The sequence below is a fragment of the Allobosea sp. GW821-FHT09G06 genome, assembly GCF_059416005.1.
This window is the reverse complement of record NZ_JBWKOI010000002.1, coordinates 507,414-561,199: the sequence shown is the minus strand read 5'-3', so window position 1 is coordinate 561,199 and position 53,786 is coordinate 507,414. Positions and strand designations below refer to the sequence as shown.

59 protein-coding genes (2 of these 59 cut by a window edge) are annotated in these 53,786 nt (G+C 66.9%); 16 read left to right on the top strand and 43 right to left on the bottom strand.

Annotation, left to right across the window (positions count from 1 at the left end; all coding sequences use genetic code 11):
- Both AC07NY_RS12825 and AC07NY_RS12820 read right to left on the bottom strand, forming a co-directional pair.
- Nucleotides 1–750, bottom strand: partial view of a branched-chain amino acid ABC transporter permease gene (locus AC07NY_RS12825; RefSeq protein WP_257733868.1) — the 5' portion only. Its footprint begins 150 nt before the window's first position; the window shows 750 of its 900 coding nt (coding positions 1–750); its start codon is at nucleotides 748–750; the stop codon falls past the left edge of the window.
- Nucleotides 751–829: 79 nt separating this feature from the next.
- Nucleotides 830–2,122 (bottom strand): ABC transporter substrate-binding protein, encoded by a 1,293-nt coding sequence (locus AC07NY_RS12820; RefSeq protein ID WP_494584155.1) that lies wholly within the window; start codon nucleotides 2,120–2,122, stop codon nucleotides 830–832.
- Between the two features lie 207 nt (nucleotides 2,123–2,329).
- Between AC07NY_RS12820 and AC07NY_RS12815 the strand changes: the two genes are divergently transcribed.
- Together AC07NY_RS12815 and AC07NY_RS12810 are read left to right on the top strand one after the other, a co-directional pair.
- On the top strand, nucleotides 2,330–3,016 hold the full coding sequence (locus AC07NY_RS12815) for a DUF2848 domain-containing protein (RefSeq protein WP_494584154.1): 687 nt from the start codon (nucleotides 2,330–2,332) through the stop codon (nucleotides 3,014–3,016).
- 58 nt (nucleotides 3,017–3,074) lie between these two features.
- Nucleotides 3,075–3,740, top strand: coding sequence for a GntR family transcriptional regulator (locus AC07NY_RS12810; protein WP_494584153.1), 666 nt, complete (start codon nucleotides 3,075–3,077; stop codon nucleotides 3,738–3,740).
- Between the two features lie 17 nt (nucleotides 3,741–3,757).
- Here the strand turns inward: AC07NY_RS12810 and AC07NY_RS12805 are convergent, their stop codons facing one another.
- From AC07NY_RS12805 to AC07NY_RS12790, 4 genes are read right to left on the bottom strand one after another with little or no spacing between them, the layout of a single operon-like run.
- Nucleotides 3,758–5,110, bottom strand: coding sequence for an amidase (locus AC07NY_RS12805; protein WP_494584152.1), 1,353 nt, complete (start codon nucleotides 5,108–5,110; stop codon nucleotides 3,758–3,760).
- A gap of 7 nt (nucleotides 5,111–5,117) precedes the next feature.
- Nucleotides 5,118–5,498 carry a cupin domain-containing protein gene (locus AC07NY_RS12800; protein ID WP_492284486.1) on the bottom strand — a complete coding sequence of 127 codons (381 nt, stop codon included), beginning with the start codon at nucleotides 5,496–5,498 and terminating at the stop codon, nucleotides 5,118–5,120.
- Between the two features lie 17 nt (nucleotides 5,499–5,515).
- On the bottom strand, nucleotides 5,516–6,979 hold the full coding sequence (locus tag AC07NY_RS12795; protein WP_494584151.1) for a 4-hydroxyphenylacetate 3-hydroxylase family protein: 1,464 nt from the start codon (nucleotides 6,977–6,979) through the stop codon (nucleotides 5,516–5,518).
- A gap of 30 nt (nucleotides 6,980–7,009) precedes the next feature.
- Nucleotides 7,010–7,528, bottom strand: a complete 519-nt coding sequence (locus AC07NY_RS12790) for a flavin reductase family protein (protein ID WP_336809969.1) — start codon at nucleotides 7,526–7,528, stop codon at nucleotides 7,010–7,012.
- Between the two features lie 95 nt (nucleotides 7,529–7,623).
- On the opposite strand from AC07NY_RS12790, the gene AC07NY_RS12785 reads away from it, so the two are divergent.
- Together AC07NY_RS12785 and AC07NY_RS12780 are read left to right on the top strand one after the other, a co-directional pair.
- Nucleotides 7,624–8,172: a MarR family winged helix-turn-helix transcriptional regulator gene (locus tag AC07NY_RS12785; protein ID WP_494584150.1), complete on the top strand. Its 549-nt coding sequence runs from the start codon at nucleotides 7,624–7,626 to the stop codon at nucleotides 8,170–8,172.
- Nucleotides 8,173–8,231: 59 nt separating this feature from the next.
- Complete coding sequence (locus tag AC07NY_RS12780; protein WP_257733860.1) at nucleotides 8,232–8,621, top strand: RidA family protein; 390 nt, start codon at nucleotides 8,232–8,234, stop codon at nucleotides 8,619–8,621.
- Here the strand turns inward: AC07NY_RS12780 and AC07NY_RS12775 are convergent.
- Genes AC07NY_RS12775 through AC07NY_RS12765 form a run of 3 tightly spaced genes read right to left on the bottom strand, consistent with a single transcriptional unit; the run spans nucleotide 8,618 to nucleotide 10,902 of the window.
- Nucleotides 8,618–9,817: a cyanate transporter gene (locus tag AC07NY_RS12775; protein WP_494584149.1), complete on the bottom strand. Its 1,200-nt coding sequence runs from the start codon at nucleotides 9,815–9,817 to the stop codon at nucleotides 8,618–8,620. The two genes, AC07NY_RS12780 and AC07NY_RS12775, sit on opposite strands and share 4 nt — an antisense overlap.
- Nucleotides 9,818–9,821: 4 nt before the next feature.
- Complete coding sequence (locus AC07NY_RS12770) at nucleotides 9,822–10,295, bottom strand: nucleoside deaminase (RefSeq protein ID WP_494584148.1); 474 nt, start codon at nucleotides 10,293–10,295, stop codon at nucleotides 9,822–9,824.
- A 13-nt stretch (nucleotides 10,296–10,308) separates the two neighbouring features.
- Entirely contained in the window at nucleotides 10,309–10,902 is a 594-nt protein-coding gene (locus AC07NY_RS12765; RefSeq protein WP_494584147.1) for an ankyrin repeat domain-containing protein, read from the bottom strand.
- Between the two features lie 263 nt (nucleotides 10,903–11,165).
- On the opposite strand from AC07NY_RS12765, the gene AC07NY_RS12760 reads away from it, so the two are divergent.
- On the top strand, nucleotides 11,166–12,023 hold the full coding sequence (locus tag AC07NY_RS12760) for a LysR family transcriptional regulator (protein WP_492284493.1): 858 nt from the start codon (nucleotides 11,166–11,168) through the stop codon (nucleotides 12,021–12,023).
- A 6-nt stretch (nucleotides 12,024–12,029) separates the two neighbouring features.
- Here AC07NY_RS12760 and AC07NY_RS12755 read toward each other — a convergent pair whose 3' ends face one another.
- The 9 genes from AC07NY_RS12755 to AC07NY_RS12715 all read right to left on the bottom strand — a co-directional run bounded on the left by AC07NY_RS12755 (nucleotide 12,030) and on the right by AC07NY_RS12715 (nucleotide 21,991).
- The gene (locus AC07NY_RS12755) at nucleotides 12,030–12,914 is read right to left on the bottom strand and encodes a DMT family transporter (protein ID WP_494584146.1); all 885 of its coding nucleotides are present in this window, start codon (nucleotides 12,912–12,914) and stop codon (nucleotides 12,030–12,032) included.
- Entirely contained in the window at nucleotides 12,911–14,200 is a 1,290-nt protein-coding gene (locus AC07NY_RS12750; protein ID WP_494584145.1) for an ArgE/DapE family deacylase, read from the bottom strand. Before AC07NY_RS12750 ends, AC07NY_RS12755 begins: the two co-directional genes overlap by 4 nt.
- 27 nt (nucleotides 14,201–14,227) lie before the next feature.
- Nucleotides 14,228–15,835, bottom strand: coding sequence for an ABC transporter ATP-binding protein (locus AC07NY_RS12745; protein ID WP_494584144.1), 1,608 nt, complete (start codon nucleotides 15,833–15,835; stop codon nucleotides 14,228–14,230).
- A complete protein-coding gene (locus tag AC07NY_RS12740) occupies nucleotides 15,832–16,668 on the bottom strand; it encodes an ABC transporter permease (protein ID WP_494584143.1) in 837 nt (278 codons plus the stop codon). The genes AC07NY_RS12745 and AC07NY_RS12740 overlap by 4 nt, the downstream gene beginning before the upstream one ends.
- Complete coding sequence (locus AC07NY_RS12735; protein WP_494584142.1) at nucleotides 16,665–17,642, bottom strand: ABC transporter permease; 978 nt, start codon at nucleotides 17,640–17,642, stop codon at nucleotides 16,665–16,667. The genes AC07NY_RS12740 and AC07NY_RS12735 overlap by 4 nt, the downstream gene beginning before the upstream one ends.
- A 166-nt stretch (nucleotides 17,643–17,808) precedes the next feature.
- A complete protein-coding gene (locus tag AC07NY_RS12730) occupies nucleotides 17,809–19,377 on the bottom strand; it encodes an ABC transporter substrate-binding protein (RefSeq protein WP_494584141.1) in 1,569 nt (522 codons plus the stop codon).
- Nucleotides 19,378–19,501: 124 nt separating this feature from the next.
- Nucleotides 19,502–20,296, bottom strand: a complete 795-nt coding sequence (locus AC07NY_RS12725) for a bestrophin-like domain (RefSeq protein ID WP_494584140.1) — start codon at nucleotides 20,294–20,296, stop codon at nucleotides 19,502–19,504.
- Between the two features lie 116 nt (nucleotides 20,297–20,412).
- On the bottom strand, nucleotides 20,413–21,021 hold the full coding sequence (locus AC07NY_RS12720; protein ID WP_492284501.1) for a helix-turn-helix transcriptional regulator: 609 nt from the start codon (nucleotides 21,019–21,021) through the stop codon (nucleotides 20,413–20,415).
- Nucleotides 21,022–21,208: 187 nt separating this feature from the next.
- Nucleotides 21,209–21,991: a GntR family transcriptional regulator gene (locus tag AC07NY_RS12715; protein WP_494584139.1), complete on the bottom strand. Its 783-nt coding sequence runs from the start codon at nucleotides 21,989–21,991 to the stop codon at nucleotides 21,209–21,211.
- 61 nt (nucleotides 21,992–22,052) lie between these two features.
- On the opposite strand from AC07NY_RS12715, the gene AC07NY_RS12710 reads away from it, so the two are divergent.
- Together AC07NY_RS12710 and AC07NY_RS12705 are read left to right on the top strand one after the other, a co-directional pair.
- Entirely contained in the window at nucleotides 22,053–22,994 is a 942-nt protein-coding gene (locus AC07NY_RS12710; RefSeq protein ID WP_494584138.1) for a PfkB family carbohydrate kinase, read from the top strand.
- A 120-nt stretch (nucleotides 22,995–23,114) separates the two neighbouring features.
- Nucleotides 23,115–24,251 (top strand): helix-turn-helix transcriptional regulator, encoded by a 1,137-nt coding sequence (locus AC07NY_RS12705; RefSeq protein WP_494584137.1) that lies wholly within the window; start codon nucleotides 23,115–23,117, stop codon nucleotides 24,249–24,251.
- Nucleotides 24,252–24,403: 152 nt separating this feature from the next.
- On the opposite strand, the gene AC07NY_RS12700 is transcribed toward AC07NY_RS12705, so the two are convergent.
- The 4 genes from AC07NY_RS12700 to AC07NY_RS12685 form a co-directional block, all read right to left on the bottom strand.
- On the bottom strand, nucleotides 24,404–24,712 hold the full coding sequence (locus AC07NY_RS12700; RefSeq protein ID WP_492284505.1) for a DUF1330 domain-containing protein: 309 nt from the start codon (nucleotides 24,710–24,712) through the stop codon (nucleotides 24,404–24,406).
- A 2-nt stretch (nucleotides 24,713–24,714) separates the two neighbouring features.
- Entirely contained in the window at nucleotides 24,715–25,002 is a 288-nt protein-coding gene (locus AC07NY_RS12695) for a DUF1330 domain-containing protein (protein WP_492284506.1), read from the bottom strand.
- Between the two features lie 38 nt (nucleotides 25,003–25,040).
- Nucleotides 25,041–25,745, bottom strand: a complete 705-nt coding sequence (gene pyrF, locus AC07NY_RS12690; protein WP_494584136.1) for an orotidine-5'-phosphate decarboxylase — start codon at nucleotides 25,743–25,745, stop codon at nucleotides 25,041–25,043.
- A gap of 112 nt (nucleotides 25,746–25,857) precedes the next feature.
- Complete coding sequence (locus AC07NY_RS12685) at nucleotides 25,858–26,322, bottom strand: hypothetical protein (RefSeq protein ID WP_494584135.1); 465 nt, start codon at nucleotides 26,320–26,322, stop codon at nucleotides 25,858–25,860.
- 255 nt (nucleotides 26,323–26,577) lie between these two features.
- Between AC07NY_RS12685 and AC07NY_RS12680 the strand changes: the two genes are divergently transcribed.
- Nucleotides 26,578–27,348: a TSUP family transporter gene (locus AC07NY_RS12680; RefSeq protein ID WP_494584134.1), complete on the top strand. Its 771-nt coding sequence runs from the start codon at nucleotides 26,578–26,580 to the stop codon at nucleotides 27,346–27,348.
- Between the two features lie 12 nt (nucleotides 27,349–27,360).
- Here AC07NY_RS12680 and AC07NY_RS12675 read toward each other — a convergent pair whose 3' ends face one another.
- From AC07NY_RS12675 to epmA, 3 genes are read right to left on the bottom strand one after another with little or no spacing between them, the layout of a single operon-like run.
- Nucleotides 27,361–28,023, bottom strand: a complete 663-nt coding sequence (locus AC07NY_RS12675) for a DsbA family oxidoreductase (RefSeq protein ID WP_494584133.1) — start codon at nucleotides 28,021–28,023, stop codon at nucleotides 27,361–27,363.
- 17 nt (nucleotides 28,024–28,040) lie between these two features.
- Nucleotides 28,041–29,108, bottom strand: coding sequence for a lysine-2,3-aminomutase-like protein (locus AC07NY_RS12670; RefSeq protein WP_494584132.1), 1,068 nt, complete (start codon nucleotides 29,106–29,108; stop codon nucleotides 28,041–28,043).
- On the bottom strand, nucleotides 29,105–30,169 hold the full coding sequence (gene epmA, locus AC07NY_RS12665; protein WP_494584131.1) for an EF-P lysine aminoacylase EpmA: 1,065 nt from the start codon (nucleotides 30,167–30,169) through the stop codon (nucleotides 29,105–29,107). Before epmA ends, AC07NY_RS12670 begins: the two co-directional genes overlap by 4 nt.
- A 116-nt stretch (nucleotides 30,170–30,285) precedes the next feature.
- Here epmA and efp point away from each other — a divergent pair, with 116 nt between their 5' ends.
- The 3 genes from efp (at nucleotide 30,286) to AC07NY_RS12650 (ending at nucleotide 31,960) form a co-directional block, all read left to right on the top strand.
- Nucleotides 30,286–30,855 carry an elongation factor P gene (gene efp / locus AC07NY_RS12660; protein WP_306226669.1) on the top strand — a complete coding sequence of 190 codons (570 nt, stop codon included), beginning with the start codon at nucleotides 30,286–30,288 and terminating at the stop codon, nucleotides 30,853–30,855.
- A gap of 90 nt (nucleotides 30,856–30,945) precedes the next feature.
- The gene (locus tag AC07NY_RS12655; protein ID WP_494584130.1) at nucleotides 30,946–31,464 is read left to right on the top strand and encodes a DUF1993 domain-containing protein; all 519 of its coding nucleotides are present in this window, start codon (nucleotides 30,946–30,948) and stop codon (nucleotides 31,462–31,464) included.
- 16 nt (nucleotides 31,465–31,480) lie between these two features.
- Nucleotides 31,481–31,960, top strand: a complete 480-nt coding sequence (locus tag AC07NY_RS12650; RefSeq protein ID WP_494584129.1) for a GNAT family N-acetyltransferase — start codon at nucleotides 31,481–31,483, stop codon at nucleotides 31,958–31,960.
- Between the two features lie 291 nt (nucleotides 31,961–32,251).
- Here AC07NY_RS12650 and AC07NY_RS12645 read toward each other — a convergent pair whose 3' ends face one another.
- The 10 genes from AC07NY_RS12645 to AC07NY_RS12600 all read right to left on the bottom strand — a co-directional run bounded on the left by AC07NY_RS12645 (nucleotide 32,252) and on the right by AC07NY_RS12600 (nucleotide 41,226).
- Complete coding sequence (locus tag AC07NY_RS12645) at nucleotides 32,252–32,905, bottom strand: MBL fold metallo-hydrolase (protein WP_494584128.1); 654 nt, start codon at nucleotides 32,903–32,905, stop codon at nucleotides 32,252–32,254.
- A 143-nt stretch (nucleotides 32,906–33,048) separates the two neighbouring features.
- Entirely contained in the window at nucleotides 33,049–33,372 is a 324-nt protein-coding gene (locus tag AC07NY_RS12640; protein WP_494584127.1) for a hypothetical protein, read from the bottom strand.
- Nucleotides 33,369–34,985 carry a fumarate hydratase gene (locus tag AC07NY_RS12635; RefSeq protein ID WP_494584126.1) on the bottom strand — a complete coding sequence of 539 codons (1,617 nt, stop codon included), beginning with the start codon at nucleotides 34,983–34,985 and terminating at the stop codon, nucleotides 33,369–33,371. Before AC07NY_RS12635 ends, AC07NY_RS12640 begins: the two co-directional genes overlap by 4 nt.
- Before the next feature lie 131 nt (nucleotides 34,986–35,116).
- The gene (ptsN, locus tag AC07NY_RS12630; protein ID WP_336809999.1) at nucleotides 35,117–35,578 is read right to left on the bottom strand and encodes a PTS IIA-like nitrogen regulatory protein PtsN; all 462 of its coding nucleotides are present in this window, start codon (nucleotides 35,576–35,578) and stop codon (nucleotides 35,117–35,119) included.
- Nucleotides 35,579–35,663: 85 nt separating this feature from the next.
- Entirely contained in the window at nucleotides 35,664–36,248 is a 585-nt protein-coding gene (gene hpf / locus AC07NY_RS12625) for a ribosome hibernation-promoting factor, HPF/YfiA family (protein ID WP_492284519.1), read from the bottom strand.
- A 130-nt stretch (nucleotides 36,249–36,378) separates the two neighbouring features.
- Complete coding sequence (gene rpoN, locus AC07NY_RS12620; RefSeq protein WP_494584125.1) at nucleotides 36,379–37,908, bottom strand: RNA polymerase factor sigma-54; 1,530 nt, start codon at nucleotides 37,906–37,908, stop codon at nucleotides 36,379–36,381.
- Between the two features lie 160 nt (nucleotides 37,909–38,068).
- A complete protein-coding gene (gene lptB, locus AC07NY_RS12615; protein ID WP_494584124.1) occupies nucleotides 38,069–38,950 on the bottom strand; it encodes an LPS export ABC transporter ATP-binding protein in 882 nt (293 codons plus the stop codon).
- 10 nt (nucleotides 38,951–38,960) lie between these two features.
- On the bottom strand, nucleotides 38,961–39,677 hold the full coding sequence (locus tag AC07NY_RS12610) for an LptA/OstA family protein (RefSeq protein WP_494584123.1): 717 nt from the start codon (nucleotides 39,675–39,677) through the stop codon (nucleotides 38,961–38,963).
- 1 nt (nucleotide 39,678) lies between these two features.
- Nucleotides 39,679–40,455 (bottom strand): LPS export ABC transporter periplasmic protein LptC, encoded by a 777-nt coding sequence (lptC, locus tag AC07NY_RS12605; RefSeq protein ID WP_492284523.1) that lies wholly within the window; start codon nucleotides 40,453–40,455, stop codon nucleotides 39,679–39,681.
- A gap of 156 nt (nucleotides 40,456–40,611) precedes the next feature.
- Nucleotides 40,612–41,226 (bottom strand): ribonuclease D, encoded by a 615-nt coding sequence (locus AC07NY_RS12600; protein ID WP_492284524.1) that lies wholly within the window; start codon nucleotides 41,224–41,226, stop codon nucleotides 40,612–40,614.
- Between the two features lie 235 nt (nucleotides 41,227–41,461).
- Here AC07NY_RS12600 and AC07NY_RS12595 point away from each other — a divergent pair, with 235 nt between their 5' ends.
- From AC07NY_RS12595 to AC07NY_RS12585, 3 genes are all read left to right on the top strand, one after another.
- On the top strand, nucleotides 41,462–41,890 hold the full coding sequence (locus AC07NY_RS12595; RefSeq protein WP_494584122.1) for a DUF805 domain-containing protein: 429 nt from the start codon (nucleotides 41,462–41,464) through the stop codon (nucleotides 41,888–41,890).
- The gene (gene dapE / locus AC07NY_RS12590; protein WP_494584121.1) at nucleotides 41,887–43,098 is read left to right on the top strand and encodes a succinyl-diaminopimelate desuccinylase; all 1,212 of its coding nucleotides are present in this window, start codon (nucleotides 41,887–41,889) and stop codon (nucleotides 43,096–43,098) included. The genes AC07NY_RS12595 and dapE overlap by 4 nt, the downstream gene beginning before the upstream one ends.
- A gap of 68 nt (nucleotides 43,099–43,166) precedes the next feature.
- Nucleotides 43,167–43,751 (top strand): hypothetical protein, encoded by a 585-nt coding sequence (locus AC07NY_RS12585; protein ID WP_492284527.1) that lies wholly within the window; start codon nucleotides 43,167–43,169, stop codon nucleotides 43,749–43,751.
- Between the two features lie 12 nt (nucleotides 43,752–43,763).
- On the opposite strand, the gene truA is transcribed toward AC07NY_RS12585, so the two are convergent.
- From truA to def, 3 genes are all read right to left on the bottom strand, one after another.
- Nucleotides 43,764–44,516, bottom strand: coding sequence for a tRNA pseudouridine(38-40) synthase TruA (gene truA, locus AC07NY_RS12580; protein WP_494584120.1), 753 nt, complete (start codon nucleotides 44,514–44,516; stop codon nucleotides 43,764–43,766).
- The gene (gene fmt, locus AC07NY_RS12575; protein ID WP_494584119.1) at nucleotides 44,516–45,445 is read right to left on the bottom strand and encodes a methionyl-tRNA formyltransferase; all 930 of its coding nucleotides are present in this window, start codon (nucleotides 45,443–45,445) and stop codon (nucleotides 44,516–44,518) included. Before fmt ends, truA begins: the two co-directional genes overlap by 1 nt.
- A 174-nt stretch (nucleotides 45,446–45,619) precedes the next feature.
- The gene (def, locus tag AC07NY_RS12570; protein WP_494584118.1) at nucleotides 45,620–46,159 is read right to left on the bottom strand and encodes a peptide deformylase; all 540 of its coding nucleotides are present in this window, start codon (nucleotides 46,157–46,159) and stop codon (nucleotides 45,620–45,622) included.
- A 114-nt stretch (nucleotides 46,160–46,273) separates the two neighbouring features.
- Here def and AC07NY_RS12565 point away from each other — a divergent pair, with 114 nt between their 5' ends.
- A complete protein-coding gene (locus AC07NY_RS12565; RefSeq protein ID WP_494584117.1) occupies nucleotides 46,274–47,458 on the top strand; it encodes a DNA recombination protein RmuC in 1,185 nt (394 codons plus the stop codon).
- Between the two features lie 300 nt (nucleotides 47,459–47,758).
- Nucleotides 47,759–49,828, top strand: coding sequence for a HAMP domain-containing methyl-accepting chemotaxis protein (locus tag AC07NY_RS12560; protein WP_494584116.1), 2,070 nt, complete (start codon nucleotides 47,759–47,761; stop codon nucleotides 49,826–49,828).
- 179 nt (nucleotides 49,829–50,007) lie between these two features.
- Here the strand turns inward: AC07NY_RS12560 and AC07NY_RS12555 are convergent, their stop codons facing one another.
- From AC07NY_RS12555 to AC07NY_RS12535, 5 genes are all read right to left on the bottom strand, one after another.
- Nucleotides 50,008–50,523, bottom strand: a complete 516-nt coding sequence (locus tag AC07NY_RS12555; protein ID WP_494584115.1) for an OsmC family protein — start codon at nucleotides 50,521–50,523, stop codon at nucleotides 50,008–50,010.
- A gap of 43 nt (nucleotides 50,524–50,566) precedes the next feature.
- Nucleotides 50,567–51,277 carry an ATP-binding cassette domain-containing protein gene (locus tag AC07NY_RS12550; protein ID WP_494584114.1) on the bottom strand — a complete coding sequence of 237 codons (711 nt, stop codon included), beginning with the start codon at nucleotides 51,275–51,277 and terminating at the stop codon, nucleotides 50,567–50,569.
- 158 nt (nucleotides 51,278–51,435) lie between these two features.
- Nucleotides 51,436–52,218, bottom strand: coding sequence for an ABC transporter ATP-binding protein (locus AC07NY_RS12545; protein ID WP_494584113.1), 783 nt, complete (start codon nucleotides 52,216–52,218; stop codon nucleotides 51,436–51,438).
- Between the two features lie 11 nt (nucleotides 52,219–52,229).
- The gene (locus AC07NY_RS12540; RefSeq protein WP_494584112.1) at nucleotides 52,230–53,060 is read right to left on the bottom strand and encodes an ABC transporter permease; all 831 of its coding nucleotides are present in this window, start codon (nucleotides 53,058–53,060) and stop codon (nucleotides 52,230–52,232) included.
- 17 nt (nucleotides 53,061–53,077) lie between these two features.
- Nucleotides 53,078–53,786, bottom strand: partial view of an aliphatic sulfonate ABC transporter substrate-binding protein gene (locus tag AC07NY_RS12535; protein WP_494584111.1) — the 3' portion only. The gene runs 254 nt beyond the window's last position; the window shows 709 of its 963 coding nt (coding positions 255–963); its start codon lies beyond the right edge, outside the window — the gene reads right to left on this strand; it ends in the stop codon at nucleotides 53,078–53,080.

Here is a 53,786-nt window from a genome sequence, read left to right as displayed (position 1 = left end):
CGCGGCGCCCTCGATCTGGCCGAGCCCGCCGATGGCGGCGACCGCGAAGGCGAGCACCATGGTCTCGGCGCCGAGGCCGGGCGCGGCGCCGGCTGTGGGCGTCGCGAGAGCCCCGCCCAAGGCCGCCAAAAAGACGCCGAGCGAGAAGGACAGGATGAAGACGCGATTGGTGTTGATGCCGATACTCTGCGCCATCTCGCGATCGGCGACGACGGCGGTGACGAGGCGTCCGGTCCGGGTCTTCGTCAGCAGCACGCGCAGGCCGATGACGACCAGGGCCGCGAGCGCGATCAGCAGGAGCTGGTAGTTGAGATAGACGACGCCGCCGATCTGGGTCGAGCCGAGCAGCTGCATCGGCGTGTCCTCGGCGAGCGAGGAAACACCGAAGACGATGCGTTGCAGGTCCTCGAGGATCAGGAACAGGCCGAAGGTGACGAGGATCTGGATGGCTTCGGACTTGCCGTAGGTCCAGCGCATCAGGCAGCTTTCGACCAGCGGGCCGAACAGAGCCGCGACGATGGCCGCGCTGAGGATCAGCGCCGGGAAGGAGAGCCAGGGATTGAGCCCGGCGCCGGCGATCCAGAGACCGATCGAGGCCGCGACATAGGCGCCGATCGAGTAGAAGCTGCCATGTGCCACGTTGAGCACGCGGAGCACGCTGAAGACGAGCGTCAGCCCGACCGCGACGAAGAAGATCAGCGCCGCGCTGGCAAGGCCGTCGACGGCGAGCGGAATCAGGGTGTCGAGCATGGGCGGCACCTTGCAAATGATGATGATGAGGGAATGAGCGGGAGGGCTTGAAGCCGCCCTCCCCGTGTCTGTGGCGCGCTTACTTGTAGCTGCCGGGCTTCGGCTGCGCGGCGAGGAAGGCCGGCGTCAGCGTGCCCACCCACTTGATCGCATCCTCGCCCTGCGGCGGCATCAGCGCGTCGCCCTTGTAGCGGACCATCCCGCCGATGACCGGGAACTTGTAGTCGGCCGATTTCGTGGTGACGCCGACGATCTGATCGACGAGCCCGTCATTGTCCTTGCGGGTCACGGTGGTGCCGGTCAGCGTCTTGACCGTGCTGCCGCGCATGGCCTCGGCAAGCTCGTCGCGGCTCGGCCATTTGCCGCCGTTCTTCTTCATCGCGGCCTCGTAGCCCGCCTTCATATAGACGATGGCGTTAGCCATCTTCACCGATGGGAAGACCGGGTATTCGCCGTAGCGCTTCTGATAGGCCTCGACGAAGCTCTTGGTGTCGGGATTGGCCTTGGCATCCGGCGACATCCACCAACCGTCGCCGAGCACGCCGACGATCACGCCTTCCGGCAACGCGACGCGCTGGAGCACGGTCTCGCCCAGCGCCAGCACGACCTGGCTCGACGAGAACAGCCCGCGCGGCTGGGCCTGACGCACGAAGTTCTCGAGATCGGCGCCCCAGAGATTGGAGAAGACCACATCAGGGCGCGAGGCCGAGAGCTTCGAGATCTCGGTCTGGAAATTGGCCGAGCCGAGCTTCGGGAAGAGCTCCGCGACGACCTCGACATCAGGCTTCAGCGCCTTCATCGCGGTCTTGAAGATCAGCGCCGCGTCATGGCCGAAAGCATAGTCGGGATTGACGATGGCGATGCGCTTCACGTCCGGCTTCTGCTGCAGCAGGTAGAGCGCATAGGCGACGAATTCGGGGATCGTGTTGCCGTTCGGGCGGAAATAATAGCGGCTCTTGCCGTCGAGCAGGAGCTGGTGCGTATCGCAGTTCCAGCCGATCGTCGGGGCCTGCAGCTGCTCGGCCAGCGGCGCGAGCGCGAGGCAGTTGGCGCTCGACAGCGCCGCGATCATCACCTGATTGGTCTTGTCATCCGCGAGGCGGCGATATTCGGCGATCACGCCCTGCGTGCCCTGCGCCTCGTCGACATAGGTCGCCTTCAGCGGCACGCCGCCGATGCCGCCCTTGGCGTTGATCTCGTCGATCATCAGCTCGGCCGCGTTCTTGCCGGGCATGCCATAGGCGGCAGCCGGACCTGACGTGAACGTGAGCACGCCGATGCCGAGCGCGGCCGGCTTGTCCTGCGCGAAAGCCGGCGCGGCGAGCGCCCCGAGCGAAACCGCCAAGGCGGCCATCCAACCTGACTTGATCATCACTGCTCCTCTCCGTTTGCCGGCTGCCCGGTTTCGGGCTCCGCAGCCTTGCGTCGCCGGCCTGCGACATCCCCGCGCCATTCCCGACGCTTGAAGCCATCATAAAAATCCTTGTGAAACTTCACAAGGATTTTTATGATGCAGCCGAGAACTTTTTTGCGGCCGGCTGCCTCCAGAACAGGCGGCTCATTCCTGGAAGGTGATGTAATGAAGACCCTGGACCTGACCGTGGAGAGCCGCAGCGGCTCCGCGCCCCTCTCGGCCGCGATCGACGAACTGGTGATCGGCGGCTGGGCCGGACGCGACAAGGCCGCGATGGAGCACCATATGGTCGAGCTCGAAGCGCTGGGCGTGAAGCGCCCGGCCTCGACGCCGGTCTTCTATCGCGTCGCAGCCGCCCGCCTGACGACCGATCCGGTGATCGAGGATGTCGGCGCCAACAGCAGCGGCGAGGTCGAGGCCGTGCTTTTCGCCTATGGGGGCAAGACCTATGTCGGCGTCGGCTCGGACCATACCGACCGCCAGGTCGAGACCTACGGCATCAGCGTCTCCAAGCAGGTCTGCGACAAGCCGGTCGCGGACACCGTCTGGCCCTATGAAGAGGTCGCCGGCCATTGGGATGAGCTGATCCTGCGCAGCTTCGCGGTGATCGACGGCGAGCGCCGCAAATATCAGGAAGGGCCGATCTCCGGCCTGCTCGCCCCGGCCGACCTGATCCGCGGTTTCAGCGAGAGCGGCGAACTGCCCGAAGGCACGGCGCTGTTCGGCGGCACCATGCCGGCGATCGGCGGCATCCGCATGGCCAGCCGCTTCGAGGGCGAACTGGAGGACCCGGTGCTGAAGCGCAGCCTGCGTTTCGGCTATGATCTGAAGATTCTCCCCATCCGGGGTTGATCCCGTCCCCATCCGGAAGAACGATGCTGACGACCTCTCCGACTCGGTGCAGAGACACGTGACGCTTCTGGATATGCACAAGGGCGCGCAGCGGCATGTCTCGCTGCGCGAACAGGCCTACAGCGCGATCAAGCGCCTGATCATCACCTGCGAGCTCAGGCCGGGCGAAATCCTGAGCGAGCCGGCGCTCAGCAGCCAACTCGATATCGGCCGCACGCCGATCCGCCAGGCCATCGACCGGCTGCTCAATGACGGACTGGTCGAGGTGATGCCGCGCAAGGGCACGATCGTGAAGCCGCTCAGCCTCGACGAGATCTTCAACATCATCGATGTGCGCGTCGTGAACGAGACCTTCTGCGTGCGCGTCGCCGCGGCGCAGGCGGGGCCGGATGTCGCGGTGCAGCTCAAGCGCAATCTCGACGCCATGCTGGCGGCCGCACACCAGCGCGAGATCGAGACGATTGCCGGGCTCGACCAGCAGTTCCATGCGCTGATCGCCGGCTCGGTGCGCAACCCGGTGATGAGCGACCTGTTGCGGAACCTGCACGAGCGCTCGGCACGGATGTGGTTCATCTCGCTCAGCGCCAACGAGCAGCACCTGCGCATCTGCGACGAGCATGCCGCGATCGTCGACGGCATCGCCCGGCAGGACCCCGACCTCGCCGAGCGGGCGATGCGGGAGCATATCCAGTCCTTCCGCGCGAACATCACGCGGCAGGCCTGAACGGTCCCCACCTTAGCTTAGCGGCTGGCCAGCGCCGCTTCCGCAGCGGCCGCGATCCCGAACAGCGCCGCGTCCTCGCCGCCGGCCCGAGCCAGCATCAGCCCAGCCGGGGCCTCGCCGGCACGGTGCATCGGCAGCGAGATCGCGCAGCCGTCCATGACGTTGATCAGGCTCGGGTTGCGCAGCATCAGGAGGTTGATGCGGGCGAAGGCCTCGTCGTCCTCGGCGAGCTCGGCGATCGTCGGCGCGATCGTCGGCACGGTCGGCATCGCCAGCACGTCGAAGGCAGAGACCTCCGCGCGCATCGCCGCGACGAAGGCCGTCCGCGCCTGGACGAGCTGGATGTAATCGGCGGCATCCTGGTTGCGGCCACGCAGCACGCGCGTGCGCACCCGCTGGTCGTAGCCGTCGCCCTTGGCTTCGATGAGGTCGCGGTGATGAGCATAGGCCTCCGAGGGGGCAAAGCCCCCCTTGGCGTTGAGGCGAGCAACCTCGGCGAAGCGGGCGAAGGGCACGTCGATGATGGTCGCGCCGGCCTTGGCGAGCAGGTCCAGCGCCCGGTCGAAGCTTGCCGCGACATGCGCGTCGAGCCCGTCGAGCGCGACGGTCTGCGGCACGGCGATGCGCAGGCCCTTGAGGCTCGACGGCCCTTCCGACGCAAGCGTCGCGCCGCTCATGATCTCGTGCAGGATACGGCAGCATGCGACGCTGTTGGCGAGCGGCCCGATCGAGTCGAGCGTCTGCGACAGCGGGAAGGCGCCCTCGCGCGGCACGCTCGACGCAGTCGGCTTGTAGCCGGTGATGCCGCAGAAAGCGGCGGGGATGCGGCAGGAGCCGCCGGTATCGGAGCCAATACCGGCGAAGGCCATGCCGTCCGCCACCGAAACCGCGGCGCCCGAAGAGGAGCCGCCCGGAATCCGGCGCGTGGTGGCGCGCTCGTAAGGAGAAGCCGGCGTGCCGTAATGCGGGTTGAGGCCGAGGCCGGAGAAGGCGAACTCGGTCATGTTGGTGCGGCCCACGACGATGAAGCCGGCGCTGCGCAGCCTGGCGATCGCGGGGGCGTCGCGCTCGGCCGGGGCGGCATCCGCCAGCACCGTCGAGCCGGCCGTGGTCGGTTCGCCAGCAAGGTCGAACAGGTCCTTCACCGAGATCGGGATGCCGGCAAAGCGCGACGGGGCGAGCCCGGCGCTCCGCAGCTTGTCCATCGCCTCGGCGGCGGCGAGCGCCGCCTCGCGATAGACCTTGATGAAGGCCAGCTTCCCCTCCCCGTCCGGGGCGTCGATCCGGGCGAGAGCCTCGCGCACGAGGGCGAGCGCGCTCGTCCGGCCGGAGGCGAGATCGTCGGCAAGGGCGGAAAGGGTGCGAGCCATGGGCGTATCAGACCGGGTCGAAGTAATGGATTTCGAGGAGCAGGCAGCCGCCCTCGGACTTGAACGGCCCATGTTTGGCATGCGGCGGACGAACCGCATAGGTGTGCGGTGGGAAAGCCGTCCCGCCATTGCCGCTGGCATCGTTGCCGACGGTCAGGTCACCCTCGACCAGATAGACCTCCTCCCAGTAGTCATGGGAGAATGGCGCGGTGGTGTAGACGCCGGGCTGGAAGCGCAGCAGGCGCGTGCGCGTGCCACGGTTGTTGACCTCGTCCAGCGCCCCCGAGAGGATTTTCTGCTGGATGCCGGCGGGATAGCCGGCCGGGACTTCCCAGCCGCTGGTCATGTCGAGCGTGTAGAACTCGTCGTGCGTCTTGTTGACGGGCATGGCTTTTCCTTTCGCGCTCAGGCGGCGGGCTTGCTGTCGAGATCGTAGGAATCCAGCATCGACTGCACGATGCCGCCGGCCTTGCCCCAGTCATAGGTGCGGAAGGAATGGCCCTTCGTCACGAAGGTCGCCCCGGCATAGAACATCTCGTACTGGTGATGGCGCGAGCCGAACTCGGAGCCCACCGCGTCCCAGGCGAGCTTGTAGAACTTCACCCGGTCATGCGAATTCGCGGCCGGCGACTGCTGGGTCTTCTCGATCATCGCCGCGATCTCGGGATTGGCGAAATCCGCGATCGAGGAGGGCAGCATGATCATGCCGCCGCCGGCGAGCTCGCGCAGCGAATTCAGGATCTTCGGATACATCTGCTGGGTCAGCACCTGCGCCGAATAGAGCATGTGCCGGTCGGGCACGTAGTAAGGGCCGGCCTGCGTGCCCTTGGCCTCCATCGCGTTGACGAAGGCATCGACCATCGCGGCCTCCGCCGCGAGCTGGCCGAGGATTTCGCGGACCTGCGGGAACTGGGTGATGCCGTTGGTCTGCGTCGTGCGATGGGCGATGCCCATCAGGAACTGCAGCTTCACCTTGAGGCGGATCATCGCTTGGTAGTTCTGGTAGACATGCGCCGGCGTCGCATGGAACTGCTTCTGGCACATCTCGACGCTGCCATCGATGAAGACGCGGTCCCACGGAACCTTCACGTCGTCGAAGAACAGCACGGCGTCGTTCTCGTCGTAGCGGCTCGCCAGCGGGTTATCGAAGATCGAGCCGGCCTGCGCCTCGTACGACTTGCGCGAGAGCATCTTCAGGCCCTTGCTGTTCATCGGAATGGCGAAGGAGACGGCATAGCGCTCCTCGCCGGGCTGCATCGGCTGGATCGTGGTGACGAAGACCTCGTTGGCGACGACGCCGCCGGTCGCCAGCATCTTGGCGCCGCGGATGGTGATGCCCTCGGCATCGCGATCGACCACGCCGGCCGTCAGGAACGGATCGGCCTGCTCGGCCGCGTTCTTGGAGCGGTCGGCCTGCGGGTTGATGATGACATAGGTCAGGTAGAGGTCGTTGTCGCGGGCGTAGCGGTAGTAGTTTTCCAGAGCCGCGGCGCGGGCGGGATCGTAGCCCTCGAAGACCGGCAGGCCCATGCGCATGCCGGAGATGCAGGAGGCGACATGATCCGGCGCACGGCCGAGGAAGCCGCCATGGATCGCGGTCCAGGCCTCGAGCGCACGACGGCGCTCGACGAGATCGGCATAGGAGGTCGGCAACTGCCAGATGCGGTTGGCCCGGCCACCGACCTCGGTCTCGAAGGTCATCAGCTCGCGGCGCGAGGCATCGTTGGCGAAGTCGAACAGACCGCCGACCGAGCGCGCCACGTTGCGGAAGGCGCGATGCATGGTGACGTCCTCGACGCGCGCGCCGTCGATGAAGATCGAGCGCCCGTCGCGCAGGCTGGCGAGATGTTCCTGTCCCGTCTTGGTCATGGGTATCCCCTCTCCGGTTGTCGTGATGGTTCAGTAGTGGATGGGCAGCGGCCAGGACGGCTCGCGCTCGGTCTCGTCGACGAGGTCGCGGTAACGGCCGCGGAAGAACACGAGCGGCGCCGGATTGCCGGCGCGCACCGCATGGCGCAGCACCCGCACGACGAAGATCACATGGTCGCCGCCGTCGTAATTGGCGTAGGGCTCGCATTCGAAATGGGCGAGCGCGCCGGTGATCAAAGGCGCCTGCGCATGGCCGACCGTGCGCTTGACCTCGGCCCATTTGTCGCTCAGCGCCCGCGCGAAACGGTTGGAAATCTGCTCCTGCTCGCGTGCCAGCACATTGACCGCGAAGCCCTTGGCTTCGAGCATGGCCGGCAGGCTGTTCGCCCGCCTGTCGACGCTGAACAGGACGAGCGGCGGATCGATCGAAACGGAGTTGAACGAGCTCATGGTCATGCCGATGAGATCTTCGCCGCTGCCTTGCGCGGTGATGACCGCGACGCCTGTCGCGAACTCGCCCAGGGATTGTCTGAAGGCCCTGCCGTCCATCGTTCCCTCCGGTTGCCATCCGCAACGCTCATTTGCTAGATAGCTTTGTAATAAAGCTATCTAGCAAAGTCAATAACCTGAATGACGGACGAATCATGTCGATCGAGAACCGGCGCCTGACCGTGGCGAAACCTGATTTGCTGGAGGGCGGGAGCGACGCGCGCTTCCGCGACATGCTCTATGACTTCTTCGCCTTCGGCAGCCGGCTGGAGGAGGCCCGCGCGCGCTTCGCCGGCTATATCGGCCTGACGCCGCCGCAATACCTGATCCTGATCGCGGTCGGCCGCGGCGCGCCCGACAACGAGCTCGGCGTCGCGCAGGTGGCCGAGCGGCTGCATCTCAGCGGCGCCTTCGTGACCATCGAGCTGAACAAGCTGGTGAAGAGCGGGCTCGTCGAGAAACGCCCGCATCCGAGCGACGGGCGCCGGGTCACCCTCACCGTCACGGCAGCCGGCTTCCAGAATCTGGAGCAGCTGGCCGCGCTGCAGCGCCCGGTCAACGACGCGCTGTTCGCACCGCTCGACCGCGAGACCTTCGAGGCGCTGAGCGGCGTGATGCGCCGCCTCGCCTCAGGTGCGGAGCAAGCCATCCATCTCGCGGACCACATCATCGCCAGCGAGACATCGCCGGGGACGCGGAGCTAGGCCGCATTCCTTCCCGCGTTTGCGGCCGCTAGGGTGTGCGTCCCCAGACGGAGCCTGCCATGCCCAAGCGCATCATCACCTCGGACCGCATCCACAAGGGCCGCCTGCCCTTCGCCCAAGCGACCGTCGCCGGCGGCTTCATGTTCGTCTGCTGCGTCGGGACCGACAAGGACGGCAAGCTCGCGATCGGCGATCCCCGGGCGCAGACCCAGCAATGCATCGACAATATCAAGGCGCTGCTCGAAGAGGCCGGCGGCAGCCTCGACGATGTCGTGAAATGCACGGTCTACGTCACTGACCGCGCCTATTGGGAGCCGATGAACGAGGTCTATTTCGCCAATTTCGCCGAGGCGACGCCGCATCGCGTCTCCTGCATCGTCAACGGGCTGGGCTCGCCGAACTGCATCGTCGAGATCGACGCGACCGCCTATCTCGGCGACAAGGCCTAATCGACCTCCGGCGCGAGGCGCATCGCGCGGGCATAGCCGCGCGGTGCGAAGCGCAGCGCCATCAGCCCCGCCAGCATGGCGCAAGCCAGATGCATCAGCCAGCCGGCGGTGAAGCTGCCGGCAGCATCGCGCATTAATGCGACGATCCAGGGCGGGATGGCGGAGATCAGGAAGCCGCCGCCCTGCATCAAGGCCGAGAGCGCCCCGGCATTGGCGGGGTTGTCGAGATGGTCGAGTGCCACGATCAGGAAGAGCGCGAAGCCCGCGCCGAGCCCGACGCCGATCGCCAACGCCCAGACTGTCGGCGCCGCCAGCGGCCACCAGGCCAGCCCGGCAAAGCCGGCGACCTGGCAAGCCAGCGCGAGCCAGATCCAGAAGCGGCGATCGGGATTGCGGGCCGCCAGCGCGGGAATGCCGAGCGCCGCCACGGCCTGGCTCGCAGCCATGACAGCCAGCAGGCCACCGCTCTCGGCTCCCGACCAACCCATCGCCTGATAGGCCGGCGCAAGCCAGGCGACCACTGAGGCATAGCCGCCGTTCACCAGTCCGAAGCAGATCATCAGCAGCCATGTGCGCGGGCGGCGCAGCAGGGCCAGCGTCGGCAAGCCACCGCCCTGCGCCGATCGACCGGACGGCAGCGCGACCGCCGAGACCAACGCCGCCAGCGCGGCTGGCAGGGCGATCCAACCGAGGCCGAGATGCCAGCTTCCGGAGCGTGCGGCGATCAATGGCGAGAGTTGGGCGCCGAGCGCACCGCCACCCATCAGCATCGCCGAATAAAGCCCCATTACCAGCGCGACGCGACCGGGGAACTCGGCCTTGACGATACCGGGAAAGACCGACTGCACCACCGCGACGCCAAGCCCGCAGAAAGCCGCCGTGGCGATCAGAGCCTCGCCGCTCGTCGTGACCAGACGCAACGCCGCCGCCGCGCAGAGGATGCAGAGCGCGCCGACCACGGCCGTCCGCGCGCCCAGCACGCGCTGGAGCCAGGGGCCGGCGAAGGCGCAGACGCCCATCAATAGCATCGGCACCAGCGTGAATAGCGAAAGGCTGCCAAAACCCAAGCCCGTCGCGGCCCGGATCTCCGCCGCGAGCGGGCCGATGCCGGTCAGGAACGGGCGCAGGTTCAGGCCGACCAGAACCACGGCCGCGAGCAGCAGCGCGCGGGACGCGCCGGATGTTGTAGGCGTCATGGCTTCAGGCCGGCTTAGGCTGCCGCCGCTTCCACTCGGCATAGAGATCGGGCCCGGTTTCGAGGCGGACCGGCATATAGGCGATCTTCATCGACTGCTCGGCGAAGGGCTTTGCCAGATCGGCATAGATCGCCGCCGTCGACAGGCCGAAAGGCGCGCCGTCATCGTTGGAATAGGCGTAGTAGACCTCGCTGACGCCGGAGAGCCGCATCGCCGCCATGCACATCGGGCAGGGATGACCGCTGGCATAGACCGCGCAGCCGGCGAGGCTCGGTGTTCCGAGCTTTCGGCTCGCCGCCCGCAGAGCCGTCATCTCGGCATGGGCAGTGGGGTCATGGGTCGCGACGGTCTCGTTGACACCGGTCGCGACGACCTCGCCGTCCCTGACGACGACCGCGCCGAACGGCCGGCCGCCCTGTTCCATATTGGCCTGCGCAAGCTCGATCGCCTCGCAGAGAAAACGCTGTGCCTGGCTCATGATCGCCCTCCGCTCAGCGACCGCCGGCGGCGAGCAGGATCTGCTGCATCTTCGCCTGGCCGCGGCTGCGGGCATGCTGCAACGGGGTGACGCCATCGCGATCGGCGAGGTTCACATCGGCGCCAGCCGCAAGCAGGTCCTTGACGATCTGCTGATGCTTCTCGCCGCCATCGCTGAGGATGATCGCCTCCAGCAGGCCGGTCCAGCCGAGATTGTTGATATGGTCGACCTTGACGCCGGCCGCGATCAGGGTGCGGACCGTCTCGACATGACCGCGCTCACAGGCCGGGATCAGAGCGGTGCCGCCATAGCGATTGGTGCTCTTCAGGTCGGCGCCATGTTCGAGTGTCAGCTTGAGGATGGCGAGGTGGCCCCGCGCGCCGGCATAGAGATAGGGGCTGTCGTTCATCGCGTCCTTGGCATTGACGTCGGCACCGGCCTCGATCAGGGCGCGGGCGGCATTGACGCGGTTCTCATGGGTCGCGGCGAGCAAGGCGGTCCGGCCACGCTCATCGCGTGCATTGATCGCGGCCCCCTCGGCGAGAAGCCGCTTGATCGTGGCGATGTCATCCATGGCAGCGGCGGCGTGCAATCTGGTCTCGGTCATGGCTTGTCCGAAGGCTGTCTGCGGACCGAGGGCCAGCAGGAGAAGAACGAAGGCAAGGATCGGCGAAAATCGGGTCAATTCCGTCTCCTTGATGGGCGCAGGCGGCATCGGCCGGCGCTGCCGCACCCCGTCGATCAGGCAAGGCAAGCTTGCCTTGATCCCTGAATAACGGCGCGTAGGTCCATCTGAAAATTAAATATCTGGATATTGATCAGTGGCCTTGCGAATGTAGCCGGCATCCCGGCTTCCGACACGCGGCACCTATGCTCGATCCCCGCCTGCTCCGTTCCTTCGTCGCCATCGCCGATACCGGCAGCTTCACCCAGGCGGCCGAGCGGCTCAACATGACGCAATCGACGATCAGCCAGCAGCTTGCACGGCTGGAGGAGGCGGTGGGGCGCGGATTGATCGACCGCGTCGCCCGCCCGGTCCGCGCTACGGCCTCGGGCGAGCGCCTGCTCGGCTATGCCCGGCGCATCCTGACGCTGCAGCAGGAGGCGGAGACCATGCTCGGCGATTCCGCCGGCACCGCCTCGATCCGCATCGGCGTGCCCGACGACATCGTCACTGGCAACATGGCGCAGGTCTTCGCCGGCTTCATCAGGCAGCATCGTGAAGTCCGGCTCGACGTGGTCGCGGGCTTGAGCCGCGAATTGACGCGGCGCTACCGGGCCGGCGAGTTCGACGTCGTCATCGTCAAGGAGCCATCCGCGAGTTCCGACCACCGCGCCAGCTATCCGGAGGCGATGGCCTGGTTCGAGAGCACCGAGGCGCCGGAGAGCTGGCCCGAGCCGCTGCCGCTGGTCACCTTCCCGCCCGGCGGGCTCTATCGCGATGCGATGTTCGAGCGGATCGAGCGCGAGCGGCACCGCTGGTACATCGCCCTGTCGAGCAGCAATCTCTACAACGTCATCGTGGCGGTCGAGGCCGGGCTCGGGCTCTCCCTCCTGCCGGTCGGCACCACGATCGGCCGCCGGGTCAGACCCTACGCGGCCTTCGGCATGGAGCCGGCGATGGTCGTCTCGATCTATTCCTGGGAGAAGGGCGGGCTCATCGCCGAGCTTGTCGCCGCGATGAGCGCCGTGCTGGCCCAGCGCTACAGCATTCCCGGCCAGAGCTGAGCGCGATCACCCCCGGCGGGCGGGGATCATGATCGCGCCGGAAGCGGCAATCACGAGACAGAGGCCGAGCCAATCCGTCGGCGTCGGCCGCTCGCCGAGCAGCAGCACCGAGCCGAGCACGCCGACCGCCGGCACCATCAGCGTGCCCAAGCTCGCAATGCCCGCCGGCAGGCGCGCCACCACCGTGAACCAGAGGAAATACGCCAGCGCCTGCGCGCCGATGATGTGGAAGCTCAGCGCCGTCAGCACGCGCGGCGAGAGGAGCTTCGGCACAGGCAGGCCTTCGAAGACGAGCATGCCGATGCCGGCGACCACGCCGCCGATCAGCAATTGCCAGGCGGCGATCGTCAGCGCCGGGGCCGAGACCGGCCAGCGCTTGGTCACGATCGTGCCGAGCGCCCAGCTCACCGCTGCAAGCAGCGCCAGCGTCAGGCCGAAGGAGAGCTGCCCGGCGAGGATCAATGGCAGACCGAGGCAGACGAGGCCGGAGATGCCGAGCGCGAGCCCCGCAAGGCGCCGGCCGTCGAAAGCTTCGCCCAGCACGAAACGGGCGAGCAGCGTCGCCCAGATCGGCATGGTGAAGGTCAGGATCGCCGCGCGCGAGGTCGGCGCCGCGAGTTGCGCGAAGGCCAGCAGCACGTTGAAGGCGGCAATCGAGAGGAAGCCGGCGACGACCAACCGCGGCCACTGCGCGCGCGGCACGGCGAGCGGAACGCCACGCGCCAGCGCAATCGCGACGAGGACGAGCCCGGCGAAGCTCATGCCGGCGGCGCGCAAGGTCCATGGCGCGATCTCGGTCAGCGAGATCCGCACCGCCGGCCAGTTGAAGCCCCAGAGCAAACCGAGCAGGGGAACGAGCAGCAGCGCCCGACTCGATGTGGAGGCGCTCAAGCCTCGATGCTTTCGAGCCCGCACCATTCGGCGACGAAAAGCGCCATGGCGCCGGTGATGCGCTTCACCGAGGCGAGGCTGACGCGCTCGTCGAAGGCATGGATGTTCTCGCCCATCGGGCCGTAGCAAAGCGCCGGGATCTTGTCGTAGAGCGCGTGGACGCGGGTATCGAGATAGGCCGCCGTCATGAAGCTCTTCAGCGGCTTGCCGAGCGCCGCTTCATGGGCGCGGGCGAGCACGGCTTCCGCCTCGCTGCCGGGCTCCAGCACATAGCCCTCGGCCCAGAAGCCGTTGAAGGTGACCTTCGGCGGGTTGTTCGCCAGGAAGGAATCGCCGCGCGCGGCCTCGCGGATGCAGTCCTCGATGCGCTGCGCCGTCTCCTTGGCGGTGACGCCGGGATAGAGCCCGACGCGGCAATCGACGCGGCACCAGCACGGCACAGACGAGGCCCAGTCGCCGCCCTCGATCTTGCCGATGTTCAGGTTGATCGGATGGGGGTCATTCTCGAAATGCTCGCGGCCGGCCTTCTCGATGTTGAACTGCTCCTCGAGCTTGCGCAAAGCCGCGACGACGCGATAGGCGGCGTCGATCGCATTGGCGCCGGTGCCCATCTCGCGGACATGGGCGGGGATGCCGCGCACCTCGAACTGGAACCAGAGCACGCCGGCATTGGCGCGCGCCAGCATCTCGTATTCCGGCTCGGGGATCAGCGCGGCTTCGGCGCGATAGCCGCGCAGATGCGTCATCAGCGCGCCATTGCCGGTCGATTCCTCCTCGACGACGGATTCGACATAGACCGTCGCGGCCGGCTGCATGCCGATGCGGCGCAGCGCATCGAGGCAGAAGAGATTGGCGGCGGAGCCCGCCTTCATGTCGGCGCTGCCGCGGCCATACATCCAGTCGCCTTCGATCACGGGGTCAAAGGGCGCGTGCTTCCATTGGTCGACGGGGCCGGCCGGGACGACGTCGACATGGGCCTGCAGGATCAGCGAACGGCCCTTCTCCTCGCGAGGGCGATGAATGCCGACGACGATCGGGGCTTCGGAATGCGTGTCGGAGAAGGGTGCACCGCCGGGATGGGCTGCGATCAGCTCCTTGTCCATGGCGAAGCGATCCATGGTGAAGCCGCGCTGCTTCATGGCCCGGAAGATGAAGTCCTGGACCGTGTGCTCCTGCCCGCGGGTCGAGGCGAAGCGGATCAGCTCCTGGGTATAGGCGACCTGCTCGTCGAAGCCCGCCTCGACGGCGGCGAGGATCTTGTCACGCAAGGCGGGATCGAGAGGCATGGGCAGGCTCCGGCTGAGGGTCGTCTATTAGTGCCCGAAGCGCCCGCCGCCCGGCACCGCCGCCAGCAGCTGCCGCGTATACGCGTGCTGCGGGTCGGCGAAGATCGCGGCGGTCGGCCCGCTCTCGACGATGCGCCCTCGCTGCATCACGGCGATGCGGTCGCAGATCTGCGCAGCAACACGCAGATCATGCGTGACGAAGAGGATGGCGAGGCCGAGCCGCGCCTGGATGTCCTTGATCAGCGTTAGGATTTGGGCCTGCACGGAGACGTCGAGCGCGGAGACTGCCTCGTCCGCCACCAGCACGTCCGGTTCGAGCGCGAGCGCCCTGGCGATGCCGACGCGCTGGCGCTGACCACCCGAGAATTCATGCGGGTAGCGGTCGATGGCGTTGGCGGAGAGGCCGACGAGCTCCAGCAGTTCCTTCGCCCGCGCCAGCGCCTCCTTGCGCGGTGTGCCATGGGCGACAGGACCATCCGAGATGATGCGGCCGACGGTCTGGCGCGGATTGAGCGAGGCGAACGGGTCCTGGAAGACCATCTGGATGCGCTTGCGCTGGCGGCGCAGTTCGGCGGGCTTCAGTTCGGAAAGGACGAGATCGCCGAGCGCGATCCGGCCCCGGTCCGGCTCGATCAGGCGCAGGCAGCAGCGCCCGACCGTCGACTTGCCCGAGCCGGATTCGCCGACGAGACCGAGCGTCTCGCCGCGGACGAGCGCGAAGGAAATGTCGTCGGCCGCCTTGACCTCGCGCGCGACGCCGAAGAGCGAGCGCTTGCGATAGGTCTTGCCGAGCCCCTCGACGCTGATCACCGGCGCGGTGTCCGGCAGCGGCGGCAGCACGGCCGGCGTCAGCGAGGGCACGGCGGCGAGCAGCTTCTGCGTATAGGGGTGGCTGGGAGAGCCGAGCACCTGGTCGGCCGTGCCCTCCTCGACCAGCACGCCCTTCTCCAGCACGGCGATGCGGTCGGCGATCTCGGCGACGACGCCCATGTCATGGGTGATGAAGAGCACCGCCGTGCCGTGGCGATGGCGCAGGTTGTCGATCAGCTTGAGGATCTGCGCCTGGGTGGTGACGTCGAGCGCGGTGGTCGGCTCGTCGGCGATCAGGAGCTTCGGTTCGAGCGCAAGTGCCATGGCGATCATCACGCGCTGGCGCTGGCCGCCGGAGAGTTCATGGGGATAGGCCTTGGCGAGGCGCGGCGGATCGGGCAGGCCGACCTCGGTCAGGAGATCGATGGCGCGGGCCCGGCGGGTCGCCCTGTCGTGCAGGCCATGGGCCTCGAAGGTCTCGACGATCTGGTCGGAGATACGCATGACCGGATTGAGCGAGGTCATCGGCTCCTGGAAGATCATGCCGACCTCGCGGCCGCGCACGTCCTGCATCGCCTGTTCGTCGAGGGCGAGGAGATCCCGCCCCGCGAGCTTGATGGAACCGGCGACCGGCTTCACCGCCTTGGGCAGGAGGCCCATCACGGCATGGGCGATCATCGACTTGCCCGAGCCGGATTCGCCGACCACGCAGAGGGTCTCGCCGGGCTGGATGGCGAGCGTGACCTTTTCGACCGCATTGGCGCGGTCGGCCATCGCCGGCAAGGCCAGCGTCAGGCCTTCGATGGAGAGCGCGGGAGCAGTCATTCCCGCCCCCTGGCCAGACGCGGGTTCAGGGCGTCGTTCAGCCCCTCGCCGGCGAGATTGAGCGCGAGCACCGTCAGGAAGATCGCGAAGCCCGGGAAGAACGAGATCCACCAGGCGTCGAGCAGGCGTGTGCGGCCGGCACCGACCATATAGCCCCAGCTCATCAGGTTGGGATCGCCGAGGCCGAGGAAGGAGAGCGAGGATTCCAGCAGGATCGCCGAGCCGATCATCAGCGAGCCCATGACGATGATCGGCGCTATGGTGTTGGGCAGGACCTGGCTGAAGATGATCCGCGGCGTCGACTGGCCGATCGTGACGGCCGCCTGGACATATTCACGACTTCGCAGCGAGAGCACCTCTCCTCGCACCAATCGCGCCACGGGTGGCCAACTGACCACCCCGATCGCGAGCACGATCGAGCCGAGCTGCGGCTGCAGGATCGCGACCAGCACGATGGCGAGCGCGAAGGAGGGAATGGTCTGGAAGAACTCGGTGAAACGCATCAGCGCATCATCGACGAAGCCGCCGGCATAGCCGGCGACGGCGCCAAGCGGCACGCCGATCACCAGCGCGACCAGCGTCGAGACCACGCCGATCATCAGCGAGACGCGCGCGCCATGGACGAGACCGGAGGCGAGGTTGCGGCCGAGCGTATCGGTGCCGAGCGGGAAGCGCTCGTTGACGAAGGGCGCGAGGAAGGGCCGCGCCACCGGGCGCCAGGGCGATTGCGGATAGAGCGTCGGCGCCAGGATCGCGAAGGCGACGACGGCAAGCAGGATGACGATGCCGATGACGGCGCCGCGATTGCGGACGAAGCGCTTGAGGAAGTTCATGTGTGCGCCTCGATGCGCGGATCGACGATCCGGTAGACCAGATCGGTCGCGATGTTGAAGCAGACGACCATCGCCGAGGAGACGAAGAAGACGCCGAGCAGGACGGAATAGTCGCGCTGGACCAGCGCATCGAACATCAGGCGCCCGATGCCGGGCCAGGCGAAGACGGTTTCGGTCAGCACGGCGCCGCCGACGAGCTGGCCCGCCTGCAAACCGGCCAGCGTCACCACCGGCAGGATGGCGTTGCGCGCGACATGCCGCCGCCAGACTCTGGACTGCGAGACGCCCTTGGCGCGCGCCGTCTTGACGAAGTCGGCGCCCGCTACCTCCAGCATCGAAGCGCGCATCATCCGGGCATAGAGCGCGGTGAAGAACAGGCCGAGCGTCAGCGAAGGCAAGATGAGGTGCTGGCCGATATCGAGCGCCCGAGCCAAGCCGGTATAGTTCGCGCCGATGGTCTCGTAGCCGACATTGGGCACGAGCCCGAGCTTCAGCGCGAAGACGATCTGGCTCATCAGCGCGATCCAGAACAGCGGAGTCGCGTAGAAGGCCAGCGCCAGCGTGGTGATCAGACTGTCCGACCATTTGCCGGCGCGGCGCGCCGCGAGCGCACCCATCGCCGTGCCGACGACGAGCGAGACGATGAAGGCCGCGCCCGTCAGCAGCAGCGTCGCCGGCAGGCGCTCCATGATCAGGCTGAGCACCGGCTGCTGCTGGCGATAGCTGAAGCCGAGATCGAAGGTGAGGTAGCCCTTCAGGTAGATCCAGAGCTGGGTCAGGAAGGGCTGATCGAGGCCGAAGCGCGCGCGCAGCTGTTCAAGCAACTGCGCATCGGCGGCGCCGGCCTCGCCGGCCAGCACCTGCGCGGGATCGCCGGGCGCGGCCCGGATCAGCAGGAAGTTCAGCACGGCGATCGCGAACAGGACGATGACGCCCTTCACGAGCCGGCCGGCGAGGAATTGCGCGAGGTTCATTCAGGACTTTCGTGAAGCCGGGTCATCCCGCGCGCGCCGCGGCGCGAAGTGCCGCTGCGCAGACGCGGGACCGTCGTCAGAATGGGGCGGCCCTGGAGCCAACCCCGATACGATCCTGGATCGCCGCCTTACGGCGTCCGGGATGACGCGCCCCTTCGAGCTCGCCTTACTCCTTCCAGGCGTCGCGGAAGCCGTCGTTCACGCCAACGCCGGTGGTGACGAGGTTCTTGACGTTGCAGCGGTAGATGGTCGGAAAGTCCATCTCCAGCAGCCAGAGCACCGGCAACTCGTCGGCCAGGACCTTCTGCACCTTGGTGTAGAGGTCCTGACGCTCCTTGTCCGTCGGAGCGACCGCGGCATCGGCGAAGAGCTTGTCGACCTCCGGATTGGAGTAGCCGCCGACATTGGCGAAGGGATTGCCCTTGGCGATGTTCGAGGAGATGTAGGAACGCGCCACGCCCATGGCAGGGTCGCCGAGCTGGTAGAGGAAGTTGAAGTTCAGGTCGAAATCCCAGTTCGACGCCTTCTGCGTCCAGCCGGGCACGTCGGTGTTCTCGATCTGCACCTTGACGCCGACATCCTCCAGGTTCTGCTTGATCGCCTCGGACCAGCGGCTCCAGGTCTCACCGTAAGGCAGGTTCAGGAGCTTGATCGTCTCGCCCTTGTAGCCGGAGGCCTTGATCAGCTCCTTCGCCTTGGCGGGGTCAAAGGTGTATTTCGGCACGTCGCCCGAATAGAACTTGGTCTTGGACGAGATCGGCCCGGTCGGCAGCTTGCCGAGCCCGCCCCAGACCACGTCCTTCCCGAATTCCCGGTCGATCGCGTACATCAGGCCCTGGCGGAACTGCTTGTTGCCGAGGATGCCGTTGCGCACGTTCGGCGTGATCCAGGCATGAGGGGCGAACATCTCCCAGCCCTTGGTCGTCATGCAGGTATTGGGCAGCTTCGACAGGCGCGCGACGTCGTAGACATCGACCGAGCCGCCGGTCAGCACGTCGACCTTGCCCGTCTCATAGGCAACGGCGCGGGCAGCTGCATCGGGGATGATCTGCCAGTAGATCTCGTCGAGGTTCGGCTTGCCCTTCAGCCAGTAGTCCTCGTTCTTGACGAGGTGGATATAGGAACCCTTCTTCCACTCCTTGAGCTTGAACGGGCCGGTGCCGATCGGCGTGTTGTTGGCGGGATTCGCGCGGTAATCCGTGCCGTCATAGATGTGCTTGGGGATCATCGGCGCGGAGGCGACCTCCTGCGTCATGATCATCGGGCCGAAGGGCTGCTTCAGCGTGATCTTGACGGTGAGATCGTCGACCTTCTCGATCTTCTCGACCTGGGCGTTGACGATCGGGCGCCAGCGCGGATGGACGTCGCGCAGGAACTTGTCGAGCGTGAAGACGACGTCGTCGGCCGTGAACGGCTTGCCGTCATGCCATTTCACGCCTTCCTGCAGCTTGAAGGTGTAGGTCTTGGCGTCCGGCGAGATCTCCCAGCTCTTGGCGAGCGAGGGCTGCGGTTCGAGCTTCTCGTTATAGCGCAGCAGCGATTCGTAGATGTTGCCGGCGACCATGTTGGTCGGGCCGTTCTGGTTGAGGCCCTGCATCAGCATCGGCGGCTCGGGCTGGACGACGACATGGACCGTCCCGCCCTTCTTCGGCTCCTGAGCCGCCACGCCGCCCAGAACGAAAACCGACGCCGCCAGCGCCAGACTCACCCGCAATCCCGTCATCCCACGCACCATCTGCCTGTTCCCCTGCCTCGTACCGAGATCATATCGTTTGAATCGGGCCTCGTAGGACCGGACCGGCGCCATCGCACCCGATCCCGCGTCTCTTGGCAAGCACCGCGCCAACTGCCCGGATGGATCAGCGGGCCATGCTCGCCAGAGCGCCCCGCATCGAGGCGCTGGAAATGCCGAAGAGGCCGCCATAATGCGTCTCGAGATCGGTGATCACGAACATCACGGTCGAGATCGAGACGATGCCGATCGCGAGCACGATCGCGGCGAGGCGCCGCCGCGGGATCTGCAGGCCGAAGCTCAGGAAGACCAGCATCAGCCAGAAGGTAAGGATATTCGTGAACAGCGGCGAGACGGGGCCGTGCACATCCTCGATCACGGCCCAGCGCCGCTGCTGCACCCGCTGATAGGTCGCGCGGCACTCCGTCGCGAGATTGGCATGGAGCGCATCGGTCGACGCCAGACCGTTGATCGCCCGGCCGATGCGCGCGATCAGGGCGCCGAGCGAGGGGTCGGCGCCTTCGCGGGCCATGCCTGTCGTATCGGGGTAGGAGACGCCTTCAGGTTTCGGCTCCTGCGGCCAGGTGCTGGCGACGACGCCGGCCGTGTAACTGCGCAGATCGAGCCGGATCGGATCGGCCTCGGCACCATAGCTGCGCAGGCATTCGTCAAGCTGCGCGAGCGCGGCCGCATCGGCGTTGCGGTCGCGATAGGCCTGGTCGAACGTGCCCTTGACGTTGGAGAGCTGCAGGCTGAGCACCAGGGCGGCGAAGGTGACGAGCAGGCTCGTCACCAGCCGGATCGCCTCCAGGGTGCGCTCGGAGAGATGCTCTTCCGACAACCAGCCGCGCAGCTTGATGCCGAAGATGGCGCTGCCGCTCAGCAGCGCGCAGAAGGTGAAGGCTGCCAACGTCTCGGGCATGGTGACGATCGTTCCGGACGGATGCGGTGCTTGCGCATACCGGTCCAGATGGGCGTGCGATCGCGGGCCCTGTCAACAGCTCCGGCGGCGCGATACGCAGCCTCAGTACCTTCTCTTCAGCGGAGTTCCTCGACATAGGTCGCGACGAAGCGGACGAGCTCGCTCTGCCGGGCCGTGCCGGTCTTGGCGAAGAGACGCTGGAGGTGGGTGCGGGCCGTGGTCGGCGCGATGCCCAGCCGCTTGGCGGCGATGATCGTGTCGAGCCCTTCGACCATCAGGACGAGCATGCGCTCCTCGGTCGGCGTCAGGCCGCAGGCCTCGCTGACCCGGGCGATGTTGCGGTCGATCGCACTTTCCGGATCATCCACCGTCAGGACGAACAGTTCGATGCTCGCCAGATGCACGGCATCGACCGCGACCTGCCGGCCGTTGCGCAGCACCAGCGGCAGCCTCGTCTCGCCAGCCGTGCTGCCATTGCGGCAGCGCTTCAGCCAGACCTGCAATCGCGCCATGAAATCCTTGTCGCAGGCGGTGAAGCGGTCGAGGCCGCCCAGCCCGTCATGGGCGAGCGCCGCCGCACCACGGTTGCCGAAACGCTGGTTCAGGTCGGCATCGATGACGAAAACCGGCCTGGAAGCCTTCCCGAAGGCATCGGAAGCGATGTCATGGCGCGGCGGAAACGGGGTGTAGCTCGTCCTGCAGGCAATCGAGACATGAAGCGACATTGCAATATCCATTCTGCAATCCACGGACCGCCGCGCCACCTCGCCCCGGGACACCCGAGACTTGCCGGATGCGGCTCCGTTCCTCTTGGTCGCGGCAGATCGCGGAGAGGTTCAACCTTCCCTGTTTTTGGACTGCTATTGGATATCTAAACTGGAGACCTGAAGCGACGGCCTCTACCGCAGGATGTCAGGCGGTCAGCGTCAGCTTGTAGGTATAGGTATCGCCGCGGAACAGGCCCTCGACATATTCGAGCATGTCGCCGTCTGCACCATAGCTGCGCCGCTTGATCAGCAGGCAAGGCACGGGAACCGCGAAGCCGAAGATCGCGCATTCCTCGACGGTGGGCGCCGCGGCCTCGATGGTCTGCTCGCAACGCGTCAGCGGCAGGCCGAGCGCGGCGAGGCGGGCATAGACCGAGCCCGAGAGATCGCTCTCGGCCAGGTCGGGCGCACGCTCCAGATTGTACCAGGCAACCTCCCGCGACATCGGGATACCGTCGCCCGAACGAATGCGGACCAGCTTGAGGAAGCGCGCATGCGATGAGTGACCGAAGATCGATGCGATCGAGCGGTCATTCACCACGGATCGTTCGATGATCCGCGACGACGGTACCCGGCCGAGCTCCTTCATTTCCTCGGTAAAGCCCTTGAGCCGATCCATGCCGGAATGCAGGCGCGGCCCCGCTCCCTGGACGATAGAGCCCAGGCGCCCCTGCGCGCTCAGCAACTTTCGCTCGCGCAAGGCATTGTAGGACCGCTGGACGGTGGCACGGCTGATGCTGAGCCGCTCGGCGAGCTGGCGCTCGGCCGGAAGCGTCGTGCCCGCCGGCAAGGTGCCATCACCGATCAGCCGGCTCAGCTGGTCCTCGAGCTGCTGGTAAAGCGGCTTGGCGGTGTCGGTGCGCAATTCCAGCAAATCCTGGAAGGGCGGCTTGGCGAGAGGCGTCTTAGGCACTGTCTTGGTTTGCATGAGCGTGTCACAACCCGCGTAGCAGTTCGTGAATGGCAAAATCAAATTCCCGGAGACTGCCGTGACCGGCAAACCCGTCTTTGTGCTCGGAAGCTTCGTGGTCGCCTGCTCGGCGAAGGTCGCCCGCTTCCCGCGCCCCGGGGAAGCACTCGCCGCCGAGACCGTGACGATCGAGCCCGGCGGCAAGGGGCTGAACCAGGCGATCATGGCGCGACGCCTCGGCATGGATGTGGAAGGCCTGCTCGCAGTGGGCGACGACCTCGCCGCCGCCTTCGCCTTGCCGGCGCTCGAACGGGCCGGCCTGCCGCCATCCATGTTGGTCCGGCTCACGGGCAGCACCGGAAGCGGCATCGGCTTCACCGATGCCAGTGGAGAAACCTGCGTCGCCATCGCATCCGGCGCCAATCTCGCCCTCTCGGCCGAGCATGTCCGGCAGCGAGCGAGGGCCATTGCAGGAGCGGCGTTGGTGACGGCCCAGTTCGAGATCGGCGATGCGCCGATCGAGGCGGCATTCGCCCTGGCCCGGCAGGCCGGTGTCCCGACCCTGCTCAATCCCTCGCCCTTCCGGGACATTCCTGAAGCGATGCTGGCGCGGACCTCGATCCTGATCGTCAACGAGAGCGAGGCCGGCAGCCTCGCGCTCTCGCTGGGCCTGGAGCCAGACGGGATGACGCAGCCGCGGCATTTCGCGGCGGAGTTGGTGCGGGAGCTGATGAAACGCGGGCCAGAGCTCGTCGTCGTGACGCGGGGCGCGGCCGGGGCGATCGCTGCGACGGCGGATGGTCAGGTCATCGAACAGAAGGGCTTTGCCGTCGAGACCATCGATTCGCTCGGCGCTGGCGACGCCTTCGCCGCGACGCTTGGAGTCCGGTTGGCGACGGGACGTTCTCTCCCCGACGCCCTGCGCGATGCAGCGATCGCCGGAGCCCTGACCACGACCCGACACGGCGTCTTCGATGCGCTGCCGACGCATGCCGCCATCGACGCCATGGCCGGCAGGTGAGGTCAGCCCGGATCGATAAAAAACTTTGGATTGTTTTTGGACTTTTCCCGAGCACGCCATGCTGCTAGCTTCCGAGAGGCGCGCCACGCGTGCGTCTTCCGTGGCCAGCCGGGATGTCTCATGCCGCGCCTCGATGTCGATACCGTCATGTCCGCGATCGACCAGTTGCTGGCCGGCGCGATGGATGAAGAGCAGATGCAAGCCGCCGCCGAAGCGATGCGGCTGCTGTTCAACGGCTCGAAAGCCTGCTTCGCCGGCTTCGGGCCGAGCCCGGAGGACTGGGCGTCCTATGCGACCAATCCCGATGCCGCGCTGCAGGAACGCTGCTTCGGCGACCTCGCCTCCGACTTCATCGAGATGGGCGACGCATTGCGCGATATCCCCCTCGGCGTGATCTACCGCGACAACGAGGTGTTCGGCGAGGAAGCCCTGCGCAGCACGCGCGTCTGGCAGGAATGGATGCGCCCGCAGGACATGTATGGCGGCATGGCCTGCCGCCTCGCCAAGAACGGCGAGGCCTTCTGGTTCTTCGACGTCCAACGCGGCCGACAGCAGGAAGCCTTCGACGCCGAGGACGTCGCCCTGCTCGAAAAGCTCTATCCGGTGCTCAGGCGCGTCGTCGAACTGCGCCGCCATATCGGCCGGGTGACGATCCAGCGGGACGAGGCGCGCGGTGCGCTCGACCGGGTCGCGATGGGCATCGCGATCCTCGACCAGGACATGCGGATCGCCTACGCCAACGAGGGCGCCGACGAGATATTGTCGGACCCCGACAGCGCGGTCGGGCTGCGGCAGGGGCGGCTCTTCGCGCGCCAGCCGGCCGACCAGCGCCAGCTTCGGCAGCTGGTCGAGGGCGCGCTGCGCAGCTCGCAGGATCCCCTTGCCCCGACACAGGCCAGCATGATCCTGCATGGCGAGGACGGATCTCATTCGCTTTCAGCCTGCGCCATGCCAGCGCCCCCCTCCCCGCAGGCTCATGCGGCCGGCAAGGTGCTGATCGCGCTGCGGCGGCTGGAAACGGCGACCAATCTTGTGGCGTGCGCGCGCCAGCTTTTCGATCTCACCGATGCCGAAGCGAAGTTCGCCTCCGCGCTCGCGAGCGGATCATCCCTGACGGAAGCGGCCGAAGCCCAGGGCGTCCGGATCTCGACCGCACGCACGCACCTGGCGCGCATCTTCCAGAAGACGAACACGCGCCAGCAAAGTCAGCTCGTTTCACTGCTACGCAGCGCGGCGCTCCCCCTGCGCCCACGCTGAGACATCGACATCGGGGCTGGGTCGGGACGCATTCGAGCCTCGCCCGGCTCACGCGCCCGATCTCCCCTCCGTCAGGCTACGAAGGGGAGATTACGGGCGCTCCATCGCGCCTTTCGTCATCCAAATGACGGAGAAGGCCCTCGCCCTAAGGCCTATTCGCCAGGCTGCGAGCCGTCATAGCCGCCGATGATCACGAGATCGGACTGGCCGGCGGCACTGAGATGCTTCACCGCCTCCTGATATTCAGGCGAGGCATAGCAGGCGCGGGCCGTCTCCTCGTCCTTGAACTCGAGGACGACGTTGTGCTTGCGGCCCTCACCGCGAGCGAGCTTGTATTCGCCGCCGCGGACCAGGAACTTCGCCCCGTATTTGGCGAAGGCCACGGCATTGAGCGAACGATACTTGGCGTAGGCCTCGGCGTTCTCGACATCGACGCGCGCGATCCAGTAGCCCTTGGCCACGGTCAGATCCCTTCGACAGCGACGAGATCGATCTCGCCGGCGCCCTCGCGCAGCTTGCGGGCCTCGGCATATTCCGGGGAGAAGAGATAGGCGCGGGCCGTCTCGAAATCCTTGAACTCGAGCACGACGTTGCGGGCGCGGCCTTCGCCCTCACCGACCGTCATCTGGCCGCCGCGCACGACCGGCGTGCCGCCATATTGCTTGATCACTTCGGAGGCCTTGGCGGCATAGCTCGCCCATTTGGTCGCGTCGGTGACCTTGGCGCGGCCGATGACATATCCCTTGGGCATGGTGCTATCCGTTGCTTGAATCGAGTCCGGGCGGGAGCTTACGAAGCCGCGACGATCTCGTCCATGACCGCGCCCGCCGCCGCACGCGGGTCTGCCGCGCGGATGATGGGACGCCCGACGACAAGATGGTCGGCGCCGATGCGGATCGCCTCGGCCGGGGTCAGCGTGCGCTTCTGGTCGCCCGCCGCGCTGCCGGAGGGGCGAATGCCGGGCGTGACGATGACCATGTCCTTGCCGATGACCTCGCGCACGATCTCGGCCTCGGCGGCCGAGCAGACGATGCCGTCGATGCCGGCGGTGCGGGCCTGCTCGGCGCGCAGGCGCACGAGATCGCGCACGGCGAGGCCGTAGCCGGCATCGCGCAGGTCGCCGTCGTCATAGGAGGTCAGCGCGGTGACCGCGAGCAGCTTCAAGGCCGCATCGCCGCGCCCTTCGACCGCGCCGCGCATGGTCTGCGGATAGGCGTGGACGGTGAGGAAGGTGACGCCGAGCTTCTTCAGCGAGTCGACGCCCTCGGTCACGGTGTTGCCGATGTCATGCAGCTTGAGGTCGAGGAAGACCTTCTTGCCCTCGGCCACGAGCTGGCGCGCGAGATCGAGCCCACCGGCGAAGGCGAGGCGATAGCCGATCTTGTAGAACGAGACGCCGTCGCCCAGCGTCGAGACGAGGCGGTAGGCGTCCCACACGGTCGGCACGTCGAGGGCGACGATCAGGCGGTCGCGGACATCGTTGATCTTTTGCATCGCGTAATTCCCTGAGTTTCGAGGGAAGGCGCATGATTCGAATGATGATGCAAGGGCGCGCAAGCCGCGCTCTTCACGAGCCCGGCGGCTGGAAGGCCGGTCGATCAGGCGGTCACTCGACCGGCGTGCACTCCATCCGCACACGCTCGCCGGGCTGGCTCGCGGTCTGGCAGACGACGTTGGCTGGCAGCGCCGATGACGGTGCAGCAGCAGCAGGCGCCGGGACGGCCACAGCAGCAGGCGTCACGGCGGCCGGTATCGGAAGCACGGGCCGTGCCCGCGACGAGGCCAGCTGAGGCACCGGGCGGGCCACCGGCCTGGCCCTGGCCTGAGGCTGCACAACCAGCGGCACAGACTGTTCCTTGACGGGTTCGGCTAACGGAGGAGCACTCTGAACGGCCACGACGACAGGCTGGGGCTGCTCGGGAGACGAGCGCCAGGGCGTCCACGAGCCCAGCCGCGTGAAGGCTTCCATGGTCGGCCGCGTGATCGTCTCCGCGGTCGGCATCGACTGCATGCAACCGGTCAACGCAAAGCCGAAAAAGCACACGGCTGCGCGGTTCGGGATCGACAGCATCTTCGCCGCTCCTGCTGTGGATTGATCGCGAGCGGGGGGATCGTGCCCGCGCTGCCCCGACCAAGTCAACCTTCGGCCGCATTCGCAGCGGGCAGAACGGCCACCACCATGGCCCGAAGGCAACAGCAGCATGACAATGCCGTGACGATGCGACCTGCGATCCCCCAGCGCACATCAGCTTTGCCGGAAAATGGATTTCAGCCTGCGCGGCAATGCTCTAGGCCTCGCTCCACGCTCTCCCGGAAACAGACCGCAATGTCCCTGGCTGCCCTCGTCGGGTTTCTACTGCTGACCGGCATGGCGGCCTATGTCCAGACGCTGACAGGCTTCGCCTTCGGGCTGATCGCGATGGGCGGCGTCGGGCTGACCGGCCTGCTCTCGCTGCCGGATGCGGCGATGCTCATCAGTGCGCTCACGCTGGTCAATGCGTTTCAGATGCTGCTCAAGGGCTGGCGCGATGTCGACTGGCGCAAGTTCGGGCTGGTGATGGTCGCGAGCTGGCCCTTCGTCTTCATCGGCTTCCATCTGCTCGAATGGCTCGCCGCCAGCCGCGCCGATCTACTGCGGCTGGCGCTGGGTTTCGTGATCATCGTCTCCAGTCTGCAACTGGCGAGGAAACCGGAACCGCTCAAGCAGCCATCCGGAGCGCCGAGCTACCTGTTCTTCGGGAGCATCGCGGGATTGATGAGCGGCATGTTCTCCACGGGCGGCCCTCCGCTCGTCTACCATTTCTACCGCCAGCCGATGCCTCTGGTGGTCGTCCGGGAAACGCTGGTCACGATCTTCGCGCTGAACGCCCTGTTCCGCACGGGGCTGGTCATCGCCACCGACCAGATTCCCGCCCCATCGACGCTCTCGGGGCTCTTCGCCATTCCGGCAGTGATGCTGGGCACGCATCTGGCGCGGCGTTACCCGCCGCCGCTCACACAGGCCGTGATGCGGCAGATCGTGTTCATGCTGCTGTTCCTGTCGGGCGTTTCGCTCGGCGCGCCGGCGGTCGCCCACATGCTGAAAGGCGCGTTCTGAGGCCCCGTCGCCTCAGAACTGCGGTTCCTGCGGGGCCCGCGCGGCGAAAACCTCCTGGAAGACCTGCCCCCAGACATCCGGCGGCTGCGCGCCGGAAACCGCGAGCTTGCTGTCGATGATGAAGAAGGGCACGCCGGTGACGCCGACCTTGCGGGCGTGATCCTCCAGCCCGATCACCGTCTCGCGCAACTCGTCATTGGCGAGTTCGTCGCGGGCGGCCTGCTCGTCGAAGCCCTGCTCGACCGCGATCTGGACCAGCGTCTCGATATCGCCGATATCGCGCCCGTCCTGCCAATAGGCCTTGAACAGGGCGGCCGTCATGTCGCCGCCGCGCTGCACCGTCGAGGCGGCCGCGACCAGCATATGCGCCATGCGGGTGTTGACGCTCTTCGTGACCTTTGCCCAGTTGAAGGTGACACCGCTCTCCAGCGCCGCTTCCGACAGCCGGACCTCGATCTCCTTGCGCTTGCCGGGACCGAACTTGCCCTCCAGGTACTGGTTGCGGTCCATGCCCTCGGCGGGCATCTCCGGGTTCAATTCATAGGGCAGCCAGGTGATGGCGAAGCGGTCGTTCAGGCCGTAGCGATCGAGCGCCGTCTCCAGCCGCGCGCGACCGATGAAGCACCAGGGGCAGGCGATGTCGGAGACGATGGCGAGCGGCAGCTTGTCCTGCATGTCGATATCCTCAGGTCTCAGGCGGGCGGGTAGCGATGCTGCCCGCCGTGACGGTCTTCGGCGACCGCCTCCACGCCCGGCGTCTCGCAACCGGACAGGAAGGCGGGGCCGACCGGAATCTTGCCGGCGCCGCCGGGAATGTCGAGGATATAGGTCGGCTGGCACAACCCGGAAAGGTTGCCGCGCAGGCTTTTGACCAGCGCCTGCCCCTCTTCCAGCGTCAAACGGAAATGCGAGGTGCCGGGCGCGAGATCGGGATGGTGCAGGTAATAGGGCTTGATGCGGTTCTCGACGAAGGCGCGCATCAGGGCGCCCAGCGTCTCGACATCGGCATTGACGCCCTTGAGCAGCACGGACTGGCTCAGCAGGACATGGCCGGCATCGGCGAGCGTCGCGATGGCGGCGCAGGCCTCGTCGGTGAACTCGCGCGGATGGTTGGCGTGGATGGCGATATAGCTCGCCTTGCCGGGGATGCGCAGCGCCTTCGCATAATCGGGCGTGATCCGGCCGGGATCGACGACGGGCACGCGAGTGTGCCAACGCGCGACCTTGATATGCGGGATGCTGGCCAGGCGCTTCGCCACCTCGCGGACGCGGCGGGCGGAGAGGATGAAGGGATCGCCACCGGTCATGATCACCTCCCAGATCTCCGGCCGGGAAGCGAGATAGGCAAGCGCGGCATCGAGCTTCGCGCCGGTCAAGGCATCGCCGCCGGGGCCGACCATCTCGCGCCGGAAGCAGAAGCGGCAATAGACCGGGCAGGCATGGACGAGCTTGAGCAAAGCGCGATCCGGATAGCGATGGACCACGCCCTCGACCGGGGAATGCGCGTCGTCGCCGATCGGGTCGGCGAGTTCCTGCGGCAGCGTGACGAGCTCGGCCGCATCGGGAATGAACTGGCGCGCGATCGGATCGTCCAGATCATTGGGGTCGATCAACTCGGCGATAGCCGGCGTCACCGAAACGGCATAGCGTTCCGCCACCTTCTGCAGCGCTTCACGGCGCGCGGGCGCGGCGAGGCCGGCCTCGACGAGCGCGTCGATGCTGCGCAAAGGCTGGCCACCGGGGGGCTGGTGAACGGTCATGCCCTTCCCCTGCCCGGTTCCGCGACCGGCGTCCAGAGCACATCCTCGATCCGGCGCGCGCCCACGCAGAGCATGACGAGCCGATCGAAGCCGAGCGCAATGCCGGAAGCCGCCGGCATCAGCGCCAGTGCTGCCAGGAAATCCTCGTCGACCGGATAGCGCTCGCCATAGATGCGCTCCTTCTCGTCCATATCGGCTTCGAAACGGCGGCGCTGCTCGGCCGGGTCGGTGAGCTCGCCGAAGGCATTGGCGAGCTCGACACCGCAGGCATAGAGCTCGAAGCGCTCGGCCACGCGCGGATCGCCCGGCTTGGGCCGGGCCAGCGCGGCCTCGCTGATCGGGTATTCGCAGAGGATCGTGGCGCGGCCACGGCCGAGATGCGGCTCGATGCGCTCGGAGAGAATGCGGCTGAAGATGTCGGACCAGCTATCGTCGGCGGCGACACGGATGCCGGCCTCGACCGCATCGGCGGCGAGCCCACCGCGATCTACGTCGTGATCTGCCGTCACTGTTCGCAGTAAGTCGATCCCGGCATGGCGCTTGAAGGCTTCCTGCAAGGTCAGGCGCTCGGGCTCGGCGAAGGGGTCGGCCTCGATGCCGCGCCAGCGCAGCATGGTGGCGCCGGCCGCGCGGGCGGCTTCGGCCAGCAGCGCCGCGCAATCCTGCATCAACGCCTCATAGTCCTCGCCGGCGCGATACCATTCCAGCATCGTGAATTCGGGATGGTGCAGGGCCGTGCGCTCGCGATTGCGGAAGACGCGGGCGAAATCGAAGATGCGCGTCTCTCCGGCCGCCAGCAGCTTCTTGGCAGCGAATTCCGGCGAGGTGTGCAGGTAATAGGGATGCGGCTCGGCGGCATTGTCGATCAGCGTCGTGCCGAAGCCGTGCAGGTGCGTCTCGTTCCCGGGCGAGAGTTGAAGGATCGCCGCCTCGACCTCGGTGAAGGCGCGAGCCTCGAACCAGCGCCGCAGCGCCGTCTTGATCCGCCCGCGCGCCAGCAGGGCCGGGCGGCGGTCAGCATGAACATCGGGCCGCCAGAACGGCGTCGGGGACGAACTCATCGAAACTCGCATGGAATGCGTCGGAAAGCTTTCGTTTCGCGCGCGAATGCGGTAGTTGCGCGGCGACAGGAATTCGCATAGCGCGCGACAACGCTGCGCACCAGAAGGACATTCACGTGGTCAAGGTCATCGCCTCTTCCGTCCGCAAGGGCAACGTCCTGGATCTGGACGGACATCTGTGCACGGTCATCTCGGCCGAGAGCTTCTTCCCCGGCAAGGGCACCCCGACGACGCAGATCGACATGCGCCGCATCTCCGACGGCACCAAGATGACCCAGCGCTACAAGACGACCGAGCAGGTTGAGCGCGCCTATGTCGAGGACCGCGACTTCACCTATCTCTATCAGGACGGCGAGCAGTACGTCTTCATGAACCCGGAGACCTACGACCAGATCCCGGTCGACAAGGACGTGATCGGCGACGCCGCTCCCTATCTCCAGGAGAACATGAAGGTCTCGCTCTCGGTGTTCGAGGACAAGGCCGTCGCGATCGAATTGCCGCAGCGCGTCACGCTCGAGGTCGTCGAGACCGAGCCGGTGACGAAGGGCCAGACGGCCTCCTCCTCCTACAAGCCGGCGATCCTGTCGAACGGCGTGCGCAGCGCCGTGCCGCCGCATGTCGGCGTCGGCACCCGCGTCGTCGTGATGACCGCCGACGGCTCCTATGTCGAGCGCGCGAAGGACTAATTTCTTGCGCGCAGAGCGCAGGAGAAAGTTCTCCTCTATAGCTTACGCAGCGGGCCCTTTCCGGGCCCGTTGTCGTTTCCGAGGACATTCATGACGCTCTCAGTCAAGGCCGCCGCCCTTTCCGGCTTCGTACAGACGCTCAAGGCGCTCGACGCCATTCTCGACAAGGCCGTGGACCAGGCCGAGACCCGCAAGATCCAGCCGGAAGTGCTGCTCTCCGCCCGGCTCGCGCCGGACATGCTGGCCTTCACCCGCCAGATCCAGCTCTGCTGCGACTTCGCCAAGAACGCGGTCGCGCGTCTGTCGGGCGGCGAGAACCCGCGCTTCCCCGATGAGGAAAAGAGCTTCCCGGAGCTGAAGGAGCGCATCGCCAAGACGCTCGCCTTCATCGCAGCCGCCGACGGCGCTGTGCTCGATGCCGGGCTTGGCCGCGAGGTCACCTTCCCGCGCGGCCCCTCGGCGACGGTGACGATGACCGGCGAGGCCTATCTCACCCGCTTCGCCATCCCGAACTTCTATTTCCACGCCACGACGGCCTACGACATCCTGCGCCAGAACGGCTTCCAGATCGGCAAGCAGGACTTCCTGCTCGGCGTCTTCGACGCCTGAGGCCAGCCTTACGGGCATGAGCGCGGCGCCTGCCATCACGATCGAACGCGCCTCTCCCCGGGATGCCGGGGAGATCGCGACGCTCTATCTGGCGTCGCGCGCGCAGGCCCTGCCCTATCTGCGTCGCGTCCATAGCGACGACGAGGTCCGGGGTTGGATCGCGCATGTCAGGCTCGCCACCGGCGAGACCTGGGTCGCGCGGGAGGCCGGGCGCATCCTCGGCTTCCTCTGCCTCGACGGCGAGGACCTCGACCAGCTCTATCTGCTGCCGGGCCAGTTTCGGCGCGGCATCGGCTCATTGCTGCTCGCAAAGGCGAAAGAGCTGAGCCCGGAGCGGCTTCATCTGTTCACTTTCCAGCGGAACGCGGCTGCGCGGGCCTTCTACGAGCGCCACGGCTTCCAACTGGTCGATCTCAACGACGGCGCGCGCAACGAAGAGGGCGAGCCGGACGCGCTCTACGAGTGGCGCCGATCTTTTTCAGACGGGGCCTTGTAAACGGGAACAGCCATTCCCATTTCAGGATCACGGCGATGTCGAGAGCGTTCCACAGCTCTCCAGCGCCGTTGAAGACGGCCATGAGCCGAACGTTTGACGCCGGATGTACGCGCACCCGTTCAGGACATGGCCGTTGGTTCATTCCGAGGCCCGTAGCGGACATCCGCTGCGGGTCTTTTCGTTTCCGTCTTCCGCCGGGCTGGTCCCGACCATCCAAGTCTTCGCTGGTCAAGGTAGTGTTCACAACGTGGATGCTCGCCACAAGGGCGAGCATGACGCCATGGCGTTCTCTCAATCTTGCAGGAACGGATTGTTCTGCCGCTCCTCGCCCAGCGTGCTCGCCGGGCCATGGCCGGGCAGGAACTGGACGTCGTCGCCGAGCGGCAGGAGCTTGGTCTTGATCCCCGAGATCAGCGCCTCATGGTCGCCATAGGGGAAATCGGTACGACCGACCGAGCCGGCGAAGACGGTGTCGCCCGCCAGCAGGAAGCGCAAGTCCTTCTGGAAGAAGGTGACATGGCCCGGCGAATGGCCGGGCACATGCGCGACCGCGAAGGTCAGGTCCCCAAGCGAGACCGTATCGCCCTCGTTGAGCCAGCGCGTCGGCACGACGGCCTTCATGCCATGGATATCGAAGCGCAGGCCCTGCTCCGGCAAGGCGTCGAGCAAGGGCTTGTCGCCCTCATGCGGCCCGATGATCGGGATCGACAGCGCCTGCGCCAGCTCGGTCGCGCCGCCGGCATGGTCGAGATGACCATGGGTCAGCCAGATCGCGACCGGCGTGACGCCGAGTTCCTTGATCGCGGCCTGCAGGCGCGGGACGTCGCCGCCGGGATCGATGATCGCCGCCTCTTTCGACTTCGGCTCCCAGACGATCGCGCAGTTCTGCTGGAACGGCGTCACCGGCACGACGGCGATCTGGAGCGGTGGCTGCTGGTCGGTCATGGGGGAATCTTTCGGGGCTTGAAATGCCGGTGGCGCGGTGAGGCCGTCATTCTCGGGCGTAGCGAAGCGCAGACCCGAGAATCTCTTTCAGGAGATGCTCGGGTCAAGCCCGAGCATGACGGCGGCAGTCGCTGGGCGCAAACTCACCGCCCGCCGCAGCGATTGGCGATCAGTGCGCGGTAGTTCACCAGCTCGGAATCCATCTCCGCGACATTGCGCGCGCGCTCCGGCCCATCCTGGCAGGTGGCGAAGACCGAGCGCGCTTTCTGGAGATAGGCGACATGCTCGCGAAAGGTCCGGCACTGCGTCGCTTGGTCGGCGCTCGCCACGCCGGCGAGCCGCGTCTGCTGCTGGCGGAAACCGGCCTCGTTCTGGAAGAGGTCGCGCGAGCAGGTCGCCGGGCGCGGCTGCTGGGCCAGCGCCGGGCCGGTCAGCAGAAGCGCCGCCAAGGTCAGCGCGAGCCTCATCCGAGGTTCAGCTCCTTGAAGAAGTCGTTGCCCTTGTCATCGATGACGATGAAGGCCGGGAAATCCTCGACCTCGATCCGCCAGACCGCCTCCATGCCGAGCTCGGCATATTCGAGAACCTCTACCTTGCGGATGCAATCCTGCGCGAGCCGCGCGGCCGGCCCCCCGATCGAGCCGAGATAGAAGCCGCCATGGGCCTTGCAGGCTTCGCGCACGGCCGCCGAGCGATTGCCCTTGGCCAGCATCACCATCGAGCCGCCGAAGGACTGGAACTGGTCGACGAAGGAATCCATGCGGCCGGCCGTGGTCGGGCCGAAGGAGCCGGAGGCGAAGCCCTCCGGCGTCTTGGCCGGGCCGGCGTAATAGACCGGGTGGTTCTTGAAATAATCGGGCATGCCCTCGCCGCGCTCCAGCCGCTCGCGGATCTTGGCATGGGCGAGGTCGCGCGCGACGACGATCGTGCCGGTCAGCGACAGGCGCGTCTTGACCGGGTGCTGCGACAGCGTGGCGAGGATTTCGCTCATCGGCTGGTTGAGATCGATCTTGACGACCGCGCCGCCGAGCTTCGCCTCGTCGACATCCGGGAGGTACTTGGACGGATCGGTCTCCAGCGCCTCGAGGAAAATGCCGTCCTTGGTGATCTTGCCCTTGGCCTGACGGTCGGCCGAGCAGGAGACGCCGAGCCCGATCGGCAACGAGGCGCCATGGCGCGGCAGGCGGATGACGCGCACGTCGTGGCAGAAATACTTGCCGCCGAACTGCGCGCCGACGCCGAGCGCCTGCGTCATCTTATGAACCTCTTCCTCCATCTCGATGTCGCGGAAGGCATGGCCGCTGGGTGAGCCCTTCGTCGGCAGCGCGTCGAGATATTTGGTCGAGGCGAGCTTGACCGTCTTCAGGGTCTGCTCGGCCGAGGTGCCGCCGATGACGATGGCGAGATGGTAGGGCGGGCAGGCGGCGGTGCCCAGCGTGAGGATCTTCTCCTTCAGGAACGCCATCAAGCGGTCCTTGGTGAGAAGCGAGGGCGTGGCCTGATAGAGGAAGGTCTTGTTGGCCGAGCCGCCGCCCTTGCAGACGAAGAGGAATTTATAGGCGTCCTCGCCCTCGGCGTAGATGTCGATCTGCGCCGGCAGGTTGGTCGCGGTGTTCTTCTCCTCGAACATCGAGAGCGGCGCGAGCTGGGAATAGCGCAGGTTGCGTTTGAAATAGGCGTCCGCCACACCCTCGCCGAGCGCCGCCTCGTCCTCGCCATCGGTCCAGACCTTGCGGCCCTTCTTGCCCATGATGATCGCGGTGCCGGTGTCCTGGCACATCGGCAGCACGCCGCCGGCCGCGATGTTGGCGTTCTTCAGGAGATCATAGGCGACGAACTTGTCGTTCGAGGTCGCCTCGGGATCATCGAGGATCTTGCCGAGCTGGGCGAGATGGCCGGGACGCAGCAGGTGGTTGATATCGATGAAGGCTTGTTCGGAGAGCTGGCGGATCGCCTCGCGCGAAACACTCAGGACCTCGCGGTCGCCGATCTTCTCGACGCTGACACCCTCGCTGCCGAGCTTGCGATAAGGCGTCGTATCCTCGCCGAGCGGGAAAAGATCGACATGCGTATAGGCCATGACCAGCGGCTCCGAAACAGGGCGCGCCGCGTTCAGGACATGAGAGACGCGGCGCCGATCCAGCCGGGGTCATAGCCCGTTGGCCGGGATCGTCCAAGCAGTCTTTAATGCGTTTAAGCCGAGAACAGGGCCTAGGCTGCCTGTGCCGCCGATTCGGCGAGGATCGCATAGATCGCCGAGGGGTCGCGGACCTTGCGGACCTGTTCCAGAACGGACTGGTTGCGCAACACGCGCGCGACACGGGCGAGCGCCTTGAGATGGTCGGCGCCCGCGCCCTCGGGCGCGATCAGGACGAAGATGATATCGACCGGCTGGCCATCGAGCGCGTCGAAATCGATCGGCTTCTCGGTGCGGGCGAAGAGCCCGACGAGGCGGTCGATGCCGGGCATCCGGCCGTGCGGGATGGCGATACCCTCGCCGATGCCGGTCGAGCCGAGGCGCTCACGCTGGAGCAGCGCTTCGAACAGCTCCCGGTCCGGCAGGCCCGTCAGCGTGGCGGCATGCTGGGCAAGCTCCTGCAGAGCCTGCTTCTTGCCGTTGGCCCGCAGCGGCGAGATCACCGCGGCGGGGCTCAGAAGATCGGTCAGCGTCATTCGCCCGTCCATGCATGTCCCGTGCCGGCCGAAATGCGTCGGCACGGGTCAGGTTCGACGGCCGGAGCGGATCGCCCGCCGGCCTTCAGGACAGCGATGCCGGCGGGTCGATCCAGCCGATATTACCGTCGCCGCGGCGATATACGATGTTCATGCGGCCATTGCCAGCGTGGCGGAAGACGACGACCGGCGCCCCGGTCAGGTCGAGCTCGGCCACTGCGTCGCTAACCGTCCTGACATGCAGGGATTTGGTCGATTCCGCGACGATCACCGGGTTGTCGCCAGCCGAAACCCCGTCGAAATCCTCGACATCGTCATCGGGGGCCGCGATCACATAGCTGGGGATTTCGATTCCGACATCGCGGCCATTGGCACTCGAACGGTCCTTCAACCGTCGCTTGTAGCGTCGCAGCCGCTTCTCGATGCGCTCAGCCATCTTGTCGAGGCTGGCATAGGGATCGTGGGCGGTGGCGGAGGCTTCCAGCGTGATCCCGGAGGAGAGGTGCAGGACACCGTCGGTCCGGAAGGCGGAGCCGTCCTTGTCGACCGTGACATGGCCCTGATAGCCACCCTCGTAATATTTGCTGACCGCCGCAGCGACCCGCTCCTCGGCCTGACCGCGCAGGGCCTCGCCGACGTCGAGATTCTTGCCGGAGATTCGCAAGCTCATGGAGTGCTTCCCCTTGGTTTAGCCATGGCCCAGTTCGGCCATCCCTAGGAGCTAAGAACCGGGAGTCGGGGTTGTCAATGAGCCGGCGCAGTCATGGCGCGCATGCGCGGGCCCTTTGGAACAAATTCGCTCAGCGTTCTGCCGCGGCCATGGCGACCTTCTCGCGCCGCCGCTCCATCGAGGACGGGATTCTCAGGGATTCGCGGTATTTCGCCACAGTACGCCGGGCGATATCGATGCCACCGCCCTTCAAACGGGTCACAATGGCATCATCCGAGAGAACCGCCGAAGGGCTCTCGTCGTCGATCATCTGCTTGATCCGGAAGCGCACGGCCTCCGCCGAATGCGCCTCGCCATAGCCGGTCGCGGCGATCGCGGCCGAGAAGAAATATTTCATTTCGAAGACCCCGCGCGAGCAGGTCAGGTATTTGTTCGAGGTCACGCGCGAGACGGTCGATTCGTGCATGCCGATGGCGTCGGCCACGGTCTTGAGGTTGAGCGGGCGCAGATGCTCGACGCCATGGGCGAAGAAGCCGTCCTGCTGGCGCACGATCTCGCTCGCGACCTTCAGGATCGTCCGGGCACGCTGCTCCAGCGAGCGGGTCAGCCAGTTCGCCGTCTGCAGGCATTCGGCAATGAAGGCCTTGTCCGCATCGTTGCGGGCCGCCCGAGAGACGCGCGCGTGATAGGTCTGGTTGACGAGCAGGCGCGGCAAGGTGTCGGGGTTGAGGTCGATCAGCCAGGAGCCGTCCGGCGCGGCGCGGATGAAGACATCCGGCACCACAGTCTCGGCGGCCGAGCCACCGAAGGCACGGCCGGGCTTGGGGTCGAGACGGCGGATCTCCCCGACCATGTCGGCGATGTCCTCGTCATCGACGCCGCAGAGGCGCTTCAGCGCGGCGAAGTCGCGCTTGGCGACGAGATGCAGGTTCGCGACCAAGACCTGCATGGCCGGGTCGAAGCGGTTGCGGTCGCGCAGCTGGATGGCGAGGCACTCGGCGACGTCGCGGGCGGCGATGCCGGAGGGATCGAAGCCCTGGACGACGCGCAGGACCGTCTCGACCCTGTCGATGGCCACGCCGAGGCGCTCGGCGATCTCCACGAGGGGCTCGCCGAGATAGCCGCTGTCATCGACCGCATCGATGATATGGCGGCCAATGATGCGGTCGGCCGGCGTCACGACGGCAAGGTCGAGCTGGGCGACGAGATGATCGTGCAACGAGGCATCCGCCGTCAGGCTGCTCTCGAAACCCTCGGGATCGCCGTCGAAGGAGCCGCCCGTCGCGCCATAGGCGCCACCGACGATCGGCAGGCTGTCGGCGCCGTTCGCCTCGCTGCGGGCGACTGTCGGCTGCTCGTTCTGGAAGACGTTGTCGAGGCCGGTGCCGAGCCGGCCTTCCATGCCCTCCTGCGTATGCAGGCTCTCGGCCTTGGCGAAGCTTTCGGCATCGGCGGCGTGAGGGCTATCGCCGCCATCGGAGCGGGCCGGCTGCTCCGCCCCCTCATCGCGTTCCAGCAAGGGATTGCGCTCCAGCTCGCCCTCGACGAAATTCTGGAGTTCGAGATGCGAGAGCTGCAGGAGCTTGATCGCCTGCAGCAGCTGCGGCGTCATCACCAGGGACTGGCCCTGGCGCAGCTCCATGCGCGGCATCATCGCCATACGCGAAAGGCCCTTCCCGCTCGCGCACCATCGGCACGCTTCTTGCTTGCGGAAGGGACACTAGCGCCGGCTCACCGCCGCGTCAAAGGCTCAGCCATGTCTGCGGCCGGAAAATTGATGCGCCGCAACAAAAGCGCCTTCGCAAGCCAGCCGCAGCGCCTCAGAGGCGGAAATCCTCGCCGAGATAGACGCGCCGGACGTCCGGGTTGGCGATGATCTCGGCCGGGGAGCCTTCGGTCAGAACGCGCCCGGAATGGATGATATAGGCCCGATCGACCAGACCGAGCGTTTCGCGGACGTTGTGGTCGGTGATCAGCACGCCGATGCCGCGGTCGGTGAGCTGGCGCACCAGCGCCTGGATGTCGCCGACCGCGATCGGGTCGATGCCGGCGAAAGGCTCATCGAGCAGGATGAAGGAGGGCTTGCCGGCGAGCGCACGGGCGATCTCGCAGCGGCGGCGCTCGCCGCCCGACAGCGCGATCGAGGGCGCCTTGCGCAGGCGGGCGATGGTGAACTCTTCGAGCAGCTGGTCGAGCTGGCGCTCGCGCGCCTTGCGGTCGGGCTCGACCACTTCCAGCACCGAGCGGATATTGTCCTCGACCGACAGGCCGCGGAAGATCGAGGCTTCCTGCGGGAGGTAACCGATTCCGAGGCGCGCGCGCTGGTACATCGGCAAGGCGGTGATGTCGTTGCCTTCGAGCGAGATGACGCCGGCATCGGCCGCGACGAGGCCGGTGATCATGTAGAAGATCGTGGTCTTGCCGGCGCCGTTGGGGCCGAGCAGGCCGACCGCCTCGCCCTGGCGCAGGTGAAGGCTGGCATCGGAAACGACGGCACGGCCGCCATAGCTCTTGCGCAGGCCGGCGACGGCAAGGACCCCTGCCCCGCCGATGGCGGCGACGCCAGCAGGCGCCTGCCTTGCGCTGCCCTGATCGCTTTTGCCGAACAACCCGCGCAGACGGCCTAAGGCGCCCGGCTGCTGCGGGCGTGGAGCCGGCCGCGCCGGCGCGGCCGAGGGACGAGGCGCTTCGGAAACGGTCACTGCAGCACGATCAGTTGGTGGGCTTCGGGGCCGGCTGAGCCGGCTTGGCGCCGGGCTTGGCGGCGTCCGGCTTATTGGCGTCGCCCGCATTCGGCACGAAGAAGCCCTGCACGCGCCCACCCCGGTTCTCAACATTCGCGACGCCGGTGGTGGTGTTGTAGATCAGCTTCTCGCCGCGGGTGATGTTCGGCCCGTCATTGAGGGCCACGTTGCCGGTCATGATGACGACGTTGTTGGCCCGGTCGAACTCGGCATTGTCGGAGGTCGCGGCTTGCGTCTTCGAGACCACGGTGACCGGCCCCTTGCACAGGATGCGCTTGATCGAGCTGTCATTGCCCTGCCCTGCCGCGCCCGTCGCCACGGGAGCCGGGGCTGGGGCCGGGGTCGCCGGGCGGCCGGCGGTTCCGCCCGGGCCACCGCGGCCTTCGTAGAGCACGGTCATGATCGTGCAGCGAACCGTCGTCTCGCCCTGCACGGCTACGACATTGCCGGAGAAGACCGCCTTGTTCTCCTTGTCGAGCACATCGAGCTTGTCGGCGTCGATCTTGATCGGTTCCTTGCTGTCGCCGCCGAGCCCGCCCAGCGCCGAGGAGGCGCCGCGCGCCTTGGCGGGCGCCGCCTGCGCGAAAGCCGCCTGGGGCGCACCGATGAGCGCGAAACCCGCTACAAGGAGCAGCGCGGCGTCACGGGCATGCGCGAAACGGAGCATCTGGCCAACCTTGGTCATGTCACTGTCTCTTCCCATTCCCGGCGTCGCCTGCCGGCACCCCATCCGCAGGGGGAACCCGATTCGCGTTCAGCAGTTCCGGCATCGGAGTGCTGCCCTCGCGTTCGGGGCCGGCGAGCGTACCTGCTGGCGCGTTCCGGATGAAGACCCGCACCCGCCCTTCGAAAGCGATCAACTCGCCATTGTTCTTCACGTCAAGTGTGTCGGCATCGACGGTGGTCTCGCCGAGGCTGACCTTGACGGGCTCCTTCGAGACCACGGTGCCGGCCTTGAAGTCGACATCTGCGGTCTTCATCTGCATGTCGTGGCCGTTCTCGGTGCGGATCTTGACGTCGTCGACGAGGCGCAGCTTTTCCTTCTGCGTGTCGAACAAGCCCGTCTTCGCATTCACCGTCACCCAGCCCTCGCGCTCCATCTGGATGCGCGCCGTCAGGGTCTGCAGCTCGACCTGAGTCGGGTTCTTGATCTCCTGGAAGGCGTTCACGGCCGTGACCTGATAGGGCCGGTTGTCCTTGCGATAGCCGGAGAGCTTCGGCGTCTCCATCTTGACCTTGCCGCCGGTGATGCCGACGGAACTGACCGAGACATTGGCCAGCTTGCCGCCGAGCGGCGAGAGGAAGGGCACCACGACCAACGCCAGCACCAGGACCACTGAAGCGACGGGAATCAGGCGGCGCAGGAGATGCACCAACCGCGTATGGCGACGCGCCGCGCCAAAGGCCGCGCGCCGACGCAGCGCCTGCGCGGACAGCCCCGCCGCCGGGTCGTTGAAGGTCATTGCCAAAGTCATGCCCCGCGCAATGGCAGCCGCTCACGGCATTTTCGTGTCACGGGACGGGCCGCATCGCGCCCTCGCGCGGCTCGTCCAGAGGGGCAGGCGCACCACCGCGCGCCTCACCCGCGCGCAGACTGACGCAAGAAGCCTTAGAAATTGTCAAGTGTGGGCGAAGATATCCGTCTCGTCCCAGCCCGCGAGATCGAGCTCCGCGCGGTAGGGCAGGAACTGGAAACAGGCCTGTGCAAGATGCCGGCGCCCCTCGCGCGCAAGCATCGTCTCCAGCTTCTCGTGCAGGCCATGAAGGTGCAGCACGTCGGAGGCGGCATAGGCGAGCTGCGCCTCGCTCAGCGTGTCGGCACCCCAGTCGGACGATTGCTGCTGCTTCGACAATTCGACACCGAGCAGCTCGCGCACGAGATCCTTGAGCCCGTGCCGGTCGGTATAGGTGCGGGTGAGCTTCGAAGCGATCTTGGTGCAATAGACCGGCGCGGTGACCACGCCGAAGGCATGCTTGAGCACGGCGACATCGAAACGGGCGAAGTGGAAGAGCTTCAGCACCGCCGGATCCTCGAGCAGGCGGATCAGGTTCTTCGGCCGCTCGCCGCCCTTCGGGATCTGCACGACGTCCGCGGTGCCGTCTCCACGCGACAGCTGGACGACGCAGAGCCGGTCCCGATGCGGATTGAGGCCGAGCGTCTCGGTATCGATCGCGACGCTCGCCCCGGCCTCATAGCCGTCCGGCAGGTCGCCGCGATGAAAGCGGATGGTCATGCTCGAAACCTCACTGGGGCCGCGCGAACGCGCCCTTCGACTGCACTTCACGAAACGGGAAACGACAGGCCGCGTGCCGACAGCGACGCGCGTCCCGCAGCTAACGGCCAGCCCCGTCCCGTTCAAGCCCTTTCTGAGCCGGAATAAACTCTTATGCGCCTCATTAACCCTTTATTCACCATAGGCTTCAACCCGGCGGCCGGCTGTGCGACAACCGACCATCGGAGTTCGCCGGATGTCCATGACCCGCCTTTTCAGCGATTTCGACGGCCGCATCGGATTGCGGGCGTTCTGGATCGGCAGCCTCGCGGTCGCGCTGACGCTGTTCGCCATCCAGCGCATCGTGCCGCTCCTGGCGGATCGCCAGGACACATTGACTGTCATCGCCTTCGCCAACGCCTTCGCCCTGTTTCCCTGGGCGGCACTGGCCGCCAAACGCGCGAACGACCGTGGCAGCACACCGCTTTTCGGTATCCTGCTGATCTGTGCCATCGTGCTGCCGGAGCAGCTCCGGCCCTTCCTGTCGATCGGCTGGCGCCCGTCGCTCGAGGCGATCTCGACCATGGCCTGGATCGTCGCCATCATCGATCTCGGGTTGCTGCCGTCGGCAGCGGAACAAGATGGGGTTGCGGCTCAGCCGGTCGGTGCTAAAGCGGCGGAATGAGCGCCGCACCGACATCCCCCGCCCCTGCCCTCCGCTTCGACCCCACCGACCCCGTCGCCCTGACGCAGGCCCTGGTCCGCTGCCCCTCGGTCACGCCCGAGGAAGGCGGAGCGCTCGCCCTGCTCGCCGCCGTGCTATCGGCCGAGGGCTACGTGGTCGAGCGCCCGGTCTTCAGCGAGCCGGGCACGCCCGATGTCGAGAATCTCTATGCCCGGATCGGCAGTACCGCTCCCGTCTTCGTGATCGCCGGCCATACCGATGTCGTGCCCGTCGGCGATGCAGCCGCCTGGACGCGCGAGCCCTTCGGCGCGACCATCGAGAACGGCACGCTCTACGGACGTGGCGCCTGCGACATGAAGGGCGGGCTCGCCGCCATGGTTTCGGCCGCGATCCGCTACCGGCGCGACAACCCGGATGCGCCCGGCTCGATCGCCTTCCTGGTTACCGGCGACGAGGAAGGCCCTTCGGTCAACGGCACGGTGAAGCTTCTGGCCTGGGCGCATGAGCGCGGCGAGCGCTTCGACCATTGCATCCTCGGCGAGCCAACCAATCCAGCCACGATGAGCGATATGGTCAAGATCGGCCGGCGAGGCTCGCTGACCGGCAGGCTGACCGTGCAGGGCACGCAGGGCCATGTCGGCTATCCCCATCTCGCCGACAATCCGATCCGCGGCATGGTGCGCCTGCTCGCCGCCCTCGACGCCACGCCGCTCGATGGCGGAACGCAGCATTTCGACCCGAGCAATCTCGAAGTGACGACGCTCGATGTCGGCAATCCCGCGACCAACGTCATCCCGGCGCAGGCGAAGGCGGCCTTCAATATCCGCTTCAACGACACCTGGACGCCGGAGACGCTCACCGCCGAGCTGGAACGGCGCCTGCGCGAGGCCGCCGGCAACCAGGTGCGCTATACGCTCGACGTCCAGCCGACCAATGCCGTCGCCTTCCTGACCGAGCCCGGCCCCTTCGTCGCGCTCGTCACTGAGGCCGTCGAGGCCGAGACCGGCAAGCGCCCGGCCCTGTCGACCACGGGCGGCACCTCCGACGCGCGCTTCATCAAGAACTACTGCCGCGTCGTCGAGTACGGCGTCGTCGGCAAGACGATGCACCAGATCGACGAATGCGTTGCCGTTGCCGACCTCGTCTCGCTCCAGCGGATCACGCATCGTTTACTCGCCAGCTATTTTGCGACGCAGCATCCGGCTTGACGCCTCGGAACAAGGGTCCATTATCTCCGTTAGACGAAAGTCTAACACCGCAGATAATGGAGACCGTGATGAGGCTGGCAGCCGATGACGTCGCGCGTTCGCTGCGCGGCTCCTGGCACCTGATGACCCGCGGGGCCGAGGCCCTGCCGGAGCTCGACCTGACCAGGGACGGGTTCTGGCGCTCCTTCCTCGCCTTCGCGCTGATGCTGCCGGCGACGATCGCCATCCTTGCAGCGGCGCGTCTGACTGCGGGGCTGCCGAACAGCGCCGGGCTCTTCGCCGCACCGACGCTGGCGCTGTCGGTCATCGCGGCTCTCGCGCTGACGGTCCTGGCAGTGCCGGCCCTGCTGATCGCGCTCCGCCCGGAGCTCGCGCAGACGCCGCGCTTCACCAGCTTCGTCATCGCCTGGAACTGGGCAGGCATCGTCTCGGCCAGCCTGATGGCCATCCCGGCGACGATCTTCGCCATCGGCTGGGCTCCGCCCGCACTGGCGATCATGCAGTCGCTCTTCTTCGCCGCGATCGTGCTGCGGCTGCGCTATTGCGTGGCGCGCGCCGTCTTCGGGCCGGAGAGCCGCGGCATTGCCATGATGCTGGTCGTCGCCAGCGTGATGCTCGACTACGGCGTCACCCGGCTGTTCGGGCTGTTCTGAGGCGCCTGAGGCTCAGCCCGGCTGTTCGACATAGTCGACGCCGGCGAGATAGAGCCCGCAGGACGGCGCCAAAGCCGCGCATTGCGAGCGGTCGCGCGCCGCCAACACCTTGCCGACCTTGTTCTCCGGCCAGCGGCCCATCCCGACCATCTTCAGGCAGCCGACGATCGAACGGACCTGATGGTGCAGGAAGGAACGGGCGTGGACATAGACCACGATCTCGGAGCCCTCGCGGCGGACATCGCAGCGGTCGAGCGTGCGGATCGGGCTGTTGGCCTGACATTCGGCGGCGCGGAAGGTGGTGAAATCGTGCTGGCCGAGCAGAGCCTTGGCCGCGCGGTCCATCGCCTCGTGATCGAGCTTGACCGGCACATGCCAGACCCGGTCGCGATCCAGCGCCGGCTGGGCCCGGCGATCGAGGATGCGGTAAACATAGTAGCGACGCCGCGCCGAAATGCGGGCATCGAAATCATCGGGCACCAATTCGGCGCTGAGGACAGCGACCGGAAGCCGCTTCAGCCGGGCATTGGTCGCGTCGCGCACGACATCGGTGCGCCACTCCTTGTCGATATCGACATGGGCCACCTGATGGGTGGCGTGGACGCCGGCATCGGTCCGGCCCGCGCAATGCAAACGGACGGGATGGCCGCAGAAGGCCTCGACCGCCTCCTCGACGCTCTGCTGCACGGACGGGCCGTTGAGCTGGCGCTGCCAGCCCGAGAACGGCGTGCCGTCGTATTCGATAACGAGCTTGTAGCGCGGCATCAGAGCTTGGCACCGGCTCCGAGCCGGGCGCCGCGCAGGAACTCGGCCCCGCTCATCGGAGCCTTGCCGGCGCGCTGGACCTGCAGCAGCTTCACCGCGCCTACGGCGCAAGCAACGGTGCCCTCGTCGTCGAGCAGCGTGCCCGGCTCGGCGGCGCCGCCGGCGCGGGCCGTGCGGAGAATCTTCAGACGCTCCGGCCCCTTGCCGAGATCGATCTCGGCGAAGGCGCCCGGGAAGGGCGAGAGACCGCGCACGAGGTCATGAACCTGCTGCGCCGGCAGGGCCCAGCTCAGCTTCGCCTCGGCATTGGTGATCTTGCTGGCATAGGTCACGCCTTCCTCAGGCTGCGGCGTGAACTGCAGGCCGCCGCGGCCGAGCGCCGCGAGCGCGCGCACCATCAGGTCGGCGCCGAGGAGGCTCAACTGGTCATGAAGCTCACCGGCCGTCATGTCCGGGCCGATGGTCAGGTTCTCGACCATGGCGACAGGGCCGGTATCGAGGCCAGCTTCCATCTTCATCACGCAGACGCCGCTCTCTGCATCGCCTGCCATGATCGCGCGCTGGATCGGGGCGGCGCCGCGCCAGCGCGGCAGCAGCGAGGCATGGAGGTTGAGGCAGCCCAGCTCGGGCAGATCGAGGATCGCCTGAGGCAGGATCATGCCGTAAGCGACGACGACCGCGACATCGGCCTGATGCGAGGCGATGATCTCGGCCTGTTCCGGCGTCTTCAGTGTTTTCGGCGTGAAGACCGGGATGCCGAAGCGTTCTGCCGCGCGATGCACCGGCGACGGCTTCAATTCGAGGCCGCGGCCAGCCTGGGCCGGAGCGCGGGTGTAGCAGGAGACGACCTCGTGGCCCTGGCCGACGATCTCGGTCAGCACCGGCACGGCGAAATCCGGCGTGCCCATGAAGATGACGCGCAAACTCATACGCTCGACCTTACCTTGGCCCGGCTCGACACCGGGAAGAACAGAACAGCCCTCATCCTGAGGAGCAGCCTTAAGGCTGCGTCTCGAAGGATGATCCAGTCGCCTCCTGAAGCATCCTTCGAGACGCCGCGTGCCGCGGCTCCTCAGGATGAGGGCTCAGACAACGACCGCTCGTTACGCAGCCCGCTCGCGCTTGGCCGACTTGGCGAATTTCTTGGTGACGCGCTCGCGCTTCAAACGCGAGAGATGGTCGATGAAGAGCACGCCGTTGAGATGGTCGATCTCGTGTTGCAGGCAGGTCGCGAGCAGGCCGTCGGCGGCGATCTCCTGCGTCTTGCCGTCGAGATCCATATAGCGAACCTTCACCTCGGCCGGGCGCTCGACCTCCTCGTAATATTCGGGGATCGAGAGGCAGCCTTCCTCATAGGCGCTGAACTCCTCCGAAGACCAGGTGACCTCCGGGTTGATGAAGACCTGCGGCTTCCTGGGCTCGGGCTCCTCGCCTTCCTTCGCCTCGGGCTTCGACAGGTCGATCGTCACCACGCGCAGCGGCACGCCGATCTGGATCGCCGCGAGCCCGATGCCGGGCGCGTCGTACATCGTCTCGAACATGTCCGCGACCAAGGTCCTGATCTCGGGCGTGATCGCCTCGACCGGCTTCGAGACGAGGCGAAGCTGGGCGTCAGGCAGGATGACGAGCGGGCGAATGGCCATGGGATTCCAAGGGAAAAGATCTGTTGAACCCGGGACATAAGCATTTGTGGGAGAGCGGTCAAACTGTTCCGCTTTCGTTCGCTATTCCCCATCGAATCGGCTAGGCTCCCGCGCATGAACGAGATCGCCTTCACCTTGCTGGAGCGCCCGATAACCTGGGCCGAGGTCATCATCGGCTTCGGGGCCCTGAGCCTTGTGCTGCTGATGCTGGCTGTCATCGCCGGCTGGCGTGGCGGCAAGAGCCGCGCGATCGAGGCTGCGATGGCGACTGAGCGCGCCCGCGAGATGGACGACAAGGTCGCGGAGATGAACCGGCAGCAGGCAGAGCTCGCCGGCCGGATGCAGTCGATGGCCGAGATCCTCTCGACAAGGCAGGGCGACCTCGCGCGACTTGTCGCCGACCGCATGGACGGGTTGAGCCACAAGGTCGGGCAAGGACTGGAACGGAACGTCCAGCAGACCACCGAGAGCCTCGGCAAGCTGCAGGAGCGGCTGGCGGTGATCGACTCAGCCCAGAAGAACCTGACGGACCTCACCTCGGAGGTCGTGACGCTCCGCGATGTGCTCGCCAACAAGCAGGCGCGCGGCGCCTATGGCCAGGGCCGGATGGAGGCGATCATCCGCGACGGCCTGCCCGCCGCCTTCTTCGCTTTCCAACCCCAGCTCTCGAACGGCAAGCGGCCGGACTGTCTCGTTACCCTCCCTGGCGATGGGCGCGGCCTCGTCATCGATGCCAAGTTCCCGCTGGAGAGCTTCACGCTGCTGCGCGAGGCACGCGGCGACGAGGCTAGGAAGGCCGCCGGCCAGCGCGTGCGCAGCGATGTCGGCGTGCATGTGAAGGATATCGCCGAGCGCTACTTCCTGCCGGGCGAGACGCAGGACCTGGCGCTGCTCTTCGTGCCGTCGGAATCGATCTATGCCGATCTGCACGAGCATTTCGACGATGTCGTGCAGCGGGCGCACCGGGCGCGCATCATGATCGTCTCGCCCTCGCTGCTGGCGTTGGCGATCCAGCTGATGCAGTCGCTGGTGCGCGATGCGCGGATGCGCGAAGAGGCGCAGGTCATCCAGACCGAGGTCGGCAAGCTGCTCGACGATGTGCGCCGTCTCGGCGAGCGCGTCGACAAGCTCGACAATCATTTCCGGCAGGCGCAGGACGATGTCGGCCAGATCAAGACCTCGGCCGGCAAGGTGACGAGCCGTGCCGAGAAGATCGGCGCGCTCGATTTCGACGACGAGAAGAGCGAGCCGAAACTACCCTTCGCCAAGGGTCTGGAGCTGAAGCGCGCCGCCGAATAGCGGCCTCACGCTCCCCTTCCGAGAACAGCAATCATAGATTGCCATCAGCAATAATATACAACCCTAAGCATAATTCAGACCTCCGGTTGCGGCAGCGCAACTCATGCGTGCCAGCCCCCCGCTTTCCGTTAGAGCAACCTTAAGAATTCTCTGAAAATTTCAGGAGAAATCGCAGCCCAAATACAGTCGCCTGTCATGATTCGAACCGGACGAGCCCGACGATTGCCTGAAAAATAGGCATGCCTGAATAGACCCTCACCACTCTCCTCATCATCGCGGCCTCTTCCCGGAAAGTTCATCATGGCCCTGAGCATCAAGACCAAGCTGGCGGGCGCGCTCGTCGCTCTGACTCTCTGCGTCCTCGTCGTCGGCGCCTGTGGTTTCATGGCCCTTCGATCCGTCACGCAGCGCATCGATGAAGTGGTCCAGAACAACGTCATCCCGATGGAGCAGTTGCGGACCGTCAGCGATATGTATGCGGTCAACATCGTCGACACGATCTGGAAGGCACAGAGCAACCAGATCACCTGGACGAGCGCGCTGAAGAGCGTTCAGGACGCGGTGGGGAACATCGACAAGGGCTGGAAGGCCTATTTGCCCAGCATCACGGCCGCCGACGAGAGGCAGCTTGCCGAGCAGGCGACGGTGCTGATGAAGACCGGCGATGCCGCCGTCGCCAAGCTGATCGGTATCCTGAAGGAGCGTGACGAGAGCGCGCTGCGCATGTTCGCCACAGACGAACTCTACAAGGCGATCGATCCGATCTCGGCCGAGCTCGGGGAGCTGACCTCACTGCAGCTCTCACAGGCGCGCAGCCAGGGCCAGGAAGCCCAATCCACCGCCGGTTCCGCGAGCGTCCTGCTGCTGGTCGCCGCGGGCGGCGCCTTGCTGGTCGCAGCCCTGGCGCTGGCCTTCGTCATCGGTGGCATCGTGCGCCCGCTTGCCGGCATGACTGACGCGATGAAGCGCCTCGCCGGCGGTGAGCAGGATGTCACGGTGCCCAGCATCGGACGGCGTGACGAGATCGGCGACATGGCCGGGGCGCTGCAGATCTTCCAGGATAATGCGGCGCGTGTGCGGGCGCTCGAGGAACAGGAGCGCGCCGCTGCGGCCGCGCGCCTTGCCCGTGCACAATCGATGGAAGCGGTCGTTTCGGATGTCTCCGAGGTCGTTGCAGCGGCCGCGGCCGGCGATTTCTCGGCACGGCTCCAGATCGACGACGGCGACGAGCAGATGCAGCGACTGGTCGCCGGCATCAACGAGATCAACCGGGTCGTCGACGGCGCCACGACCGAATTCGCAGACATTCTCCAGGCGATCGCGGGCGGTGACCTGACGCGCCAGATCGGAACCGGCTATCGCGGCCGCTTCGCCGATCTCAAGGGTGCGATCAACGAGACGGTGGATCGCCTTTCGGCGACGGTCGCGACGATCCAGACCACCTCGGCCGATGTCGGGCTCGCAGCCCGCGAGATCAGCATGGGCGCCGACGATTTGTCGAAGCGCACCGAGGAGCAGGCCTCCTCGCTGGAGCAGACCGCCGCCACGACCGAGGAGCTCGCAGCCTCGGTCAAGGCCTCGGCCCAGGCTTCCCGTTCGGCGGCAACCGCGGCCGATGAGGCGGCGAGCGCCGCACGTTCGGGCGGCACCATCGCCGGCCAGGCGGTCGATGCCATGGCCCGGATCGAGACCGCCTCGCAGAAGATCTCCGACATCATCCGCGTGATCGACGACATCGCCTTCCAGACCAACCTCCTGGCGCTCAACGCGGCGGTCGAAGCGGCCCGCGCCGGCGATGCCGGCAAGGGCTTCGCCGTCGTCGCCTCGGAGGTCCGGACCCTGGCGCAGCGTTCCAGCGAAGCGGCCAAGGACATCTCCGAGCTGATCTCCTCGTCCAATGTCGAGGTCGGAGAGGGCGTGAAGCTGGTGCGCAAGGCCGGCGAATCCCTGACGCAGATTCTGGCGGCCTCGCAGAAGGTGGCGGCCACCATCGCCGACATCTCGGCGGCCTCGGGCGAGCAGGCGAACGGCATCGACGAGATGAGCCAGGCCGTCGCGCATCTCGACGAGATGACGCAGCAGAACGCAGCGCTCTCCGAGCAGAGCGCAGCCTCGGCCAACTCGCTGTCCGGCCGGATCGAACAGCTCAACGCGCTGGTCGCGACCTTCCGGACCAATCAGGGCGGCGGCGCCGTGTCGCGCGCACCCGCCTCGATCAGCTCGGCTGCATCCGAACCGGACCGTTTGCGCCAGCTCGCCGAAGCGGCTTTCCAGCAATCGCGGCGCCCCGCCGCGGCGGAAGCCAGGCCCGCCCCCGCCAAGCGCGCGGTCAATGCCCGCAACGGCAGCACCGGCTGGGAAGAGTTCTAGGCCGGCTTGCCTGTCATTCCGGGGCTTCACGCAGTGAAGAACCCGGAACCCACGACCGGGTGAGCGGTCTGCAACCGGGCATCAGATGTCCCACCCAGTCGTGGGTTCCGGGTTCGCGCCTGCGGCGCGCCCCGGAATGACAAATGGCACGGCTGCTCCCAGGCGCCTCCTGACCCGTGTCAGGAGGCGTTTTTCTGCAGGGTCGCCGACAGTTCCGGCTTCACATTCAGCGTCTGGAAGACCACGCAATAGCGCTCCGTCAGCTTGAGCAGCGTGTCGAGCTGCTCCTGCGGCGCATCGGTCTCGACGTCGAAGAAAAGACGGATCGCCTTGAAGCCGACCGCCGCATCCTTGGCCACGCCGAGCGTGCCACGGAAATCAAGATCGCCCTCGGCGCGGACAGCGCCTTTCTTCAGTTCGATCTCCAGCGCGGTCGCGACCGCCTTCAGCGTCACGCCGGCGCAAGCGACCAGCGCCTCCAGCAGCATGTCGCCGGAGCAGAGCTCGGCGCCGGAGCCGCCGGTTGCGGGATGCAGGCCGGCGAGCGCGATGGCGCGGCCGGTCTCGACCTTGCAGGCGATATGCTGGTCGTCGAGCTCGCCATGGGCCTTCAGCGTGATGACCGCGGCTTGAGGATTGGTGCGGTATTCGTCCTTGAGCGGGGCCTGCAAGGCACGCAGCGCGGTGACGTCCATGATCGTATTTCTCCTAAGGCGGCTCGCGGGGCTTGTAGCCGCTTCAGGCCGCCGCCTCCACCTCCGGTGCGGCATGCCGGGTCTCCTTTTCGAGTGCCCGGCGCAACTCGCGGCGCAGGGTGACGAAGCCGACGGAGCCCTCGTCACGCGGGCGCGCCAGCAGGTTGTCGAGGCTGAAGGCGACAGGCCCCGGCTGCCGCGGCAGGACGTGGATGCGATCGGCCAGGCGCAGCGCCTCCTCGACGGAGCCCGTGGCGATGACGACGGCAGGGCGCGCCTGCGTACGGAGTTCCGGCAGGAAGGCAGCGAGCCGCGCTCGCGCCTCGGCATCGAGGGCCGAAAAGGGCTCGTCGACCAGCAGCAGGCGCGGCCTGACCAGCAGGAGCCGGGCAATGGCGAGCCGCAGCAACCCCTCCGGCGAGAGTTCAGCCGGACGCTGCTTTGCCTGCCCGGCGAGGCCGAGGCGGACCAGCACATTGGCGATCAGGCCCTCGCGCTCGAACGGCGTCGCATTCGGCAGGGCGAAAGCGAGATTCTCGGTGAGATCGAGCCAGGCAAAGAAACGCGGCCGGGCGCAGAGCAGGCCGATCTCGGCCGTCGGCAACGCTCCCTCGTCCGCTTGCAGGCCGGCGAAGGCGCGCAACGCCGCCTTCCGCGCCTCGGACGAACCGAGCAGGGCGACGATCTCGCCGGCGTGGGCGCGCGGCAGGATATGTTCGAGAGTGCGGGAGACATCGTGAAGAACTGCCGACATCGCTGGCTCCACCCATGACAAAGCGGAAGGAGCGCCGACGGCATCAGCCGTCCCGTCGTCCCGCGCTTTAGCTGCATTTGTTTCGCGCCCGCAAGCTGAGGCTCAAATCGGCGCGTGTCCTCTTCTAAGGTCTAAGCGTCCGTTTTGTCAAACGACACTCACCACCACATACCGGCGGTCTCGGCCGCCTTCTCCTGATGCGGAGCCTCGTCGCGCAAGGAGCGATCGAGCGCACGCAGCGCCTCGCGCTTCGTCGCCTCGAAGGCCGGTGAGAGCCGGTCGCGCGGGCGGGCGAGCGGATTGTCGAGCTCGTCGAAGATGCGGCCGGGCTTGGGCTGCATCACGACGATGCGGTCGGCCAGCGTCACGGCCTCCTCGACATCGTGCGTGACCATCACCACGGTCGGGCGGCTCTCCTGCCAGAGCGCCAGCAGATGACCGTGCAGGCTCGCCCGCGTCGTGGCGTCGAGCGCCGAGAAGGGTTCGTCCATCAGCAGGAGCTTCGGCCGGGTGACGAGCGCGCGCGCGATGGCGACGCGCTGCTGCTGGCCACCGGAGAGCTCGCGCGGCCAGCGTTTCTCGTGGCCGGCGAGCCCGACGCGGGCCAGCGCATTGGTCACCAGCCCCTCGCGCTCGAAGGCGGAGAGATGCGACAGCCCGAAGCCGGTATTATCGGCCACGTTGAGCCAGGGGAAGAGCCGCGGCTCCTGGAAGATGACGCCGACATCGGCGCGCGGCTCGGCGATTGCCTCGCCATCGAGGCGGATCGCGCCATCGCTGGGACGGTCGAGCCCGGCGACAAGCCGCAGCAAGGTGGTCTTGCCGCAGCCTGAACCGCCGAGCAGGGCGACGATCTCGCCGCGCCCGACATCGAGCGTGATCGCCGAGAGGGCGCGCGTGCCGTCGGCATAGGTCTTGGAGAGCCGGTCGAAACTCAGCACCGGGGCGCCCCTCAAAGCTTGTCGCGCGCCGTATCCTGCCAGGCGAGGAAAGGCCGCGTGATGGCGACGAGCAGACCGTCCGCCAGCTTGCCGAGCACGGCGAAGCTGATGATGGCCGCGATGATGGTGTCGGGACGGCCGAGCTGCTGGCCGTCCACGAGCAGATAGCCCAGCCCCTCGCTCGCCCCCATGATCTCGGCCGCGACCACGAACATGAAGCCGAGGCCGAGCCCGGAACGCAAAGCCGTGACCCAGGCCGGCAGGATCGCCGGCAGCAGGACGCGGCGGACCATGGCGAGGCGCGAGAGGCGGAAGACGCGGCCGACCTCGACGATCTTGCGGTCGATGCCCTGGATCGCCGCGGCAACGCCGAGATAGACCGGGAAGAAGACGCCGACGGCGATCAGCGCGACCTTCGAGGCCTCGAAGATGCCGAGCCAGAGGATGAAGAGCGGCACCCAGGCGATCGAGGGGATCGCCCGCAGCGCCTGCAAGGTTGGATCGAGCAGGCTGCGAGCGACGGGCAGAGCCCCAGTGAGCGCGCCGAGCACCGTGCCGGCAAGCGCACCCAAGCCGAAGCCAGCGGCGACCCGCCAGAGCGTCGCACCCGCATGGGTCAGAAGCTCGCCCGAGGCGGCGAGGCCCCAGAGCGTGCGGCCGACGACGCTGGGCGGCGGCATCAGGCGGCCATTGGCGATGCCGGCCGCGACGAGCCCTTCCCAGAGGATGGCCAGCACGACCGGCAGGACGAAACCGGCGATCGCCAGCCGATAGGAGCGGCGCGGGGCGGCTGGGCGCCGCTCCGGCTCGTCCACGACGGCTGTGATCTCCAGGACGCTCATCGCCGCGCGCTTGCCCGTCAGTTGGTGGCGGCGAAGCGCCGGTCGATCAGGCTGTCGACGGCCGCCTTCACATCGGTCGTGGCCGGCAGGACACCGGCCTCCTTCAGCGCGAGCCCGGCGGCGGTGATGGTATCGACCTGCGCCTGGCGGATCGCCGAATGAGTCAGTTCGGTGCGGGTGAGCTGGCGCTCGATCACCGGTTCGGAAAGCTTGGTGTACTCGATCAGGACCTTCTTGAGTTCGGCCGGGTTGGCGCGCGCATAGGCGCGGGCCTCCTCGTAGGCGGCCAGCACCTTCTTCACCAGCGCCGGGTTCTCATTGGCGAAGGCCTCGCGGACATTGAGGATGCCCCAGGTGTTGTCCTCCGCCTTGCGATAGAACAGCCTGGCGCCGCTCTCGACCTCGGCGGCGGCCATCAGCGGGTCGAGCCCGGCCCAGGCATCGACGTCGCCGCGCTCCAGCGCAAGGCGGCCATCGGCATGCTGGAGCAGGACGAGCTTGACGTCCTTTTCGGTCAGCTTGGCATCGGCGAGCGCCCGGACGAGGAAGATATGCGGATCGGTGCCACGGGTGACGGCGACGCGCTTGCCCTTGAGATCGGCAACCTTGGTGATCTCGCTCTTGGCGCCAGTGACCAGCGCCGTCCATTCCGGCCGGGAATAGACATAGATCGACTTGATCGGGTTGCCGTTGATCTTGCCGATCAGCGCGGCGGCGCCGGCGGTC

Coding starts and splice junctions, on each gene's coding strand:
- AC07NY_RS12820 (WP_494584155.1), bottom strand. CDS start 2,122: ATGATCAAGTCAGGTTGGATGGCCGCCTTGGCGGTTTCGCTCGGGGCG.
- AC07NY_RS12815 (WP_494584154.1), top strand. CDS start 2,330: ATGAAGACCCTGGACCTGACCGTGGAGAGCCGCAGCGGCTCCGCGCCC.
- AC07NY_RS12805 (WP_494584152.1), bottom strand. CDS start 5,110: ATGGCTCGCACCCTTTCCGCCCTTGCCGACGATCTCGCCTCCGGCCGG.
- AC07NY_RS12800 (WP_492284486.1), bottom strand. CDS start 5,498: ATGCCCGTCAACAAGACGCACGACGAGTTCTACACGCTCGACATGACC.
- AC07NY_RS12795 (WP_494584151.1), bottom strand. CDS start 6,979: ATGACCAAGACGGGACAGGAACATCTCGCCAGCCTGCGCGACGGGCGC.
- AC07NY_RS12790 (WP_336809969.1), bottom strand. CDS start 7,528: ATGGACGGCAGGGCCTTCAGACAATCCCTGGGCGAGTTCGCGACAGGC.
- AC07NY_RS12785 (WP_494584150.1), top strand. CDS start 7,624: ATGTCGATCGAGAACCGGCGCCTGACCGTGGCGAAACCTGATTTGCTG.
- AC07NY_RS12780 (WP_257733860.1), top strand. CDS start 8,232: ATGCCCAAGCGCATCATCACCTCGGACCGCATCCACAAGGGCCGCCTG.
- AC07NY_RS12775 (WP_494584149.1), bottom strand. CDS start 9,817: ATGACGCCTACAACATCCGGCGCGTCCCGCGCGCTGCTGCTCGCGGCC.
- AC07NY_RS12770 (WP_494584148.1), bottom strand. CDS start 10,295: ATGAGCCAGGCACAGCGTTTTCTCTGCGAGGCGATCGAGCTTGCGCAG.
- AC07NY_RS12765 (WP_494584147.1), bottom strand. CDS start 10,902: ATGACCGAGACCAGATTGCACGCCGCCGCTGCCATGGATGACATCGCC.
- AC07NY_RS12760 (WP_492284493.1), top strand. CDS start 11,166: ATGCTCGATCCCCGCCTGCTCCGTTCCTTCGTCGCCATCGCCGATACC.
- AC07NY_RS12750 (WP_494584145.1), bottom strand. CDS start 14,200: ATGCCTCTCGATCCCGCCTTGCGTGACAAGATCCTCGCCGCCGTCGAG.
- AC07NY_RS12745 (WP_494584144.1), bottom strand. CDS start 15,835: ATGACTGCTCCCGCGCTCTCCATCGAAGGCCTGACGCTGGCCTTGCCG.
- AC07NY_RS12740 (WP_494584143.1), bottom strand. CDS start 16,668: ATGAACTTCCTCAAGCGCTTCGTCCGCAATCGCGGCGCCGTCATCGGC.
- AC07NY_RS12735 (WP_494584142.1), bottom strand. CDS start 17,642: ATGAACCTCGCGCAATTCCTCGCCGGCCGGCTCGTGAAGGGCGTCATC.
- AC07NY_RS12730 (WP_494584141.1), bottom strand. CDS start 19,377: ATGGTGCGTGGGATGACGGGATTGCGGGTGAGTCTGGCGCTGGCGGCG.
- AC07NY_RS12725 (WP_494584140.1), bottom strand. CDS start 20,296: ATGCCCGAGACGTTGGCAGCCTTCACCTTCTGCGCGCTGCTGAGCGGC.
- AC07NY_RS12720 (WP_492284501.1), bottom strand. CDS start 21,021: ATGTCGCTTCATGTCTCGATTGCCTGCAGGACGAGCTACACCCCGTTT.
- AC07NY_RS12715 (WP_494584139.1), bottom strand. CDS start 21,991: ATGCAAACCAAGACAGTGCCTAAGACGCCTCTCGCCAAGCCGCCCTTC.
- AC07NY_RS12705 (WP_494584137.1), top strand. CDS start 23,115: ATGCCGCGCCTCGATGTCGATACCGTCATGTCCGCGATCGACCAGTTG.
- AC07NY_RS12695 (WP_492284506.1), bottom strand. CDS start 25,002: ATGCCCAAGGGATATGTCATCGGCCGCGCCAAGGTCACCGACGCGACC.
- pyrF (WP_494584136.1), bottom strand. CDS start 25,745: ATGCAAAAGATCAACGATGTCCGCGACCGCCTGATCGTCGCCCTCGAC.
- AC07NY_RS12685 (WP_494584135.1), bottom strand. CDS start 26,322: ATGCTGTCGATCCCGAACCGCGCAGCCGTGTGCTTTTTCGGCTTTGCG.
- AC07NY_RS12680 (WP_494584134.1), top strand. CDS start 26,578: ATGTCCCTGGCTGCCCTCGTCGGGTTTCTACTGCTGACCGGCATGGCG.
- AC07NY_RS12675 (WP_494584133.1), bottom strand. CDS start 28,023: ATGCAGGACAAGCTGCCGCTCGCCATCGTCTCCGACATCGCCTGCCCC.
- AC07NY_RS12670 (WP_494584132.1), bottom strand. CDS start 29,108: ATGACCGTTCACCAGCCCCCCGGTGGCCAGCCTTTGCGCAGCATCGAC.
- epmA (WP_494584131.1), bottom strand. CDS start 30,169: ATGAGTTCGTCCCCGACGCCGTTCTGGCGGCCCGATGTTCATGCTGAC.
- AC07NY_RS12655 (WP_494584130.1), top strand. CDS start 30,946: ATGACGCTCTCAGTCAAGGCCGCCGCCCTTTCCGGCTTCGTACAGACG.
- AC07NY_RS12650 (WP_494584129.1), top strand. CDS start 31,481: ATGAGCGCGGCGCCTGCCATCACGATCGAACGCGCCTCTCCCCGGGAT.
- AC07NY_RS12645 (WP_494584128.1), bottom strand. CDS start 32,905: ATGACCGACCAGCAGCCACCGCTCCAGATCGCCGTCGTGCCGGTGACG.
- AC07NY_RS12640 (WP_494584127.1), bottom strand. CDS start 33,372: ATGAGGCTCGCGCTGACCTTGGCGGCGCTTCTGCTGACCGGCCCGGCG.
- AC07NY_RS12635 (WP_494584126.1), bottom strand. CDS start 34,985: ATGGCCTATACGCATGTCGATCTTTTCCCGCTCGGCGAGGATACGACG.
- ptsN (WP_336809999.1), bottom strand. CDS start 35,578: ATGACGCTGACCGATCTTCTGAGCCCCGCCGCGGTGATCTCGCCGCTG.
- hpf (WP_492284519.1), bottom strand. CDS start 36,248: ATGAGCTTGCGAATCTCCGGCAAGAATCTCGACGTCGGCGAGGCCCTG.
- rpoN (WP_494584125.1), bottom strand. CDS start 37,908: ATGGCGATGATGCCGCGCATGGAGCTGCGCCAGGGCCAGTCCCTGGTG.
- AC07NY_RS12610 (WP_494584123.1), bottom strand. CDS start 39,677: ATGACCAAGGTTGGCCAGATGCTCCGTTTCGCGCATGCCCGTGACGCC.
- lptC (WP_492284523.1), bottom strand. CDS start 40,455: ATGACCTTCAACGACCCGGCGGCGGGGCTGTCCGCGCAGGCGCTGCGT.
- AC07NY_RS12600 (WP_492284524.1), bottom strand. CDS start 41,226: ATGACCATCCGCTTTCATCGCGGCGACCTGCCGGACGGCTATGAGGCC.
- AC07NY_RS12595 (WP_494584122.1), top strand. CDS start 41,462: ATGTCCATGACCCGCCTTTTCAGCGATTTCGACGGCCGCATCGGATTG.
- dapE (WP_494584121.1), top strand. CDS start 41,887: ATGAGCGCCGCACCGACATCCCCCGCCCCTGCCCTCCGCTTCGACCCC.
- AC07NY_RS12585 (WP_492284527.1), top strand. CDS start 43,167: ATGAGGCTGGCAGCCGATGACGTCGCGCGTTCGCTGCGCGGCTCCTGG.
- truA (WP_494584120.1), bottom strand. CDS start 44,516: ATGCCGCGCTACAAGCTCGTTATCGAATACGACGGCACGCCGTTCTCG.
- fmt (WP_494584119.1), bottom strand. CDS start 45,445: ATGAGTTTGCGCGTCATCTTCATGGGCACGCCGGATTTCGCCGTGCCG.
- def (WP_494584118.1), bottom strand. CDS start 46,159: ATGGCCATTCGCCCGCTCGTCATCCTGCCTGACGCCCAGCTTCGCCTC.
- AC07NY_RS12565 (WP_494584117.1), top strand. CDS start 46,274: ATGAACGAGATCGCCTTCACCTTGCTGGAGCGCCCGATAACCTGGGCC.
- AC07NY_RS12560 (WP_494584116.1), top strand. CDS start 47,759: ATGGCCCTGAGCATCAAGACCAAGCTGGCGGGCGCGCTCGTCGCTCTG.
- AC07NY_RS12555 (WP_494584115.1), bottom strand. CDS start 50,523: ATGGACGTCACCGCGCTGCGTGCCTTGCAGGCCCCGCTCAAGGACGAA.
- AC07NY_RS12550 (WP_494584114.1), bottom strand. CDS start 51,277: ATGTCGGCAGTTCTTCACGATGTCTCCCGCACTCTCGAACATATCCTG.
- AC07NY_RS12540 (WP_494584112.1), bottom strand. CDS start 53,060: ATGAGCGTCCTGGAGATCACAGCCGTCGTGGACGAGCCGGAGCGGCGC.